Origin of the sequence: Domibacillus sp. PGB-M46, from assembly GCF_022668875.1 — a bacterium.
Taxonomy (GTDB): Bacteria; Bacillota; Bacilli; order Bacillales; family Domibacillaceae; genus Domibacillus.
The window spans coordinates 1-57,671 of record NZ_JAKGCR010000023.1 but is presented as its reverse complement, the minus strand read 5'-3'; the positions used below and the strand labels follow the sequence as shown (position 1 = coordinate 57,671).

The window sequence follows — 57,671 nt, the reverse complement described above, 5'->3', positions numbered from 1 at the left end:
GGATCTGTAACGAACTTGTTTACAAATATCATAACAAACCAGGAATTATTAGAAAAAGAGTGTGACATCTTGGTGCCAGCTGCAATCTCTAACCAGATTACAGAAAAAAATGCTCATCAAATTAAAGCTTCAATTGTAGTGGAAGCAGCAAACGGACCAACAACTCTTGAAGCCACTAACATTTTAACTGACAAAGGGATTCTTCTTGTGCCAGATATATTGGCGAGTGCAGGTGGTGTCACGGTTTCTTACTTTGAGTGGGTTCAAAATAATCAAGGGTATTATTGGTCAGAGGAAGAAGTAGCTGAAAAATTAAGAAAAGTTATAGTCAACGCTTTTGAAAGAATCTGTGAGACATCGCAAAAAAATAAGGTGAATATGCGTTTAGCAGCTTACATGGTTGGAATTAAAAAGCCGGCTGAAGCTTCTCGCTTTCGGGGCTGGGTATAAACTAAGAAGTTCACCTGTTTAAAATAGAGTACTATAACTTGATTTTGTCATCTATTATTAGATAAGCGCCAAAGTTTTACGATTTTATTATCTCTTAAATATAAAAGTAAGATGATTCTAGATAGGAGGAATTTATCATGTGGATTATCACTGTGCATTCTAATAAAAATGTCAAAATGTTTGAATTTGAAACAGAGCAGGAAGCAAAATTAACTTTTGAAGAGGTACAGGGGTGTAAATTTCTTACCGAGGTAGTTTACCTTAACAATAGACAGCTAACTAGGTCTAAAATTTATAGTTAGACACTAGAGACCTCTTCTCTTTGCCTGCTTAAAATCAATAATAAACCTTTGGAGTTTTCAATAATGTATAAAAGTGAAGAATGTCTTTTGTTGCAAGCTGCCACTTAATCAGCAGTTATTAACATAACTGAGAGCTCCGCCTGCGCTTGATCGAAACCAATATGGAGCAGCAAAGCGAAATGCTGATTGTAGCCCCAAACAAAAGATGAGAAAACGCTTCGGTGCATCTTTATTGGGGAAATGTTCCTTGCGCTTTATGTACTTCATAATCTTTTTAATGAACGACTTAATTGGAGTAATTAAATAAAGGATCCATTTGCAATTTCATTCTATTTTGCCAATTTTAAATGGTTAATTCGCACACTAGAAGCATAGAACTGGAAAAGACTCATGATTATTGCATGTTAATCATGAGTCTTTTTCTTCCTACTTAATTGATGGTTATCTAGAATAAATCCAAATGTATATAGATGAACACTTGGTATGGTCGTTTACGGTATTAGGTTGGTGTTTAAAAAGAAGTGATCTAAGCAACTCAACGTGTGTGTTCTCTAGCGAGAAGTCTAGTTTTTAGCCCTCTGGTGACCATCATTAATAGTGCATCCCCGTACGCACCTGGCTCAATATTAATCCTATCTTTAATACAAGACTAAAAGAGAATTTCTATTCGAGGAATTTAGAGATTTGGAAAATAACAAAAAAATAATTGAGAAGCGGAATGAAGTACCTAATGAGCTTTCTCACACGTTGATCTCTATTAAGGATAAAGCGGTTGCTGTTGGGCTTCACATATATATTCAATTCTATACAAAAGCCGCCTATTAAGGTGACTAAATAATACGTTTTTAAATTAGTGTTAATAGCCTCAATAAGGTTTACACATAGGATTTAATAAATGTTTTCTCTCCGATACACTTCTATTAATATATCGGCAGTAATGTCCTGCATACTTTTATCTGTCTGTTCTCCTTTCTTACGAAGCCAGTCCTTAATATCCACGGACAATGAAACTGAAAGTAGTTCTTCTTCCGATTCAATGCTGAGTGCGTCATATTCCGAAACATACCGAACACGTCCTTGTTTAGTCGAACGTTTTATAAAGTCGGCTAGCTCAACTGAAACACCATTTAATCGGGTATCTTTCATATGAATGACCCATCGATCCTTTAACCGTTCCATATACATGTTGGCCACTGGAGCCTGCTGATAAAGCAGATCCATCACTTGATAGGTGAGGGAGTAGACTGCCGGCAGATTGAGCACCGCGTATCCAGGTTTTGTACTGCGTTTACCCATTTCAATGGGATAGTCAGGTGTTAACCTATGTGTATAGATCCCTTCCATGTAACTGAAAGTATCATCGGCTCCAGGCACAATAAAGTACCAGTCCCCTAAACCTTTGCGCATAAGTCTTGCTTCTGGAATAGAGGCAGATTGGTCACTGAAACCTGCTGACAAAGCATATCCATCACTTGGTAGACAAGGGAATATACTGTTACCAGGTTTAGCATGGTATATCTCGTTTTCGTGAGGTGCTTGCTCTCTTCATATGAAAAACACGAAAAAAATTCATAAAAATATTGATTAACCCCTTGTATTTTATATTTGAATGTAATAAAATCAGCTCAACAAAATAAAACAGGACATGTTACTGGTAATGCAGGCAGGATCCGTTAAAGATGATATGATATCAGGCGATATTATATTGTTTTTAAGGGATCCTGCCTTTTTTGTTAGCTTATTATTTTGGCCGAAATGTAAGCGTATTTAAATCAGTTAAGGAGGATTTGAAATGGATTACAAAAAAATAGCAGCCGATATTTTAAAACATGTTGGCGGTGAGCAAAATGTAGCTCACTTAGGACATTGTGCAACAAGATTACGTTTTACACTTGCTGATGATAGTAAGCCAGATGTGGATGCACTTAAAAAAACACAAGGGGTTTTAGAAGTAGTTAATAAAGGTCAATTTCAGGTAATCATAGGAAATAACGTAATTGAAGTTTATGAAGAATTGCAGAAGATCGGCAATTTCGCTCAGCAAAATACTAATACACAAAAAGGAAAGCGAAAAGTTGGAGCGACAATTTTAGACTTTTTAGTTAGTGTATTCCAGCCTTTAGTACCAGCAATGGCAGGCGCCGGTATTTTAAAATCAATGTTGCTTCTGTTATCTGTTTTTAATCTGATAGATGAGACGGGACAAACCTATATTATCCTAACGTCCATTAGCGGTGCAGTATTTTACTTTTTACCAATACTCGTTGCTATTACAACAGCAACAAAAATGAAGGCTAACCATTTAGTTGCCGCTGCAGCTATGAGTATACTTTTATTCCCTGATATGACAAAACTTTTAGGCGAGGGAGCAACTCTATTTTCTATCCCTGTAACAAATGTTAATTATGCAGCGCAAGTATTCCCATCCATTTTAGGTGTAATGTTCTATGCATACATGGAGAGACTTTTTACCAAAATTTCACCAAAACCTATTCGGGTTTTCTTTATCCCAATGATGTCACTGCTTTTAACCGTTCCAATGACACTGTTAGTTTTCGGACCAATAGGATTTGAGGCTGGATCGTTATTAACGACTGCTATTTTGTTCTTATTTGATAAAGCTGGATGGATTGCGGTAGGCCTTCTTGCCACTATTATTCCATTTATGATTGCTACAGGTATGCATAAAGCCTTAACTCCGTATGCAATCAATTCAATCACTGCCACAGGGAAAGAATTTCTGCTTTTACCTGCACTATTAGCACATAATATGGCTGAAAGCGGTGCGTGCTTTGCAGTCGCTTTACGTGCTAAGAATACAGAGCTTAAATCTATAGCCCTATCTTCCGGCATTTCAGCATTGTTTGGCATCTCGGAACCTGCGCTTTACGGTATTACATTGCAGAAAAAACGAGTACTGTATAGTGTTGTAACAGCAGGTTTAATAGGTGGTTTAAGTCTTGGTTTATTTACTGTCTCGAGCACTACACCTGTAAGCCCAAGTGTTGCAAGTTTCTCCATGTTTATTGATCCAGAAGACAGTAATAATATCATTTATGCCCTTTTAGGTTTGGTGATTTCTTTTGTATCGGCCTTTGTGATTACCCTGTTTGCATGGAAAGAAGACAAGGAAAAAGCTGAAAATACAGTAGCTGAACATTCACCTGATAAAAATGTAAATGTTGATGAAGCTGTTCATATCAAACAGCCGGTTTCAGGAAAAGTAATTCCTTTATCTGAAGTAAATGATAGTGTATTTTCAACCAAAGTAATGGGTGACGGAATTGCAGTCATTCCATCAACAGGAGAACTGTATGCGCCTGCTGATGGAACAATTAAAATGGTTTTTAATACAAACCATGCACTTGGAATGGAAACTACCAATGGAGCTGAAATGCTATTCCATATTGGTATTGATACAGTTCAACTAAATGGGAAATATTTTGAATCGCTCGTAAAAGTTGGAGATGAAGTAAAAGCTGGCGATTTGCTAGTGAAATTTGACCTTAACAAAATTATTGAAGAAGGATTTGATCCAGTCACAATTGCCGTCGTGACTAACAAAGATCAATACTCAGTAAAAGTCGAGGACGTCAAGCAGGCTGATCATAATGGATCGTTAATGCTGGTAACGGCGTTAGGAAACTAATTGGAGGAGATTAGGTATGGGAAAAGGATTTCCGGAGAACTTTCTGTGGGGTGGTGCAACCGCGGCCAATCAAGCTGAAGGCGCGTATTTAAGTGATGGAAAAGGATTAAGTACAGCAGATGTCATGACAGCAGGTGTACATGGGGTTCCGAGAGAAATTACAGATAGTGTAGTGAAAGGAAACTATTATCCGAGCCACCACGCGGTTGACCATTATCATCGTTTTAAAGAAGATATCGCGCTGTTTGCTGAAATGGGATTCAAGTGTTACCGCATGTCCATTGCCTGGTCAAGAATCTTTCCAAATGGAGATGAAGAAGTGCCTAACGAAGCAGGCTTGAAGCATTATGACGAAGTCTTTGATACGTGCCATCAATATGGGATCGAGCCCTTAGTAACCCTCTCTCATTTTGAGACACCGCTTGGATTACTCAAATACGGCTCATGGGAGAACCGTAAAGTAGTGGATTTTTATTTACGGTATTGCAGCACCGTTTTTAATCGGTATAAAGGCAAAGTGAAATACTGGCTTACATTTAATGAAATTAATGTCATGTCAACCAAAGCCTGGATGGCGGGCGGGGTTAACTCTGATGATGAACAGACGAGAATGACGGCTGCTTATCACCAGTTCTTAGCCAGCGCTAAAGCTGTCCAGATGGCTCATGATATTGATTCCGATAATAAAGTGGGTATGATGTATGCCGGCCATATTGCGTATCCAAATAGCTGTGATCCAGATGATATACAGGCAACGGTTGATTTTATGCATAAAATGCTGTTTTATTGTGATGTTCAATGCCGGGGTTATTATCCAGCCTATAAATTAAAAGAATTTGAACGGGAAGGCATTGTTTTACCTATTCAAAATGGTGATTTGGATGAGTTAATGAAGGGTAAAGTTGATTTCTTATCGTATAGTTACTATTTAACTCATGTAGTTGGAAAGAATACCCCTTTAGATTTTAAAGGGCTGAATGGCGTCAAAACAGGCTATAAAAATCCTCATCTTCCAACCAGTGACTGGGGATGGTCTATTGATCCAATGGGCCTTCGGTATTCATTAAATCTTTTATATGACCGTTATCAACTGCCTCTAATGATTGTAGAAAATGGGCTGGGCGCAGTCGACGAAGTTGAAGAAGATGGAAGCGTTCATGATTCGTATCGTATTGACTATTTAAGAGATCATTTAAAAGAAATGAAAAAAGCGATTGAAATCGATGGTATTCCTGTCATGGGTTACACAATGTGGGGTCCACTCGATATTATTGCCGCAAGCACCGGTGAAATGAAAAAAAGATACGGCTTTATCTATGTAGATGTAGACGATAACGGAAATGGCACATTTGAACGCAGGAAAAAAGATTCCTTTTACTGGTATAAGAAAGTGATTCAATCGAATGGGGAAGATTTAGAGTGATAATTAATGATTTCTAAACCAATCTGGAAATAAGTTTGATAAGAGATAGTGTGTATAACAGCAAGAAGTGTAGTGTTCAGTAGTGAATAATGAACACAATAAAAAGTATAGAGGTAATGATAAAGTACATGCCTTTAGAAATATTTGTGGCTTTTCATCTCTTTAAGTTCACGATAACAGGCTGTATAAATACTTGAGAAGATAAATACAACTTTAGTTAGGCAATAGCTATGTAGCTACTAGTAAGAGGTTTAGTAAAACTAACACTAGTAGCTGCATTTTTCCTTTTCTAAATAAAAGAACCATAAATTGAAAAGGTTTACAAAAAAAGCATCTAACTATTTATGTGCATTTTAAAAAGGTTTGGAACAACAGAAGAAAGTGTGGAATACGCATATCAACAATTGGCACATAAAATAACGTACCTCGTATTGATCCGGACTGCAATATTTATTGCAGGTGTTGATTTTCTAACCCTTTTCTAACATTTTTTAATTTATTTTACTCCTAATCTTTTTATTTTTTGTGTCTTTTTTCTTTATTATTTAATTGATCGACAGGAAAAATGATTTATAATCTGTTTAAAATACTATTTTCTTTTAGGAATAAAGAAATGTCCCTTGTTTTTGCACGATCCACTCAATAAAATTAGAAACCTTCTCCCCTCTCTTTACCGGATAATGATTAACAGACAGATTGTTAGGTAACAATATTTTTATAAAAAAGCTAGGTTAAATTAATTATATATATGAATGAAAAGGTATTACAATCGAGTGATGACGTTCTTTATGTAGGTGAGCAGGCCTTTACATTTTAAAAAATGGCATCATCAGATGCCTATAAAAGTTACGCTTTAGCATCTTAGATGTCTAAAGGTATAGGTTTGTTTAGTTAGAAATAACAGTGAGGCTTGGATTAACAGTCCGGCTTTCTAGTGAAAAGGTGATTATAATGATTAAAATTAAAAAAGTACTCAATTCTAGTGTAGTGCTGGCAGAAGACGAACAAAGAAAAGAATTCATTCTGTTTGGCAAAGGGATTGGATACGGACAGAAAGCCGGCAATATTATTGAGGAACGCCAGGCTGACCAAATGTTTATACCAATTGAAAATGCTAAAGTGAAAGAATTTCTTGGTTTATTGGATTCTATTCCTCCAGTGTTTGTAGAAATCACGCAGAAAATTGTCAGCTATGCGGAAGAGAAACTGAATACGAAGCTGAATACAGGGATCTATTTCACATTAATGGATCATTTAAATTTTGCTGTTGAAAGATATAAGAAAAACATGAACATTACGAATAGGGTTTATTGGGAAATCAAAAATTATTACAGGGAAGAATTCGAGATTGGAAAACTCGCTGTGAAGCTCATGAATGAGCGGTTCGAGATCGAACTGCCGAAAGAAGAAGCAGCAAACATCGCTTTTCATTTAATTAACGCCCGAGGGGAACAAAAAGAGTCTAGAGACGGTATGAGATATGCCAAAATGATCGGAAGTATTGTCAACCTTGTTCGGTATACGCTAGGTATAAACATTGATGAAGACAATATTCATTATACTCGTTTCATTACCCATGTTAAATTCTTTGTAGAACGTTTCTATGCGGATAAGATGCTAGATAATGAAAATGATCTGCTGTTTGAGCAGATGGCAAATTTATATCCGCAGGCTATGGATGGCGCTTTTAAGATCCGGGAATATATAAAACAAGTTAATGGCAAAACGATCCCAAATGATGAACTTGCTTATCTAGCGGTGCATATACACAGGTTAATTACTTATAACCAACTTGGATAGAACCTAAAGGAGAATAGGTGAAAAACTTAACATGCACGAATCTCATATAGAAATATAGAGAAAAAGGTTCCTTTATACTTATTCTCTTTATAGGCATTGTCGAAAGTATGCATTACGTCTGCTTTGTAGATGAAAGGGAACCTGGTTATAGAACCTCTCCACAAAATGAATATACTGGTTAAGAAAGGAGCATTTTAGTTTAAACGATAGACGACCCTCTCTTAAAAAAACAAGAACCCATCCTAACGCATAGTCAGCAGGATAGGTTCTTCCTGATCTGAACCCAAAAAGTTACACGCAGCAATCAAGCAGCATTCAGGGCATGAATCTGTTATTGATCCGGATTCATGCCTTTTAATTTTGCCTTAATTCATTTGTAGCTGTAGTACACCCCGCAACTTTCTAATTCCTCAATGAAATGATCGATGTTCAGTGTAATCTGGCGATAGTCATGTATTCCTAGATGTTACTGTCTTATCATGTTTAGTAGAAGTGACACATCATTTGTGGAACCAACGGAGATAACGGTTTTTTGAGCGGCATTGGCAAATTTCTTTACCTTCTCTGCGAGATCAGCTCTCGTTACAATTATATCCGCAGTGCGAATAGCCTCCATAAGGGCATTTTCTGTTGATGACATATCGATTGTATGAATATCTGCAGAGGTTATCCGTTTTATTTCATCCAAATAGAAGACGCACGAACTTAATTTGCATTCAACAAAGAGATAACGCAAATTTTTTTTAGAAGCCTGACCGAATAGCTTCATGTAGGCAAAGCTGGATAGCAACACATTTTCAATATTGAAACCCAATTCAGAGGCATCCTTGATTGTTTGTTCTACAAAAGAAAAATAAGGATTTTGGATTTTAAATCTCGCAATGTCTTCCTCGCCGGCAACTTGTGTTCCCCGTCCTTTTTGTATAAGTAGAAGGCCCTCTTCTTTTAGTTGAGTATAGACTCCCTGAATCGTATTTCGGTTAATGGACAGTTGTTCCGCTAATTCATTGGTCGAAGGAAGGGTATCCCCCGGTTTGAGTAAATCTTTTCCGATTAACCATTTGATCTGCTCTCTGATCTGCACGTTGATAGGTAAAGGAGACCGAGAATCAATTTTAAAAAGCGAGCTGGAATATTCCATATTTGTACAACCAACTTTCTGGGTTAACTAACAAGCTAGATATGTTTAGCTTAGTGAACAAATGTTAAAAAATCAAGTTCTCCTCTAGGATATTTCATCCGTTTAATAAAGAGCAGTTGACAACAATCCTGCTAAGACATAGAATTTATGTACAGTTAACTAATTAACTAGTTAACATAAAAATATATAATTTAGGAGTGACATTTATGGATAGTTTAAAAACGAATTTAAAGATTGTTTGGAATGGAAATACAAAAGGTGCTGGAAGAGTTAAAGCTGCTCATCTTGAAACAAACATCGCGATACCGGAGTCTTTAGGCGGCAGTGGAGAAGGTACAGAACCAAAGGAATTACTTGTCACCTCTGCGGCAGCCTGCTATTCGATGACTCTTGTTGCCATGCTTGAAACAAGAAAATTACCTGTAGCTGGATTGACAATGGATTCAGAAGCAACCAATTCAAAGGAAGAAGGATTTAAAATTATCCACTATCCTCATGTTATTCTTTCTGCTAATGCAACAGAAGAGCAGGTCCAATCAGCTAATAGAACAATTTTGGCTGCAGATAAAGGATGTGCTATCGGAAATATGTTAAAAAAAGCAGATGTTCAAATAGATCTTGAGGGAAAAGTATCTGTAGCATCTGGAGAAGAAAATCAGTAAATGCTCGGAAGCCGAAAATTAGATATTGCTAAAAAGATTAAGGTGAAATTGTAAGGATTACTAACAAAGCAGGAATTGAAAACCAAAAATTCAGATTCAATTGGTGCAAGCGAGTAACGGATGTTTGCCTAGTATAGGTCGGACAACTAGTGCTTCAGTATAGTATTGCTTATCTGGTCAGAGCTGAAGAGCTGATTGACAGCAGCAAGTGTATTTAAATTTAATCGATAAACTCAGAAGTCATTGAATGAAACAGTTAGGAAATTAACAAATAGATCTGGTACTAATGCAGCAGTTAAACCTGCGAGAGGTTGTAAGAACGGGTTTTTATTATAATTTTTAAAATGAAAAGAAGCTATTAGTATTACAAATTATTGTGAAATAGGCCATCGAAATAGTAAACTAATTTGAGGTGAAAGCATGTTCGTACAATACAAAACAGTAAGTATTAATGACATTAATATCTTTTATCGAGAAGCCGGTAGTACAAGTAATCCTACAATTTTATTGCTTCATGGTTTCCCGTCTTCTTCTCATATGTATCGAAACTTGATAACTAAATTGATGGATGAATATCACATTATCGCGCCAGATTATCCAGGTTTCGGAAATAGTGATCAGCCCGAAATGGATGAATTTGAATATACTTTTGATAGCTTAGCTCAACTATTAAATGATTTTATACAAAAATTAAAATTAGATAAATTTAGTATCTATGTTCACGATTACGGCGCACCAGTAGGATTCAGAATAGCAACGAAACACCCCGAACGAATTCAAGCTATTATAACTCAAAATGGAAATGCTTATGAGGAAGGATTATTGTCTGCTTGGAATCCTATACGCACTTATTGGGAAAATCCTACTGAAGAAAATAAAAATAATTTAAAAGCCCTTCTATCAGTGGACTTTACAAAGTATCAATATATACAGGGAACTCGTAACCCCGATCGAATCAGCCCTGATGCATGGAATATGGATCAATTCGTTTTGGATCGTCCCGACAACAAAGAAATACAACTTGCACTATTTTTTGATTATCGAAACAACCTTAAACAGTATCCTAACTGGCAGGAATACTTTAGAACATATCAACCTCCTACATTAGTAGCATGGGGGAAAAACGATATTTTCTTTGGACCAGAAGGAGCCTTGGCTTACCAAAAAGATCTAAAAGATTGTGGGGTTCATTTGTTAAATACGGGACATTTTCCTTTAGAAGAAGAATTAGAAACTAGTACTAATCTGATAAAACAATTTTTAGGAGAACGTCTAAGGTAATAATTGTAAGATAGAAATCGGGACAGCGAGTTACAGATTGACATGGTAAAAGTTAATATTATTTGTATCCAAATTGCTTAAAGCTGTAAATTCGCGTGATACTAATGGAACAGAAGCACTTGGATGATGAAACCTAATTAGTAATTGATTTTTAAATTTCAATACTGGAGGTTTTAAGGTGCATGATGTTTTAATCATTGGCGCTGGCCCTGCTGGTTCAAGTGCAGCCTTATTTACAGCAAAAGCCGGGAAGTAAACGCTGGTCGTTGATAATGATAAAAGTGTAACTAAACGAGCATGGATTGAAAACTATTACGGTGTTAAAGAAATCAACGGTCCCGATTTAGTCAAAGCAGGTAAAGACCAGATTCGCAAATTTGGTGCTGAAATCGTAGAGGCTACAGTAATGAATATTACTAAATCTGAAGATGGTTTTAAAGTTGAAGCTGACCAACAGGAATATGAAGCAAATCATGTCATTGTAGCCACCGGCATGCTAGTTGATATTGCTGAAAAAACAGGATTAGTCACAAAATTGGGGACTGAGCCGAGGTTAAAAACAATTCTTGATGTAACTCCAGAATGAAAAACAAATATTGATGGTATTTGAGCAGCAGGTAGGAGCGCGCTACCAATTTCTGGAATAATGAACCATATGAGTATTACAGTTAAGGACCTAGGGGTGTCAACTGCCTACGAGTAATTGTCAGAATAGGTGTAAAAATTTATTAAGCGCTCGCTAAAATAAAATAAGCATATAAAGCGGCGGATTGTAACTGTTTAATCAGGCAAAACTAATTACCTAAAATTAGGTAGAGTTTTGCTTTTTTCTATTATTGGAGGTATTTAAAGTGAAAATTGAATATTTGTATATCAAAAATCAAACAGGATTAAACGAATAAGATTTACCCTGTTTGATCTTTTGAGTTGTTATAAAGATGCTCCAAAATTTAATTTTTTTCTTGATCAGCTAACTGCCATACTTCTACAAACATCTGCACATTTTCTGCAAGCTTCAGCACATTTTTTACAATGCTCGTGATGGTTACCGTGTTTTGCGCATTCATTTGCACATGCTTCACAAATGTCGGCACATAGCTTACAAATTTGAGCAGAAAACTGACTGTCACGAGACATAGCTGAGGCAGCATAACCACAAATATCAGCGCACTCCCGGGTAAGTCGAATACATTCTACAACCATTTTCAGGTCTTCTTCTCTCAAGCATGAATCATAACAATGATTACATTCAGTTAAGCAAGCAAGACATTCCTCGATACATTCTTTAAATTGCTCATTCATTTTAATATTCCTCCTAGAGATTTTATGTTACAATCATATGGTACCCCCGTTATGTATAGGTAAACATTTGATTAGCATAGAAAATTTTAAAGGCAGGTTGGTGATAATTATATGAGCACCTCTGAAGAGACAAAGACCACACATAGATCGACAAAAGATAAAGACCAGTTAATTACCCGATTAAAACGAATAGAGGGTCAAGTACGCGGTATCCAAAATATGATTGAAAATGACCGATATTGTGTGGATATTCTTACACAAATCTCTGCTATCAATGCAGCCATGAATAAAGTAGGGCTTCATTTATTAGAAAAGCATACACAGCATTGTGTGTCTGATGCCATAAAAGATGGAGATGCAGATGAAGCTATTAGAGAATTAATGGAGGTCTTTGAACGTTTTTCAAAGTCTTAAGTAGTATAAAGCCAGTCATGTTAATGCTGGCGTTTTACTTCAAACTTTTACATACCCAACAAGGGTATGGTTAATTTGATTAACAAGCCAATATTTTAAGTAGTTTATTTTCTATTGAGATATGGTATGCAAGTGAGAGGCTTGGCAATGCTTTCTGATGAAACATGTTGTAGCAAAAAAGGAAAGTGGACGCTATTCAAAAAATTTGCAAGTCACTTTCATTAAAAGAATGAGCAGAATAGAAAGTCAAATTAAAGGCATAAAAAAATGAGAACAGGGAAAGCTTACTATGATGATAGTTCACACCAAATCTCAGCAGTTTAAGCAGCATTAGATTCTGTGTCCCGAGTTTTTTAGAGCGTCACATCAACACTTGGATAATTAAAGAGTTGAGGCAAACAGACGATCCAAACATTGTAAAAGAGTGTTAACCACTATTTCTAAAATAACAAAATAAATTATATTTTTATTTACTACCCTACAGGGGTATGGTAAGATAAAGATGTGAAAATTAGATGAATATTTAAGGAGGAGTTTTTTATGCAACAAGTGACACTTAATGTACAAGGAATGTCTTGTGGACATTGTGTAAAATCAATTGAAGAAAATGTAAGTAAAATAAGCGGTGTTGACTCTGTTAAAGTTCATCTTGATGAAAAAAAAGTGGACGTTACATTTGATTCAAATATAACCACTTTAAAAGAAATTACAGATGTGATTGAAGACCAAGGATACGATGTAGATCAGCCCGCTTAAGAGTAAGTTGATCATTCATCAAAAATAAAACGGATCATGACGTTCTCGCCATGATTTGTTTTATTTTTCGAAAAAACATACCCCTATGGAGTATATTGGGATAGGAGTGTAAAATATGAGCCAGAAGGAAACAACCCTGCAAATAGCAGGAATGACTTGTGCCGCTTGTGCAACGAGAATTGAAAAAGGGTTGAAAAAGGTGGAGGGTGTAGAAGAAGCAAACGTGAATTTTGCTCTTGAGAAAACAAACATTAAATACGACCCAGATAAAACAGACATAACGAAATTTAAGGAGAAAGTTCAATCTTTAGGATATTCCATTGTAACCGATAAAGTAGAATTTGATATTACCGGAATGACTTGTGCTGCTTGTGCCAATAAAATTGAAAAAAGGCTAAACAAATTAGATGGCGTTGATAAAGCAGCCGTTAACTTCGCTTTAGAATCGGTTCTTGTCGAATATAACCCCGATCAAGTCTCGATTGCTGATATGAAAGAGGCAATCAAAAAGTTAGGCTATACTCTTGAACAAAAACAAGAAAAAGTAGGGGAACAAGTAGATCACCGACAGAAAGAAATCGAACGGCAAACAGGTAAATTTATTTTCTCAGCCGTTTTGTCTTTTCCTTTATTATGGGCAATGGTCAGCCATTTTGAATTTACGTCTTTCATTTGGTTACCTGATATGTTTATGAATCCTTGGGCACAATTTGCCCTCGCAACACCTGTTCAATTTATTGTAGGAAGACAGTTTTACGTAGGTGCTTTTAAAGCATTAAGAAACAAGAGTGCAAATATGGATGTACTTGTGGCATTGGGCACATCGGCCGCCTATTTCTACAGCTTGTATTTAAGTATTGTATCCATTGGGTCAAATGCCCATACAGTTGAACTTTACTATGAAACAAGTGCTGTCCTTATCACGTTAATTATTTTGGGGAAATTGTTCGAGGCGAGGGCAAAAGGCCGGTCCTCTGAAGCGATCAAGAAACTCATGGGATTACAGGCAAAAAATGCGACGGTCGTTCGTGATGGCCAGGAAATGATTATTCCAATTGAAGACGTTTTGCAAGGCGATATTGTTTTTGTGAGACCGGGTGAAAAAGTACCAGTTGATGGAGAAATCGCGGAAGGCCGGTCTGCGCTTGATGAATCCATGCTGACCGGGGAAAGCATTCCAATTGATAAAACGGTTGGAGACCATGTGATCGGGTCAACCATTAATAAAAATGGTTTCCTGAAAATCAAAGCGACTAAAGTGGGGAAAGATACCGCTTTAGCCCAGATCATTAAAGTAGTCGAGGAAGCGCAAGGTTCTAAAGCGCCGATCCAGCGTCTGGCTGATGTGATTTCCGGCATTTTCGTGCCGATTGTCGTAGGCATAGCGATTATAACCTTCCTTGTGTGGTATTTCGCTGTAAGCCCTGGAGAATTTGCGGAAGCTCTTGAAAAATTCATTGCCGTATTGGTTATTGCCTGCCCTTGTGCACTTGGCTTGGCGACACCAACTTCTATTATGGCGGGTTCAGGCCGTGCAGCTGAATTTGGGATTTTATTTAAGGGTGGAGAACATCTTGAAACAACGCACCGTTTAGATACGATCATCCTGGATAAAACAGGTACGGTTACAAAGGGAAAGCCATCTTTAACGGATGTTATCCTGGCAGAAGGTGTTGAGGAAAACGAATTTCTTGCCCTTGTTGGCACGGCGGAGAAAAACTCAGAGCATCCCCTTGCCGAAGCGATTGTTGAAGGCATTAAGGAAAAAGGCATTGAGCTGGGATCATCCGATACGTTCGAAGCTATTCCTGGTTTTGGTATCGAATCGACGATAAAAGGCAGACAATTACTCATTGGTACCCGCAGATTGATGGCGAAGTATAACATCAATGTGCAGGATGAATTAACAAAAATGGAGAACCTGGAGAAGCAAGGGAAAACAGCTATGTTAGCAGCTATTGATGGGCGCTATGCTGGTATTGTCGCCGTTGCGGATACCATTAAGGAAACCTCGAAAGAGGCCATTGCCCGTCTTCAGAACATGGGGTTAGAGGTAGTGATGATCACAGGAGACAACACCCAGACAGCCCAGGCAATTGCAAAGCAGGTTGGAATTAAGCAGGTCATCGCAGAAGTTTTGCCGGAAGGAAAAGCGGAAGAAGTGAAAAAGCTTCAGCTGGCCGGCAAAAAAGTAGCCATGGTTGGCGATGGGATCAACGACGCTCCTGCCTTGGCTGTGGCTGATATCGGGATGGCGATTGGCACAGGTACCGACGTAGCCATGGAAGCTGCAGACATTACCCTCATCCGTGGTGAATTAACGAGCATTGCAGATGCGATTTTCATGAGTAAGAAGACGATCGCGAATATTAAGCAAAATCTTTTCTGGGCACTTGCGTATAACGCCCTCGGTGTCCCAATTGCGGCGGCAGGCTTCCTAGCCCCATGGCTGGCCGGTGCAGCGATGGCGTTCAGCTCTGTATCTGTTGTTCTCAATGCCCTAAGACTGCAGCGGATTAAGTTGAAGGGTTAAATAGGGTAGAAAGGGGAAGTACCTATGAAAAAAAGCATTATGGTTTGGGCTGCTTCAGCTGTTTTGTATCTCGGAGTTGTTATCGCAGGATACAGCGTATATGCAAGTATGAATCCAAAAGCGGGTGAGCACACCGATCATACAGCAGCGACGGTTCAAGAAGAGGAAGCTGTGGATAATCAAAGCAACCATGACAGTCACGGCAGTCATGGTGCAGCCGCTCCTAGCGAGATTACACGCACAGTGTCCTATGTGAACGGAGAAATCATAATTGAGTTAAAAGACAAAAATAATCATGCTCCTGAACTAGAAGTTTCCCATGAAAAAAATATGCATTTAATAGTGGTCAGTTCGGACCTGCAAGAGTATCATCATTTACATCCTGAAAAAAAGAGCGCAGGAGTTTATCAAACGAAGGTGAATTTAGCTGATAATTCTTATAAAGTATTTGTGGACATCAAACCAAAAGGCTTGAATTATTCAGTTGAGCCGATTGAACTGCATGTTGGTAATATTCCAAATGAACATGGCGGAAACGATCTTGTGGCAGATATGGAATTTACAAAGACAATTAATGGCCAAACAGTTGACTTAACCACTCGTTCATTTGAGGTCAATAAGGAGATTACTCTTAATTTTAATGTGAAAGACGCAAAGCCTGACCGGTATTTAGGCGCTTTAGGCCATGTTGTTATCTTAGATGAAGGTGGAGAAAAATATATTCATGTTCACCCGGTAGCGGATGATAAAACTGTATTTGGCACGCAGTTTGCTAAGCCGGGTATTTATAAGCTTTGGGCTGAATTCAAATTTGGAGGACAGGTCAATGTCTATCCATTCGTTATAGAAGTTAAAAAATAATAAAGGGATTGTTTATGACAAACGTTCAACTTGAGCTATATACAAGACCTAACTGCTCAGATTGCCAGACAAAGAAAGAGTTTCTTTTCGAAAATAACGTATCTTATATTGAATAATGATTTAACGAAACAACTTTCTAAAGAAGAGGACATAATCAAATTAATTGATATAAGAATAGTTCCGACGTTTGTATTTAAAAACGTGAGAGCCAAAGAAAAAGGAGCGGACCATATTGAAGCTTTTAAAAGTGATTTGGTGGTCTTTAGTATTTATCGTTACACTGACAGGTGCCTTATATCAAAAAAGGAAAAAACAGGCGAAAGTTAGCCATTAATAGCGAGGAACAAATGGTGTTTAACTTAAATATAAATTGTTGTTAGGGTTTATGAACAAACCAAAAATCCTGATTGGATTTGAATAAAATATTAATAAAATAAGAAAGGTGTTAAATAGAGATATTATATATCCTGCTACTAAATTGGTCAGCAGGTTATATCCAACTATTTTGATACCATACCCTAGTATTGTATTATTAATCAATAGAAAATAGAAAGGAGTTCATTTAATTGTCCAAATATACAATTGTTGATAAAGAAACTTGTATTGCGTGTGGAGCCTGTGGGGCGGCGGCTCCTGATATATACGATTATGATGATGAAGGAATTGCGTTTGTTGTATTAGACGATAACCAAGGGGTGACTGAAGTTCCTGAAATCTTATATGAAGATATGATGGATGCGTTTGAAGGATGTCCTACAGATTCTATTAAGGTTGCAGGCAGCCCGTTCGACGGTGACTCTCTAAAATACGAGTAAACAGACCTTTTGGTTAAGGAACATTTATTAATTTAGATTAGAAGGAAATAGGTAAGGCGCTTGTAATCACAGGAGCAGAACCTGAAAGGCAATTTTGCGGATCTAGAAAACCTTTAGATGGGGAATCAATATGGAAAAACTAAATGAGCTAACTACGCTAAAGATGGTAGAAGAGTTTCTTGAAAATAATGAGTTTAGCTTCTTGTATATATCCAGACCGGAGTGTAGTACGTGTCACGCTATATTATATAAGCTGAGGGAACTGCTGGGTCATTACCCACTTATCCACCTAGGGCATATTGATGCCAATAAGGTAGAAGAAGTAGCAGAAAAATTTTTGGTTTTTACAGTTCCTATTATGCTTTTGATGATAGATCAAAAGGAATATATACGAGAGGATCGGTTTGTTCGTTTTGATCGATTAAAGAAAAAGCTAGATCAGATTTATGACATGTATACCCGGTAAACACTTTATATTAAAAAAACGATGAATTCAGATGGGTATTACGAAAGTTAAATTGAACAAAATATTGTAACAAAGCCACAAAGGGTAAGGGTTAAAAGTTACAACCTTAAAACAACAGCTTCTACACCTTAAGGCTATTGTTTCGCAACTAGAAAACGCAGAAGTTATTATATGAAACAATTATGGAATTAACGAATGGGATTGGTACTGATGCTGCTATTAAATCTGTGACAGGTTCTGATAACGAATTCTCATTAAGATTTGTTAATAGTAAAAGAAGCTATTAATATTACAAAATATTGTAAAATAGGTCATCAAAATAATAAACTAATTTGAGGTGAAAGCATGTTCGTACAATACAAAACAGTAAGTATTAATGGTATTAATATTTTTTATCGAGAAGCCGGCAATACAAGTAATCCTACCATTTTATTGCTTCATGGTTTCCCGTCTTCTTCTCATATGTATCGAAATTTGATCAATAAACTCATGGGTGAATATCATGTTATTGCACCAGATTATCCAGGCTTCGGAAATAGCGATCAGCCTGTAATGACTGAATTCGAATATACTTTTGATAACCTGACTCTTCTTATAAACAAATTTGTAGAAAAACTGCAGCTAGAGAAATTTAGTCTCTATATTCAAGATTACGGCGCTCCAGTAGGATTGAGATTAGCGGCCAAGCATCCTGAATGAATCCAAACGATTATTACTCAAAATGGAAATGCGTATGAAGAAGGGTTATTGTCTGCTTGGGATCCTGTACGTGCTTATTGGGAGAATCCTACCGAGGAAAATAAGAATAATTTATACGCTCTCCTGTCAGCAGATACTACAAAGTATTTATATACACACGGGACTCGCCACCCTGATCGAATTAGTCCTGATGCATGGAATATGGATCAATTTGTTTTGGAACGTACGGACAACAAAGAAATACAAATTTCATTACTTTATGATTATCGAAATAACCTCATAAAATATCCTAGCTGGCAGGAATACTTTAGAATCCATCAGCCTCCGACATTAGTAGCATGGGGGAAAAATGACCCTTTTTTTGGACCAGAAGGAGCTCTCGCTTACCAAAAAGATTTAAAAGATTGTGAAGTTCATTTATTAAATACAGGACACTTTGCTTTAGAGGAGGACTTAGACGTTATTACGAATTTAATAAAACAATTTTTAGGAGAACATTTAAGGTAGTAAATCACTGTAGTCAGTTATATAGCTTTTTTTATCGGAGATGTGGAACAAAAGAGTTGAGACGACTCGCCACTGTCCGGCTGGTTTTTTCAACTTTAAGCGTTGAAGAATTAAATTAAATATAAAGGGGATCTTATATGAAATGGGTGCTTCGTATTATTCAAGGATTTTTTTCCATTGCTTTTATTCTTGCTGGTGTTAAGAAGGTAACTGGTAATGAACAACAAGTTCAGGTGTTTACAGAAGCGTTTAGTTATTCAGTAGAATTTATGTACATTGTCGGCGTATTTGAAATTCTAGGAGCGATTGGATTGTTAATTGGGTTTTGGAAATCACAATTCACTTTACTGGCTTCTGGAGGGTCAGTGCTACTTATGGCAGGTGCCGTGTTTTCACATTTAAATGCTGGTCAAAGTATTGGAGTTACAATACCTTCAATAATTCTCTTGATTTTAGGGATAGTCATTTTTATTGGCGGGCGAACAAAAACACTAAAAAAAGAACAAAGTTATCAAGGATAATAATAAGACAACATGGAATGATGGATTAAATTGTAGATAGAGCATAGATTTTTTATTTGAGTTGGAGCCTTAAAGATTCTAGTGATTCTATAATATGAATACAAGTTACTTGTCTAAAATGGCTTTATTCTTGAATCATTAACAAAAGAGTGTGTTAAAATATTAATTTCTCTCTTAATACTCCAATGAAACTCGATTATTATTATTTTATCAAGCCCTAGGATTCATGAAATCCTGAAATGGATAACTTGAATCCTAGGTTTTAGACGGAGTATCAAAAAGACTAAGTGAGGCTGTGAATCCAAAGTTTAATGTAGGAAGTAAAGCCATTGATTTTAATCTCATAGAGGGAATGCTCCTTCAGAATCAACTGTCCGATACAAAGGCATCCCCTCTATAATTTGACTTTGATTATGTCTCACCTACTCATCAAGAGCCGTATGCCGGCTTAAGGTGTCGTCTTACTCGCTCATCTAGTTTTGATCTATATTAATGTACCCAACGCATAATAGTCGCATGAGCAATAGATAAACCCCGTATGGTAATGAAATGAAGACGTACCGTATTCAAGATAAGGGAAGCCTTTGATTTAGGTTGAGAGGTTCACGAGACCAAGAAGCATTTGTGCAACAATAGCCTTTTCATTCAGTAATGAGAAAATTCATTTTATAAAGACCTTGGAAACGCGACTTCCAAGCCTTTTTGATTTCGCTTTTTATTTTAACTTCTGCCACTATAATGTGTGGAACATGTAAAGTGTGCTTAAAAAATCTCTATTACATAATACTTGGATAGAGTTGGATATGTTGCATAATCGTAAACATAACTAAATGCATAGCACAAATAAAAAATGTTGTTCATTTCTTTTGTTATTATAACAACGTATATGACTGTGAAAGCAATAAGAGGATATGTAACCAACACCACAGCTGTTTTTATATGCATTATACTTTAGAGGTTGACATACCCGCAGGGGGTATGATAAATTAAGGCTAAGATAATCGTTCAAACGGTTGATGTGGTATTTTAAGGGGGGCGGGGATAGTTGGAAGACTTTACAGTGCTTTCTAAGGAAACATGTTGCAGCACCCAGAAAAAAGAACAGGGAAACTATCCCAATGACTTGCAAAATAAGGTCATTAAAAGAATGAACAGGATAGAGGGACAAGTCAAAGGAATAAAAAATATGATGATGAAAAAAGCTTATTGTGATGATATTTTGCACCAAATCTCAGCAGCTCAGGCAGCATTAGACTCTGTTTCTCGGGTTTTGTTAGAGAGTCACATTAACACGTGCGTGATTGAACGGCTGAAACAAGACGATCCGGCCGTTGTGAAAGAATTTTTAACCACCATTTCTAAAATAACAAAATAAGTTCTTATGTTTATTAAATACCCTACAGTGGTAGGGCAATAAAAGAAGCTAAGGAAATCACTTAAGGAGGAGTCATTTATGCAAAAAATAACACTTAAAGTACAAGGAATGTCTTGCGGACATTGCATCAGCTCAATTGAGGGAAATGTGGGCAAACTAAGTGGTATTGAATCCGTCAAGGTCTATCTTGATAAAGGAAAAGTAGATGTTTCATTTGATTCAACTGTGGTGAGCTTGAAAGAAATTAAAGATGTTATTGAAGATCAGGGATACGATGTAGAGGAACAAGTAAGCTAAGATAAAGTTATCCATAAAAAGAAACAAGATCATCTAAGGATAACGAAAATAATGTTCTTCAATTAAAAGTAATTCGTGAGAAAATTATGAATCTTATTAAATTAAGTGCAGACCTAAAAAACTATTTTCATTTACATCCAACAGACAAAAGGAATTAGATTTTTGAGTAAGAGGTCGAGCTTAAAGATAATATCTATAAGGTTTTTGCTGATAGTACGCTAAAGAACTTACGCTATCACATCAAGCCGGTACAAGAATTGTTCCAATATTTGTTTTTAAAGAGCAATCTTTGATAAGGATGATGAGAAAACCGAAAATCCTCATTGAGTTTGAACAAAATATAAATGAAATAAGGAAGATATTAAATATAGGCAGCTGGCGTTTTTAAAATTTGCTACAGTATATTACTGAGTAGGTTTAGGCTTAATCACTAACAATACCCTACCATTGTATAGTAATTAAAAATTCTTTAAATAGCTGGTTTTTTTCTAAACCAATGAAAAAAGGGCTAGGAGCAAATAATAAATGGATCAAAAAGAGAAAATAGTAAAACTGGCTGTTAACGGTGGAATATCATTCGGTGCAAAACTAAATGCCAAACAATTGACTGTGATTGCTGAGCACATGAATGAGGGTGACGAACTGGAGTTAACCACTTCCCAGCAGCTTTATATTGAGGTTCCTGAAAGTAAAGTGGAAGCAGTAAAAGAAACATTTAAGAAAGCGGGGCTGTCCTGCTATCCGGTAGGGAACTTCGTAAAGAGCCTGAGAACCTGCAATTTTTGCAAAGGGGAAAAAGAGGAAGGAATGCCTGTGGCAAAAGAGTTAAATAACCGCATAGCAGGAAAAGCCGTTCCATTTACCTTAAAGGCTGCTTATACAGGTTGCCCTGTAGGCTGCGGTGAACCCCTGTTAAGCGACCTGGGGATTATGAAAATTAAAGATCATTACAGTTTATATGTTGGTGGAAAAGCAAAAGGGAAAGATGCTGAGGTGGGTTCCTTGCTGGCAGAAAATCTGACACCAAAAGAATTATACGAGACAGTAGAAAAGATTATTGATGTCTATTCACAAATGGGTAAAAAACGGGAGCCATTCTATAAATTTTTGAAACGGATAGGCAGAGATCAATTAATAAGTTAGTTCAGATTTCTGTATGTTATCGTGGCAGTGAGATAATTAAGTTAAAGGAAGTGATCGTGATGAAAACTAAACGCATGGCCCTATTTCTTCTTACCTTGGCCCTAACCGTATTTTTAGCAGCCTGTTCCAAAGAAGATAAGGAAAATCAACATGCTGATATGAACCACAATGACAGCCATGAAGGGATGCATGATATGAATCATTCAAGTTCTGGTGAACTGCCAAAGGGATTAAAAGAAGCAGTAAATCCAAAGTTTGAGGTAGGAAGTAAAGCGATGATTCACTCTGATCACATGGAAGGAATGGAAGGTGCTGAAGCAACGATTGTCGGTGCATTCGATACCACAGTTTATACAGTTTCATATACACCGGTAACTGGCGGAGAAAAAGTAACAAACCACAAATGGGTTATCCATGAAGAGATTAAAGATGCCAGCGACCGACCATATGAACCTGGAGATGAAGTGGTTTTAGAAGCAGACCACATGAACGGCATGGTGGGGGCAAAGGCAATAATTGACTCAGCTCAACAAACTACAGTTTATATGGTTGATTACTCATCAACGACTGACGGAGAAAAAGTGACAAATCATAAATGGGTAACAGAAAGTGAACTCTCAGCTGATTAAGAGTACAAGAAAGCATTAGGGAATTAGGTGCATTATTTGAATGAATGCTGTTGCCAAGGGCAGAAAATTGTGTCTTTTATACCATACACAGGTATCCTATAATTAAAAAATCGATGAAATTTGAAGATTAAAGGAGATTGAACTATGTCAACAAATCCACAAACGCTTGCACAGCCTGATCCAAAGCGCTGGAAAGCACTTGCTTTATTGTGCACTGCGTTTTTCTTGACTATCATGGATACAACGATCATGCAGGTTGCCCTGCCAGCCATCAAAGAAGGGCTCGGCTATACGCAGGTGAGTTTGCAATGGGTGATGAACGCCTATATTATTTTCTTCGGAGGATTTCTGCTATTGGGGGGAAAGTTGAGCGATTTGTTCGGCCAACGGCGCATATTCATGTGGGGATTTTCAATCCTGACCCTGGCTTCTTTACTCGCAGGATTGGCTTGGAATGATTCGGTGCTAAACGTCGCACGTGCACTCCAGGGTGCCGGTTCCGCCTTAATTACACCGGCTGCAATGTCCAGTGTAATGAAACTGTTTGCCGCAAACCCGAAGGAAATGAATAAAGCGCTTGCTTTCTGGGGCCTTTCCGGTGCGGCGGGTGGATTAGCCGGTGTATTCCTTGGAGGCATCATTACGGAGTGGCTGGGCTGGCGGTGGACGTTTCTGATCTACGTTCCCATCGGTATTCTCGCTTTGGTCTTGTCCCTAGGGCTCCTACAGAAAGGTATACGTAGAAATGGCCGCATCGATTATACTGGCGCTATCTCCGTTACGGCTGCTATAGTCCTGTTCGTTTACGGCATTGTAACCGCAGAACACAATGGATGGAGTTCACCCTCTGCTGTATGGACATTGACTATTGGGGCCTTGTTATTCATCATATTTATTTTTATTCAGGCCAAGAAGAAGGAGCCACTCGTGCCACTTCGCATTTTTAAGATTCCTAACTTGGCCGCGGGCAATATTGCGCTTATCATGCTAAATGGAATGTGGATTCCATTCAATTATTTCATTATGTTGTACTTACAGCAGGTATTGAAATTTTCTCCCTTCGAAGCCGGAGCGGCCTTAATTCCGGCGCCGATACTAATAGCGATTACTATGATTTTTATAGCTGGAAAATTGGTTGAAAAATTCGGTTTAAAAGCCGTTCTATTTGTTGGATTTCTCGCACTTGGAGGTTCCATGCTCTTGCTTTCCTTCGACACACCAGTAGATGGAAATTATTTGGCTAACGTTCTACTGGCTTTACTATTGGCTTCTCTCGGTAGGGGACTAGCCTATATCCCAGCTCAAACGGCCGCTATATCAGGTGCCAAGCCGGAAGAGTCAGGGTTGGTATCTGGCATATACAATACTACTTCCCAGATCGGCGCGGCGATTAGCCTAGCCATCATGGTAGTAATTGCTGCAGCGACAACGGCCTCTAGTACCGCAGGAGACTCGGTCGTCGCTCTGAACCAGGGCTTTCAACAAGCATTCTTCTGGTCCGGCATGGTAGCTTTTGCAGGAGCTGTATTGGCGCTTATATTTGTTCGCTCACCGGAAGGAGAAACAAAATCAAAGGGGTCTACAACGGCGTAATCACTATTCTCGTCTGTTTTCATAGGATAGGTGAATACTGTAGTTTACAGGAAAAGCAGATAAAATAAGCAGGTGTAAATCTTAATCTTATTCGTGCGTAATAAAAATATAAGAGACTCATGATAAACTGGCTGATTATCATGAGTCTCTTTCTGGTTTATCCAATTTTTGGCCAACAGTAGATGGTTACTATTAAGTAAAAGGTTTGTTAAAGATATTGTTAATTCTTTATTAAATCAACAAGGCTAAAGGATTGCACTCTTAAAATGAGTAGGCTTCTCCATCATCTGGAACTAAAACAGCAGAGGCAATGCCCTTTTCCTCAATAAAGTTTTTTAGTTCTTCTCTAGATAATGCCCAATGGTTAACAGCTTCCATATGGACAGAAATAATTTTTGCCTCAGGGGCAGCTTTATGCACTTCGTAGATATCATCTTTCCCCATTACTAGAGAACCGCCTTCAGGAAATTGATTATCCCCACCATTCACCACAATGATTTCTGGTTTGTGTGTTTCGATAGATACTTGAACATCGTTATTCCACACTGTATCTCCAGCAATGTATAAAGTTTTTTCATCTGGATGCTTGAAAACAACGCCGCTCACTTTACCGATTAATGGTAGTTTTAGTATTTCCCCTCTACCGTGCTCTCCATTTGTTTTACTTAATTTGATGCCTTCAAAAACTGTATCTTCTTGTAAAACTTCTATATTTTGAAAACCATCTTTTCTTACCTCTGTAGCATCTTCTTCATTTTGGACAAACATTTTGATGTCTTTTGGCAGTGTCTCTTTGGCAGCATCATCCCAATGATCTAAATGCAGATGGGTTAAAATGACAGCATCTACATTATGAATAATATTATCAATTGATGTCGGTAAGCTAACTAAAGGATTATTGGAGTCGTCTTGTCTTAGTGAGGGGAAAGGTGGATAAACTCCCTTTTCTGCTAAAAATGGGTCAATTAAAAACTTTTTCCCTGCATATTCAACAATTAGTGTAGCGTTTCGAATTTGTTGTATGTTCATATTTATAACTCCTTTTATTTGATGTACGTATAGCTTATACTATGACCAATTGAAAAATACATGAATTAAATCAAGTCTTTTCACTGTTTCACTTGATTAATGAAAGGAATTGAATAAATGTTAGATAGCACAGATATGCGTATTTTAGAGGAATTATCTAAGAACAATCGCATTACGATGAAAGAGTTAGGTAAGAAAGTCCATTTAACTGGACAAGCTGCTTCAGCTAGAGTTAGAAAGCTAGAGGATAATGGCATTATTGAGGGATATACCATTAAAGTTAACCAAGTCAAATTAGGGTTTTATATACATGCTTTTCTAACGATCATGACACAAAGCACTCATCATCAGCCTTATCTGTCGTTCATTAAAACACAAGAGAAATATGTAATCAATAATTATAAAGTCAGTGGGGATGGCTGTTACCTTCTTGAATGTAAATTTCCTTCTAATGAAGTATTAAATGAATTTTTAACAGAATTGAACAATTACGTAAACTATAAATTATCGATCGTTATTAATAAATAGCACATTAATTTTTCTAAAGGGAATGTACGATAGAGCGAGACAAATAAAACACTTTTAAGTTGAAAGACAGGTAGATCATTACTTGAAAAACAACTTAAAGGTGTTTTGATTTGAATTATATGTCTAGGCCAGTACGAACCTCCACCATTTTATTTAAAAGTAATAGTGAACTTTGTTGATCTCGTTTGTGCATAGATTTAGCAAAGCTTATATGATAGTGAGCACATTCGACTGAATCGTTCTTAAATATTCATTTAAAGAGAAGTTTAAAGCGGGATAAACTGTATACACTTAAAGCTCTAGATATTGTCTTAAACCCATTAATCCTATAATATAGGTGAGAATAAAGTGAATTGTTGAGATGAAAGAAGGGTGTAAAAATGTTAAGAGCGTTTTTAGAAGACACTTCCAAAAAAAATGAAATCAAAAAATCATTATATAAATTAGTTCACAGAAAAGGTCCTATTTCAAAAAAAGAGTTATTATCAAAATTCCAAGTACCTAAAACAACTATAACCCGAATGATTTATGAGCTCGAACAGTTGGGTCTTATTCAAGTGTCGGGTTATGGGGAGGCAAATGGAGGACGCCCTCCTGTTCTTTATGATATTGTTCCTCATGCAGGCTATTTAATTGGCATTGAGATAGCCCGGACACATATGAATATTAATTTGTTTAATATGAAGATCAAGATGATTATGCAAAGAAATTATTCTTTAACCAAAGAACACACTCCCGAAAAGACCATGAAGCTTATTGAGGAAACCATTCAGGATTTTCAAGAAAAACAAAAGTTATCCAAAGACGATTTAATTGGAATTGGGATTGGAGCAGTTGGCCCACTAGACCGTAAAAAGGGTATTATTTTGAATCCTGAAGCATTTCTGGGGAATGGGTGGATGAACGTTCCTGTTAACGAAATCCTATCACGTACTTTTTCGGGCAAGATCACGTTAAATAATGGAGCAGATATGGCTGCGCTCGCAGAATACTATTTTCAGATGTTAGATGAAGGCAATATCTTATACTGTATGAATGGTTATGCAATTCGCTGCGGTTATATAAGTGAAGGCCGCTTTTTAAATAATAAGGAAGGGGATTCCAACTCTTACGGCCATATGATTATTCAGCCAGGCGGCAGAAAATGTGCGTGTGGAAATGAAGGCTGTTTAACGGCTTATGCATCATTAAATGCTATTTTTGAAAAGCTAGAAGGAGAACGCTTCTCAAACAAATCCCAATCTGAGCTTACTGAAGATATTTTAAAAGGGTTGAGGGAGCAAGACTCTGCTATACAAGATATTGTAATGGAAGCCGCTTATTATTATGGGATTGGCATTGCAAATATGATCAATATTTTACATCCAGCAGAAGTAGTACTCCATGGAAAGTTAATTTATCAGTCGGATGATTACTATCATAAAGTGATACAAACGGCTAAGCAGTATATATACTCTCGAAAAGATCATGTGGTGATTAGAAAAGGAGCACTCGGAGAAAATGCGGCTTCGATTGGGGCGGCAGTGCAAGTATTTTATGAATGGTTTGACGATCAATCCTTTTAATTTCAAGCATAAGCTTAATTTTGAAAAAGCTATGTTAAGGGGCAATGTTGATTTCCACGCTAAACTAACGCAGCTAATGCTTTGTCAATATTTTTTGTAAATGTTGGAAAGTTTAGTTGAGGTCTTAAAAGAGGAATGTTAAAGAACCTCCATATCAAAAATAGAATGTTATGGATTTTTTTATGTATTTATTATTCGTTCTAGATCCACTGAATTAGCAATTAGCTTATGCATATAGACAAGTGATGGCTGGCTCTACAATACGAACGGATACATTTGTTGAATAAGAAATAGGAAAAGGTCGAAGCTTTCTCGGTCTTTTTTTTGTGAAAATAATAAAGTTTAATGGATTTCTAAAAAGTTAATACCAAAATGGGAAAAAGCTTATCTACTTTGTTCCGTTTTGGAATAAAGTGTGGTACTCTAAGAAAGAAGAAAAAATTATCCAATATAAACCTCTTTGATGCTTTGTTTTTTCATTAATTATAGAACTAGTATTTTATTTAAACATAGGAGTTATACAAGGGATGTCAGCATTAATATTCCTGTTGTTAAACAGCTCAAAGCAGATAGAAACCAAAAAGGCTTTATTTTTACCTAATAAGCTGCATAAATCCAAAGACAAGAATTTATAGAGTTTAAAAAGGAGAGGGCGTCATGAAAAAGGAGTGGAAACTTCTGTTGGATATCTTTATTACCTTTTTCAAAATTGCTCCTGTCACATTCGGAGGGGGCTATGCCATGATTCCGGTGATAGAGAGAGAAATCGTAACGAAAAAACAGTGGCTTGAGGAAAAGGATGTAACCGATGTATTTGCCCTTGCCGGCTCTGTACCAGGTGCTGTTGCGATTAATTCAGCAACGTTTACTGGCTATAGGGTGGCGGGAGTGAGAGGAGCTTTTGCAGCAACGATTGGTGTGATGATTCCTACCTTTTTAATTGTGCTGTTACTGGGCATTTTCTATATTGCTTTTAAAGATAATCCCAAAGTAGATGCAGCCTTTGAAGGCATTAGGCCGGCGGTTGTGGCGATGATTACCTTTGCGGCGTACAAAATTAAAGGATCGGCTCTTATTGATAAAACAACGATTGTAGCTTTTATTCTTTCTGTTTTCCTGCTGCTTTTTTTACAGGTTCATCCAATGCTCCTGATTATCGGGTCTGCCTTTTTGGGGATCATTTTAGTAAATATAAGAGCAAAGTTAGGGAAGGAAACTTCGATAGATGCCAGAGAAAACCAGCTGGATTATTTTATGGGAGCGAATATATAACAAAGGGGAGGGATGGAGATGACACTATGGTTATTGTTTAAAACATTTTTTTTAACAGGACTCCTTTCATTTGGAGGCGGCTATGCGATCATCCCAGTAATTGAAGCGGAAGTAGTGAAGTATGGATGGATGTCAACGCGCCAATTCACAGATATTATTGCAGTAGCCAGTATGTCACCAGGACCCATTGCGACAAACAGTGCTATTGTAGTAGGCTATGAAACAGCTGGCATAGTGGGTGCAGTTGTTTCAGCCGTAGCAATGGTACTTCCGTCTCTAGCAATTATCTTAATCGTAGCTGCCTTTTTCTCAAAAGTAAATGACAACCGGACTGTTAAGTCTGCTTTTTACATGCTTCGCCCTATTGTTGTAGGGTTAATCGCATATGCGGCGATTAAATTTGCTCTATCAAGCCACATGATCGGCTCTCTTTCTATCCACTCAATTAGCCTGATTATTATCTTCTTTATTTCTCTTATTGCACTGGCAAAATTAAAGGCCCATCCTGCTTCCATTATCTTATTTGCCGGCCTAGCTGGTATTGCACTTTATTCATAAAAAGTATATAACAAAGCGAACGGTTATTAATATTAAGGATATTGTATCTTGTCATCTCTTCCTTCTATATTTTCAATTTCCAATTGAAAATATAGAAGGAAAAGGTTTTTGTTTTGGCAATTCTTACAAAAGAGAATAGGTATCTAAATTTTTATAAGAATTAGCTAAAGCAGACTAAAGATAGATGGTTTTAACATAATTAATTATGTGTATAATTCAAAAATAAAATTCAAACACAATACTTGTAGTAAACTGGTGAAAGAAACAATTACAGAGCTGCCTTTTTTGATCAACTCCAGTGTGTTTTAATCTATATGTTTATTTAAATTCCTTTCTCTTTGGTATGCTTCTTCAAGGATCTCCGCAGCAATATCCTGCATACTCTTGCCTGTCTGTTCTCCTTTTTTGCGCAGCCAGTCCTTAATATCCACAGACAGCGAAACCGACAGCAATTCCTCCTGTGATTCAATACTAAGCGCCCCATATTCCGGAACATAACGCACACGTCCCTGTTTAGCCGAACGTTTTATAAAGTCAGCTAACTCAACCGAAACACCATTTAACCGGGCATCTTTCAAGTGAATGATCCACCGGTCCTTTAACCGTTCCATATATAGATTGGCCACTGGCACCTGCTGATAAAGCAGATCCATCAATTGATAAGTGAGGGAATAGACGGCCGGCAGATTCAGCACTGCATATCCAGGCTTCGTACTGTGCTTGCCCATTTCAAAGGAATAGTCAGATGTTAACCTATGTATATATGCTTTCCATGTAGCTGAATGTATCGTCGGTCCCCGGCACGACAAAATACCAGTCCCCTAACCCTTTGTGCATAAGTCTTGCTTCTGGAATGGAAGGGGAAGAAAAGCGCTGATATACAGCTTCTTTGGCTTTTTTATTGTAGTATTACCGCTGGGAAAGCCGGCCTTCCCAGATTTTCTTTTCGTGCAGCTCACTGAATTCTTTAAGATCGCTTTCTTGAATAAGAAGAATTATTCTTCCTCTTACTTGTCCTTCAGAAGTGGGAAGACTCCCTTCCTTAATATAAGCCGCAATGAAATTCCGGTTTGTCTGCAGGTCTTCTGCCGCCTGTTTTAAAGTTACCTTTCCAGCGTTTTAGGTATGGTTTCAAATCTCTTCTTTAGAAAAAACAAGTCCTTGATGGCCTTCCGGGGGAACTTCTACAGGCTTTACTTTTCCATCCTGTACATAAGTATAAACAAAAGTTATAAGATTCGAGAGGATTTGCTTTAAAAAGCAAACACAGTATTTTTATCTATCTGTTTAATTTGTATAATATAAATAATTAATTTCGCAACGGGAGTATTATCCCCTCTTTAAATTGCAGCTCTTGCAACAGGAATAATAGTACAATTTTTTATTCGACGGAATAGGATACCTCACTTTTTAAGATTCCCTATTAAGATAGGGTTTGACTGTCACCAAATGATAGCGCTATCATGAAAGGGGTTACTAATCAGAAATAGAAAGGGTTAAACACTCTGATGGACTGAGAATTGCACACAAGGATAATATTATCCATCGAACAACTATACAAAAAAAGAAGTGGAAAAAGATTTCAGATTAATGATAATTCTAGTTTAACGCGAAAGGATGAAGGAAAGTGACGGAACAAAATCAGAGAGTCATTCGCTGGGGTATTTTAGGGCTTGGTGGTATTTCGAACAGCTTTACGAGCGAGCTTGTAAATACGCCTGGCGCGAAGGTATGTGCCGTAGCAGCACGATCAAAGGAAAAAGCAGAGCAATTTGCGGCCAAATTCAGCGTTTCGCGCGCCTACGGCAGCTACAAGGAATTGACGCATGATCCAGAGATCGACATAGTTTATATTGGCACCATCCATCCGGCTCATAAGGATAACGTGATGGACTGCCTGCGCAGAGGCAAATCTGTGCTGTGCGAAAAACCATTCACAATGAATGCGGACGAAGCGCGGGAAATCGCCGACTATGCGAGAGAGCGCGGTTTGTTCGTGATGGAAGCTATGTGGACCCGGTTTCTACCGGCGATCGTCCAGGTCAGGAAATGGCTGGCGGATGGTCGGGTTGGGGAGGTTAAACTACTCAAGGCCGAGTTCGGCTTCGATGCCGGCTGGAACCCAGAAGGTCGTCTGCTGAACAAGGAACTCGGCGGCGGTACGCTGCTCGATGCAGGCATTTATCCAGTCTCATTAGCTTCAATGGTGTTTGGGATGCAGCCATCGAGGATTGTAAGTTCCGCTCATATTGGGGAAACCGGAGTAGACGAGCAATATTCTGTAATTTTCGAATACGAAGGGGGGGCAATGGCCGCTCTGCAAGGTTCTGTCCGACTTCAGATGAACAACGATGCCTGGTTGTACGGTACAAAGGGTAAAATCCACATTCCTGAGTTTTTAGCCGCAAAGAAGGCCACACTCTATCCGAACGACGGAGAGCCTGAAACCTTCAAAGATGACCGGACATTAGGGGGGCAAAATTTCCAAGCACTTGAAGCGATGAGGTGTCTTCTTATGGGGAAAACAGGGAGTTCGGTCATGCCTATCGATGAAACGGTCGATATTATGGGTACGATGGATGCAATTCGGGCTCAGTGGGACTTAAGGTATAACGTTAAGTGAAGGTGTCCACGCTTGTTACTTAACGCTATGATGACGGTAGATTATGTGTTTGAGTATTTAAACTTTATTAGAGTTGAAGCTAAAGTCGAACCAGAAAATCCTTTGCTAATGAAATTACTCCGAAATGTTGAGTTACCACATATTTGTTTCTCTGTGATGAAAAGCCAGTCCCATATAGGTATCTATGGAAGCAAATGTTAAAATTGTTGTCGGATAGATAGATGTATATAGGCGCAGGCGCTTATGGTTTTGCAGGTAAGTTAATCTATAATAAGGATGGGCTGTTATGGAAAAAAATCTTAAAGTCGAAAAGGTTCAAGGAGCTGCGTTGCTTGAAGGCCCTTTTTGGGATGAAGGACAAATCTGCCTGTTTTGTGTCGATATTTTAAACAATAAGTTGATCGCTTATGATGTTGAAAAACAAAGTATAGAAGAAGTAATATTAGAAACAAATATTACAAGTGTCATTCTTGATCAAAACCATTCGATCTTTTTATCTTTAAGAGATAAATGGGGACTATTCGATAAAGCTGGCAAATTTGTTAAACCGCTTGTATACCTTGAAAATATGAAGCCCTCTATGCGTTTTAATGATGGAAAAGTCGATCCGTATGGACGATTTTGGCTGGGGACAATGAGCGAAGATGATAATCGAGGAGAGGCGTCCCTATATTTAATTGATCACAATGGAAAAGTGACTGAAAGCAAAAAAGGGATAACGATTTCAAATGGGCTTGCCTGGAATAAGGAAGGGACAATGATATACACCATTGATACTCCCTCCAAAAAGATCATGTCATATCCGTTTTCTGAAAAAACAGAGGTGCTAAAAGGCGGGGAAGTAGTTTTTGACTTCACGGATACAATAGGTTCACCAGATGGTATGACTATTGATGAAAATGATCATCTGTGGGTGGCCCTTTGGGGAGGCGGCCGTGTCGTATGTATTGATCCACAGGAGAAAAAAGTTGTCGATCAAATTTCTTTGCCGGTCACTAACGTTACAAGCTGCACATTTGGCGACCATGATTTTAAAACGTTATATATAACAACAGCAAGTGAGGGCCTTTCAGAGGAACAACATAAGCGCGAGCCGCTTGCAGGTTCGCTTTTCTCATACAGGTTAAACGTAGCAGGCGCAGTTTCAAGAAAATACAAATACAATGTTGATAGATGACAACAGAAAGTGCATGTTTGACAGGAAATATGTTGTGTACTCTTAAACTAACTAGTTTTATGAATTGTGTCTCGAGTAATGGGAACTTTTTGATGAATGCCCACTACTCGAGACTTTTTATATGTCGCAAAGACTTAATGGCTACTGTTTAATCTCTTCTCTTAATGTAGTTACTTTTGTAAAAGTCATAAACAGCAGGGTGTATATTAATGAACTCCCTCACTACATGCCTCCAACAAAAGGTCCGCAATATGAACGGGACGGACACTTTCCGATAACCCTTTCCGTTCTATTACCAGCTTCATTTGTAGCAGGTAACCTGGATTAGAGGTAATGATCGTTATGGCATTGGTCATTTTCGCTTTTTGTGGATATTAAGTTAGCATTTTTTCTTCGCTTTAAAAAAGCTTAGTTTATCTAATAGACAAACTAACGAGAAGCTGATACACTTTTATTGTAAACGGAATAACGATTTTAACTCCGTTTACTACAACACCACTGTTAAACAGAAAGGAGGAAAAGACAAATTGCAGCTGATCATGCGAAAAGAAATTTCTCTTCAGCTTTCTTGATTGATTTGATTCTTACATAAGTAATTTGGAAGCGTTTTTAATAATTTTTTTTCGATGATCCAAATTTGTCTTGGCCCATATGAATGAAAACCGAAATTTATTTTATATTTTTTCGATTACGCTTGTTGCAGCAATTGGCGGCCTGCTTTTCGGTTATGACACAGCGGTTATATCGGGAGCGGACAAGTCTATTGAAGAGTATCTGGTGAAGCCGCTTGGCCTCGGGTCTCTTGCACATGGCGCCACTATTTCAAGCGCCTTAATCGGCTGTATTATCGGCGGCCTGATCTCCGGCTACTTTGCGTCAAAATTCGGACGGAAATATTCTCTTATTATCGCAGCCGTCCTGTTTCTTGTTTCTGCACTTGGTTCTGCTTACCCGGAATTTTTGTTTTTTACAAAAGGAGAACCGTCTTTCGCTTTACTCATGATGTTTAACGTATACCGGATTATTGGTGGAATTGGTGTCGGCCTGGCGTCAGCGGTTGTCCCGATGTATATCGGTGAAATTGTGCCCGCTGAAATCCGGGGACGGCTTGTTTCCTTTAATCAGTTTATGATTATTTTTGGAATGCTGGTTGTGTACTTTATTAACTGGGGCATTGCGAATGGACAAACAGCCGAATGGATTAATGACATCGGCTGGCGCTACATGTTTGCTTCAGAAGCAGTTCCAGCCCTTTTATTTGGTGTTTTATTGTTTCTCGTTCCGGAAACACCGCGCTATCTGGCTCTTCAAAACCAGGATGAGAAAGCGCTGTCTATCCTAACGAAAATTAATGGTGCCAGAGAAGCGAGCGCCATTATGTCTGAGATTAAACAGACGGTTACTGCACGCGCTACTTCAGAAAAATTATTTGCCTACGGGAAACTGCTAATTGTGATCGGCATAATGCTGTCCGTCTTCCAGCAGTTTGTCGGCATTAACGTTGCGCTGTATTACGCGCCCCGTATTTTTGAAAGCATGGGTGCGGCCAAGGATGCGTCTATGCTGCAGACGATTGTAATGGGTCTTGTAAACGTTATCTTTACCCTGATTGCCATTTTGACCGTCGACAAATGGGGACGGAAGCCGCTGTTAATTGTTGGTTCAATCGGTATGGCAGTTGGCATGTTCGGTGTGTCAGGGCTGGCGTTCGCAAATGTAATCGGTATCAGTACACTCGTTTTTATCATCATTTATACGGCATCTTTCATGATGTCGTGGGGACCGATCTGCTGGGTGCTGATTTCCGAAATTTTCCCGAACAAAATCCGCGGACAGGCCGTTGCTCTGGCCGTAGCCGCCCAATGGGCCGCCAACTATTTTATCTCTGCTACTTATCCGATGATGATGGAGTACAGCGGCGGCTTAACATATGGCTTCTATGGGCTGATGAGCGTTCTTTCCGCTCTCTTTGTCTGGAAGTTCGTCCCTGAAACAAAAGGAAAAACGCTTGAACAAATGGAAAGCGTCTGGCTGAAAAAGACACATAAAACGGCTTAAAAACATGAAAAATCCGCTTCTTTACGGGGGGACTGACCCCATAGAGCGAGACAAATAAAAACACCTTTAAGTTGAAAAACGGGTAGGTAATTACCTAAAAAGCCAACTTGGAGGTGTTTTTATTTATAGGTACGAGAGTGAGTTATCCAGCAGAAATAAAAATGAAAGCTGTACAGATGAGACTAGCTGGAGTGGCTCTTAAAGAGGTGATGAAAGAATTAAATATTCGAAACTATACACATTTTAAAACATGGATGAAATGATACAAAGTAGGTGAACTTCACCGATTTGAACAGCCGATGGGTAAGCAGTATTCCTTCGAAAAAGGGCCTGAATATAAAAATGAAACAGAGAAACTACAGACAGAAAATCGCTATCTGAAACAGCAGATTGAAGTCCTAAAAAAGCGCGAAGAATTGGAGAGGAAGTGGTCCCGGAAGCAGCTGTAGAATTAGTAGAAGAACTCAAAACCAGCATGCCCATCAGGGAAATATGCCGGCATCTTAACCTGGCAAGGTCTACTTATTACCGCTGGAAGAGAAAGAGCCGGGACAAAAAACAAAGCAGGCTGTTGAACAAAAAATTGGCACGCCCTAATTGCTTTTTGGGCAGAAAACAATGTACTTTTCCAGCATTCAGGATTTATTCAATGGCGAAATCATTGCCTATTCTACTAGAGACTGCCAGGGTACCAATTTTGTACTAGATACCCTATCGCAGCTTCTGCCTCTGCAGGAAGGATGCATTCTGCACAGTGACCAGGGATCCGTTTATACGTCTCAAGCGTATCAACAGAAAGTTAAAGAAAAAGGCTGCCATGAGTATGTCCCGTAAAGGGATGCCCGCTGATAATGCCCCGATCGAATCGTTTCATGCCTCGCTAAAGTCTGAAACGTTCTACCTCGACAACTTGGAAAGCACTACGACGGCCGTCGTAGTACAGACTGTCGAAGAGTAAATTTACTATTATAACCATATCTGTATCCAAGCGAAACTAAACAACCAGCCGACGGTCAAGTACCGGCAGCTAGCTGCTTAAAGGTGTTTTGATCCCTGTCTCAAAAATAGGATCAGCCCCGATCCCCCACAGGTTTTAGATTTCCTTCTTGGACATACGCATGGACCGTAGAAACAGAGCGGCCAATCATGTCTGCGACTTCCTTGGTTGAATAGTATTTCTCTTGGTTTGTTTGCATGGTTTTTATCCATCCTTTTAAAAATATCTATGTATGTATCCTTACACGATTTCGTATGTTGTGGGTTTAGCAGGATTGACTTTGGTTCATACTGTTACTGTCCGCTTAAAAAACCCTAACTCCTATGACGAAATCATCCTTGCAGTCAGGTCCCCGCCTGGCTGTTTTTTTATGTTTTGCGAACTTCCACAGAGGCTTATGAAAATACCATGCGGTAACCTGTATCACTAATCCATTCCAATATTACTTCCTTATGCCCCTTCCCAAAACACTTCTACTTTCTGATAGGAACAAGTTCTCGGACTGTCCGCGGTCGTCCGAAAAGGTCACTTTGACTACTGATTTGTTGCTTCATAGTTTTCATAGGCAAGAATACTTTATCGTTTTAGAAGTTATAAAACAACATTATATATTTTTTTAAAAATAATTATAATATAAATTTTTAATTAATCATAAACGGCAAAACAAAAAGTTCCGGTAATTACGATGCACTAATTAGTCTTTCAATGTGTCTTGAATGTGTGGTTTCTCAAAATTCATTACATAAAATTCTCAGCATTCATTGAATTGTCAAAATATTTGTGTTATAATTACGATAATCGGAAAACAAAACCGATAATCGGAATAAAAGTTGGTTAGTCACTATTATTCATGCATTTTCTATACGGAATGCAAAACCATAACAACGGGAGTTGAAACAGCAAATGAAAAAAGCATTAGAAGATCTTATTGTTTTGGATTTAGGACAGATTTACAATGGTCCTTACTGTTCACTTATGTTGGCTTTCCAAGGTGCAAAAGTAATCAAAGTTGAGCCTTTAAACGGAGAAAATCTTCGTGTAAGAAGAAAAGGAGACTGTCATGAATTACTCATGCTAAATTCAAACAAGCTTGGCATTTCGTTGGACCTTAAATCTCCAGAAGGAAAAGCTGTTTTTTTAGAGTTGGTTAAAAAGGCAGATGTATTGGTTGAAAACTTTTCTTTAGGGGCGATGGACCGGCTTGGCCTAGGATACGACGTTTTAAATAAGATTAACCCGCAGCTTATCTATGCAACAGGAAAAGGATACGGGTTAGATGGCCCTTATGCAGACAGACCAGCTATGGATTTGACTATTCAGGCAATGGGCGGTGTTATGGCAACGACTGGATTTGCAGATAAACCCCCAGTAAAAGCAGGGCCAGCTTTATGCGATTTCCTTGGTGGAATTCATTTGTTTGGAGGGATTACGACAGCTCTTTATCAAAGAGAAAAAACAGGAAAAGGCCAATTAGTAGAGGTTTCTATGCATGATGCGATTTATCCTACCCTTGCCTCAGCATTAGGGGCTTATTATAGTCAAGGCGGCAAAGTTTCACAAAGAACAGGTAATCAGCATAGCGGTATGGCAACAGCACCTTACAATGTTTATCCAACTGAAGATGGGTATATCGCGATTTTGTGCGTAGCGGATAGACAATGGCAGTCTTTATTGAGAGTAATGAAAAAAGAAGAGCTTCTTGAAGATGAACGTTTTCAGACAAACATTGACCGTTCTGCTAACACATACCTTGTTGATGAGATTGTTACCAGCTGGACTTCTGGTAAAAAGAAAATGGACATTGCCGATATGCTAATCAAAGCCAATGTACCGCATGCCCCTGTTCAATCAATTGATGAAGTAGCTGAGGATCCGCACTTAAAGCAGCGTGGAATGATTCGAGAAATCGTGCATCCAAAAGAAGGGAAAATTAAAGTTCCAGGCTCACCAATTCGATTATCTGACTCCGTCTTAGAAGACGTAATCCCTGCTCCAATGATTGGACAGCACACTGATCAAGTTCTTCAAGAATTACTGGGCTTTAACGAAGAAAAACTAAACCATCTGCGTGATAACAACATCATCCGTTCTATTGAGACGATGAAACAGTAACCATTATTACATCAGTTAAGGGAGATCAATCATTTATGAGTGAAACGATAATAACGAAAATCGAAAACAATGTGCAAGTCATTACGCTAAATCGTCCCGACAAGAAAAATGCATTTAATAAGGAAATGATTGAAGCATGGGTGAAAGCGCTTGAATCTGCTCAGCAAAATGAAGATGTCCATGTTATTGTCGTGACAGGAGCCGGTAATGCCTTTTGTTCAGGCGGTGACGTCGGTGGAATGAAGCAGGATCAAAAGCCGCTGGATAATAAAAATAAGCTATGGGAAAACATCCATCGAATCCCTTTGACGCTAAAAACAATTGATAAACCGGTGATTGCAGCAATTAACGGGCCAGCAGTAGGGGCCGGACTTGATATGGCCTTAATGTGTGATATTCGCACAATGGTCAGCCATTCTAAAGTAAGCGAAGGATACGTTAAGGTAGGACTTGTGCCAGGAGATGGTGGCGCTTTCTTCTTACCGCAAATAGTTGGCGAAGCAAAGGCACTGGAATTATTATGGACGGGAAATTTCATTAGTTCAGAAGAAGCTCTTTCTTTAGGACTTGTCAATCATACGTATGCTCAAGAAGAATTTTTGGAAAAAACACTACAGCTTGCTGAGCAGATCGCGGCAGGTCCTCAAGTAGCCATTCGGATGACAAAGCGCGCCGTTCGTTATTCAAGAACAATGGAGCTAGAGCCGGCTCTTGATCTAATTTCTTCTCATTACGCCATTATAAAAGAGACAGATGATCATAAAGAAGGGGTAACAGCTTTTAAGGAAAAAAGAAAAGCTACATTCACAGGAAGATAAATTTCACAAGGAGGGGTTAATAAATGAGTTGCATTCAATATGAAAAAAAAGGTGAAATTGCTTATCTAACATTAAACCGTCCCGAGAAACGAAATGCTATCAACTCCGATATGTCTGATTTACTTCTGGAGTATTTAGAAGAGTATAAAACGGACCCACAAGCGAGAGTTCTTATCATTACAGGCAATGGCGAAAAAGCATTTTGCAGTGGACGAGATTTAAAAGAGTCAAAGGAGAATCCAGAGGCATTTAGGAAGAAGCCTCTGAGAGGACGTTTGTTCAATGCCATCATAGAAACGTATAAGCCAGTTATTACAGCATTAAATGGTGCAGCTGTAGGAGCAGGATGTGAAATTGCACTCGCAAGTGATATTCGCCTTGCACGGTCAGGGATTCTTTTAGGAATGCCAGAAGCAAAAAGGGGAATGGGTGCTACTTTTGGTGCAACCATTTTGCCAAAATTAATTTCGCCTAGCTACGCAGCAAGAATGCTATATACCGGTAAATTAATTTCTAGCGAAGAAGCATTAAGGGTTGGGCTGGTAGATGATGTGCTGGCTGACCAAGACCAGCTGATGGCAAAAGCAGAAGAAATTGCTCTCGAAATTTGTGAATGTGCGCCATTATCCGTTCAACGTATAAAAGAAACCATTTGGAAAACGATGGATGTGCCACTTTTCCAAGCCCTTCAACTAGATATTGGCCCAAATGTATATGAAAGTGAAGACCGTCTTGAAGGAGCGCAGGCGTTCTTAGAAAAAAGAAAGCCTGTTTGGAAAGGAAGATAACACTATACGAATCTTTCATATAGATAGGTAGTTGCAGAGCGTAATCAAAAAGACGAAGAAGGTGAGAGATGTGTTTCAAAACATCAAGGTCGAGATCAGAGATTATGTAGCAACCATTACAATCGATAGAGAAGAAGTAAGGAATGCGTTAAATAAGGATACATTAAATGAGCTGAATATAGCCTTTAATGATTTGGAAGCGAATCCAGACTTACGTATTATTGTAATTACTGGGGCGGGTGAACGTGCATTCGTAGCAGGAGCAGATATAAAAGAATTAAATCACAGAACAATGTTAGAAAATTTGATGCCAGGAATGCAAGCACTCTATAGAAAAATTGAACAATCAAGTAAAGTGACAATTGCTATCATTAATGGAAACGCTTTAGGCGGAGGTTGTGAACTAGCTATTGCCTGTGATTTAAGAATCGCTGCAAATCACGCCAAGATTGGTCTTCCGGAATTAAACTTAGCTATTATTCCCGGAGCAGGAGGAACTCAGCGTTTAACGAGGATGATCGGAAAAGGACGAGCGCTTGAGATGATCTTGACCGGAAAGCTGATTGATGGATCGGAAGCCATGCGCATAGGACTCGTTACACAAGCGGTTGACAGTGACAAATTAGAAGAAGCTGCCGAGGAACTAATTAATTCCATATTATCGAAGGGAACGCTGGCTGTTAAATTAGCAAAAATGGTCATTAATAAAGGTCAGGATGTTGACCTGGATACAGCACTACTGCTGGAAAAAATGGCACAAACTATTGCGTTTGGTTCTGAGGAAAAGCAGGAAGGGATGCATGCTTTTCTAGAGAAACGGAAGCCGAGTTATCATAAAGGGTAATGTCCATTTTTATATCAAAAAAGTATTAATAAATAATTACAAGGGAGTAGGTCGAATGCATAAGGCTGTGATTATAGATTCTGTAAGAACACCGATTGGAAAGTTGGGAGGCACTTTGAAAGACGAGCTTGTTGATCATCTAGCCTCGTCTGTTATAAAAGAAATTCTGCATCGCTCAAATGTGGAACCTGATCTTATAGATGAAGTTATATTGGGTCAGGCAAAGCAAAGTGCAGATTCATCAAACTTGGCCCGTCTTTCTTTACTGCGGGCGGGCCTGCCAGTTCAAGTGCCGGGGTACACGATTCACCGGCAATGTGGTTCAGGGCTGCAAGCCATTAATAACGCAGATATGCAGATTAAGCTTGGACTGAGTGAAGCAGTTATTGCCGGAGGAGCAGAAAGTATGAGCACAGCTCCTTACTATATCCGCAATGCCCGATACGGCTACCGTGCCGGCAATGGATTGCTGCTCGATCCGAATACAGAAAGCCAGCCATGTTCCCAGCCCGTAGAAACATACGGAGATTTAACAATGGGAGGAACAGCAGAAACTCTTGCCGAGCAATATAATATTAGTCGTACTGCGCAGGATGAGTTTGCTCTAAGAAGTCAGGAACTCGCAGATAAAGCAATTCAAAATGGTGTTTTTAAGCAAGAAATCCTGCCATATGCGGTTAAACAAAAAAAGCAAACTTATTTATTTGATCAGGATGAACATCCAAGAAAAACAAGTTTAGAAAAACTTGCCTCGTTGAAGCCGGTTTTTAAAGATAATGGTTCCGTAACAGCAGGGAATGCCAGTGGTAGAAACGATGCAGCATCGGTTTTACTCATGATGAATGAAGTTACCGCTAAAGAAAAAGGGCTGACTCCGAAAGCAAGAATAGTAGCTCAAGCCAGTGTGGGGGTTGGTCCTGAAATCATGGGAATTGGTCCTGTATACTCTACACAAAAAGCGTTAAAAATGAGCGGCCTTTCATTGAATGATATAGGATTAATCGAATTAAATGAAGCGTTTGCGGCTCAAGCTCTCGCCGTCATTCAAGAGTTGGATTTAAATGTAGAAAAAGTAAATGTAAATGGCGGAGCCATTGCACTTGGCCACCCCATTGGAGCAACAGGTGCTATCTTGACTACAAAACTATTACACGAAATGGAACGCCGGGGCGAAAAGTATGGATTAGTCACTTTGTGTATCGGTGGAGGACAAGGGATCACAACTATTTTCGAAAATTTACAGGTGTAAAGGAGAAATATTATGACTAAAATTGCAGTCATTGGCTCTGGTACTATGGGGAGAGGCATTGCATATGTAGCAGCACTTAGTGGATTTTCTGTTTCATTAAACGATATAAAGGAAGAGTCATTGGCTCAGGCGGAACAATACATTCGTCAAGAATTAGCCAAAAGTGCGGAAAAAGGCTATATTGATCATGCAGATGTCGAAAAAAGCCTTAAGAATTTAACATTTTCTCAGGATATGCAGGAATGCGTAGGTGATGCGGACCTCGTGATTGAAGCTGTTCTTGAGATTATGGATGTGAAAATTAAGCTGTTTCAGCAGGTTGACCAGTTATGTCCGCCCCACACCATTTTTGCGACAAATACTTCTACAATGAGTCCGACAGAAATGGGCGCTAGCACATCAAGGCCAGATAAATTCATTGCGATGCATTTCTTTAATCCAGTTCACAAAATGAAGCTGATCGAGATTGTACGAAGCTTGGATACTTCTGATGAAACAATGAGATATGTTGGAGAGATTGGCAGAAAGATGAATAAAGAAACCGTTGAAGTCAATGAGTTTCCCGGATTCATTACAAGTAGAATGAATTGTTTAATAGGAAATGAGGCCATGAACATGTTGATGGAGGGAGTAGCCTCCGTGGAAGATATTGATAAAGCGTTGAAACTAGGCTTGAACCATCCAATGGGACCTTTAGCGCTTGCTGATTTAGTTGGATTAGATACAAGACTTCGCAATATGGAATATCTGCATCAAACATTAGGAGAAAAATATCGTCCATGCCCGCTGTTGGCTAAATATGTGAAATCAGGAAGACTAGGTGTTAAAACAGGTTCAGGTTTTTTTGATTATCTATAACTATACTGCCAGATCGCCGCTTTTAGCGTAGAAGGTGAAATAGTGTTTTAACACTATTTCTCTTTACCAGAACCTGAAAGCGTTACCAACTATAGGTTTGCGTTTTAGCAATTAGGAGGATGAAAATGTTAACGATCCTAGGTTTAACAATGATAAGTGTCTTTACTTACTTTATTATGTCAGGCAGGTTGTCTTCTTTTACAGCTTTAACGATTATTCCGCTGATTTTTGCTATTATTGCAGGATTTGGCTCAACTGTAGATACTATGATGATTGATGGAATAAAACTGGTTGCGCCGTCTGCTGCATTTATTTTGTTTGCTCTTTTATTCTTTGGCATCATGATAGATGCTGGAATGTTTGACCCACTGATTAATCAAATTTTAAAAACGGTTAAGGGAGACCCGATGAAAGTAGCTGTAGGAACTGCTATTTTGACCCTTGCCGTAGCACTTGATGGTGATGGAACGACAACTTTTATTATTGTTATTTCTTCTTTATTGCCTCTGTATAATAGATTGAATATGAACCCGTTGGTTTTAGCGACGATCGCAATGCTATCCTTTAGTGTCGTCTGCGGACTTACTCCGTGGGGAGGCCCAGGAATTCGAGCATTATCTGTCTTAGGACTTGAACAAACTGATTTCTTCGTTCCGCTTATTCCAACGTTAATAGGAGGAGCGATATGGGTCATTTTTGTTTCCTTTATTTTAGGAAAGAAAGAGAGAAAACGGCTGGGCGTTATCGACTTACAGGAAGATGAAGGCGCAACTCGAAAAACGGGCTATGCAGCTACTCTTGCAATTGAGGAAGGCAGTTCCATAAAGCGTCCAAAATTGTTATGGGTAAATGTAGGATTAACTCTTGCTGTTATGGGTGTTTTAATCTCTGGGCTTGTACAGTCAGCTGTTCTTTTTTTAGTAGCAGTTGTTGTTGCAATGCTCATTAATTACCCTACAATTGAGCAGCAAAAAGAACGGATTAAAGACCATGGTGCTAATGCTTTAATGGTTTTGTTGGTTGTTTTTGCTGGAGGCGCTTTTACAGGCATTTTATCTGGCACTGGTATGGTAGACTCTATTGCCGGCCATCTGGTGTCTATAATTCCTGAGTCCTGGGGAAGTTTCTTTCCTCTGATTATAGGTCTTGTCAGCATTCCTTTTACTTTTGTTATGTCTAATGATGCGTTTTATTTTGGAGTTGTTCCAATCTTTGCAAATACAGCAGTAGCTTATGGGATTGAGCCGATAGAAATTGTCAGGGTAGCTGTGCTAACACAATCCGCTCATTTCTTACTTCCTTTGGTACCTGCCACTATTCTATTAATAAGTATGCTAAAGCTGAACATTGCAGAATATGTACGCTTTGCATTTAAGTGGTCACTGCTCACCTGCTTTGTTCTAATAGTGCTTGCTTGGTCTACTGGAGCCATTTTGAGTTGAAAATAACGTTTTTTGAACATCATACTTTAAGAAAAGAAGCTATGAATTAGATTCATAGCTTCTTTTTTAGTCTATTAAAGATTTCTTTCCATAATATCCCCAATTTCTTTAGCAGCGTCCATTGTAAGTCTTGAGAAGGTTGGCACTGTTTGTTCATTCTTACGATAAACCGGACAATGTATAGATACACCAGCAAGAATTAATCCATCATTCGAAAGAACAGGTGCTGAAACGTTTAAGGCTCCCTCATTTACTTCTCCTTCTGTGTAGGCAAAGCCATTTTCTTTTATTTCCATTAAATCAGCTTTTAATTGGTCAATATCAGTAAATCCTTCCGAAATTGCTCTCTGGAAAACTTGTTCCTGCTGTGAAGGTTCCATAAAAGCTAGTAGGATTTTTCTTGAAGCACCGCGATACACGGGCTTACTTAAACCCACTGGCCAGGAGAATTTAATATCATGGGGACTCTCAATAGATGCAATACAAACACCCTCTAAAGTGAGAGGGTCAACCACATTCAGGCTGACAGTTTCTTTGGTCGCCAAAGAGATCTTTTCAAGAAAGGGCAAGGCAACTTGCTGTAGTTTTGGATTTGGATTAGCGTACAATCCTAGTTTATATGCATTTAATCCTAATCTATATTTTCCGTTGGAACTATTTTTAGTTAAATAACCGCTTTCTACAAGAGTATTAACCAGCCTGAAAGTGACGGTTGATGAAATATTCATTTTATCTGTAAGTTCTTTTACACTGTACTCTCGATTGTTTCCATGAAAAAGGTCAAGTACCATCAAACCTCTTCTCAAGGTTTGAGACGTTGATTTATCTGCCATAAAAATATTTTCCTCCAGCCATTTTAATAGTAATTCGGTATGTCAAACCTCGTTGCTCTACTCTTTATATTGAATTATAGACTTCCATGTAAAGGATTTCAATTTGCATATACCGCAATCGTTATATGTATTTTAAAAACTATTTTATTTAGAAATTTTCAATTATAGTTATTGAAATATTTTGATAACAATGATAATATCTAATTATCGGATTTATAATCCGATTATCGGAAAAATGATTTGTTTGCAGGTGCTTTTTCTACAAGTGTAGGCAAATAGTTAATTTAGATAGGAGGGTTATATTTATTTACAAATGAAAACGCTAACATATCTTTAAGTAATTTTAGGGTTAGTTATTTAGCTTTAATTACTTCCAAATAAGGGGGAATGTTTACATGAAAAAAATCTACTTGCATGTATTTATGCTTATAATGGCTTCTCTATTGTTAGTAGGATGTAAAGAAGAGGAGAAAGCGGTCGGTGAAGGCGGTATTGAAGAAGAGCTGGTTGTCGCTGGTAATCAAGACATGACAGATTTAATGAATGAAAAAATATTTAAAGCATTCAAAGAAAAGCATCCCGGTATGAAAATTACGTATATTCCTGGTAATGGTGCCGAAACAGTAGCTAAAGTAAAAGCCCAAAAAAACGCCCCCCAAATAGATATAGCAATTCTTGAAGTTAATTCACAGATTGATGGACACAACAATAAAGTATGGGCGCCCATCCCTCAAAAAGATATTCCAAATATGAATAACATTGTCCATAAAGCAGATATACCTGAAAACAGTGGTGTTCCTATTTTTTATTCTCCTCACGTGGTCTCATATAACAGAGAGTTAGTTGAAAAAGAAGGTCTCCCAGTTTTAAAGTCATGGAATGACTTAGCCTCACCAGAATTAAAAGGAAGAGTTGCTCTCCAAGATCCATCAGGCAGCTTTGGGCGCACAGCTCTTATCATGCTTGCTTACGCAAATGGAGGATCGGAAAGCAATATCCAGCCAGGATTTAAAAAGTTAGAACAGATTGCCTCAAACCAGCCTACCTTTTATAAGAATCAAAGTTTTATTAATCAAGCTTTACAAGAAGAATCTGCAGCCTATACAGTTTGGGCGTTGAATCGTCATCACACTTACCGGGAAGAAGGGAATCTTCCACTTGAGTTTATCGTTCCTGAAGAGGGGGTTTACGTCTCGAATTCAGGAATTGCAACTGTAGTGGAAGGAGCTAAAAGCCCAAATGCAGCGAAAGAATTTATTAATTTTATGTTAAGCGAAGAAGTTCAAAAATCATTGGCAGAAGATCTTTACCTTAATCCAGTCATTGATGTAGAAGTTTCTAAAGAGACAGCTGAGATGCTGGAATTTGATAAGAGCAATGTAAAAGATTTTGATAATAAAGTGATCTCTGAAGAATTTCCAAAATGGCTTGAACAATTCAATCAGGAAATTACACCTCTAATTGGGAAGGAGATGTAAAGATGCAATATGATGTGGAATTGAAGAATATAAAAAAGCAATTTAATAAGCAGGATGTGGTCAAGGGATTCAATTTACAAGTAAAGAAAGGGGAGTTTATTTCATTTCTTGGTCCTTCCGGGTGCGGGAAAACCACAACATTAAACATGCTTGCCGGATTTTTGGATCCAAGTGAAGGGGAGCTGTTTATTAAGGGGAAAAGAATGAATAATATCCCCCCTTATAAAAGAGAACTCGGTATGGTATTTCAAACCTACTCTTTATTTCCTCATATGACGGTATTTGAAAATGTAGCGTATGGATTAAAGCTAAGAAAAAAGCCAAAAGCCGAAATCGAGTCAAGGGTAAGGAAAGTGTTAGAGCTAGTACAGCTGCCACACTTACACGACCGGTTTCCAAATCAACTCTCGGGGGGACAAAGACAGCGTATTGCAATTGCGCGCGCATTAGTTACTGAACCCTCTATCTTGCTGTTAGATGAACCATTAAGCAATCTTGATGCTAAACTTCGGGTCGAGCTAAGGGATGAATTAAAACGGCTCCACAAACAACTTGGTGTGACTACCATTTTTGTCACTCATGATCAAGAAGAAGCGTTGTCCTTGTCAGACAGAATCGTTGTTATGAGCCATGGAAATATTGAACAGATTGGTACACCTAATGAAATTTATAACCAGCCAAAATCTGAATTTGTCCACACATTCATTGGTCAAACTAATCAATTTGAAGGAAATATCAAATCAATTAATGGAAGCCAAATTCAAATTCTTTCAAAAGATGGAGTTGTTTTTAATACGGTTGTTTCTGACTCGAGATTTCAGGTTGGAGAAAGCGTAAATCTATTTATTCGTCCTGAAAGCATTTTTTTAGGAAAAGAACACAATAACTCTCTGGATACGGCATGTATCCAAGGGAAAATAAAATTAGTAACGTTTCTTGGCTCTATTACAGAATACCATGTGGCGATTGGAGACCACGACTTAGTGGTCAGAACCCAGCAGCCACAAAAAGAATGGATTGAAGGTGCAGATGTATTATGTTGCTGGAACATTGAAAACCAGCTTTTAATAAGAAGGGAGATGTAAACATTGGAACAAACTTCCCAACTTAAACTGAAGGCCCCAAGCAAGCTGGAACATATTATTTTTTCTAAATGGGTTGTCTACTTATTATTGACACCAGCATTAATCGTTTTAATTGGGGTATTTTTTATACCGATGTTGCTCATGCTTGTTCAAAGCCTGACTGATGAGCAAAGTAATTTTACTTTAGCGAACTATGCATTATTTTTCAGTGAACCTTTTTATTGGGGAGTTTTATGGCAGACTATTAAACTGAGTACATTTACTGTTTTAGGTGCGTTAATTTTAAGTTATCCTGTAGCTATGTTTATGGCTCAATCAAAAGGAAAAATAAGAGCAATTGTAACCTTTCTCGTTTTATTGCCCCATCTTGTAAGTGTGGTCATTAGAAACTTCGGCTGGACTATTATTTTAAATGACAGAGGAATGATAAACACGATTCTTCTGGAAGCAGGAATCATTGATCAGCCCTTACGATTAATGTACAACGAACTAGGCACAGTCATTGGTCTAGTTGACTCATTCGTCGCTTATATGATCCTGGCCATTGCAACGAGTCTCTATACAATAAATCCTTCCCTTTATAAAGCGGGAGCGATAATGGGTGCAAACAAGGTGAGAAATTTTATTAGTATTACTCTTCCATTAAGCCTGCCGGGAGTTTACTCTGGAATCGTGCTTGTTTTTAGTTTATCTATGAGCGCTTTTGTAACACCGACCCTTCTCGGCGGAACAAGTGTCAAGGTCATGCCTGCGCTGACTTATCAGCAGATTATGTTTACACTAAATTGGCCGCTTGGAGCAGCAATATCTTTTATTCTGTTAGGAACGACAATTTTCCTAGTTTCTACATTTACAAAGGTCACCGAGACGAAGCGATACAAGGTGGTGTTTAAATCATGATGAAACTTCGTTTTTCGTGGCTCGGCGTAATTACATTTTTCATTTTAATGTTTACAATCGCTCCTTTTCTTGTCATTGTCCCAAGTTCGTTCACTTCCGAAAATTTCGTATCATTTCCACCAGAGGGGCTTTCACTAAAGTGGTACACAGGACTTTTAGACATGCCAGGCTTAACAAGCGCTGTCATTTTCAGCTTGCAGTTAGCAATAGTTACAGCTATATTATCAACTGTTATCGGAACATTGGCCGGACTTTGTATTGCCAAGTACAACTTTAAAGGGAAACAGACAATTAATACGCTGCTGCTCTCTCCTTTGGCTTTGCCAGCTTTAATTATTGGGATTGCATTACTGGTTTATTTTACTTATCTAGGCTTAGCTGGATCATTTACAGGACTGCTTTTGGCACACATACTGATCACGATTCCTTATGTAATCCGTTTTGTCTTAACAGGAATGGCAACATTTGATGATAACTTAGAAAAAGCTGCTGCTATTATGGGGGCTAAACCAATTAGAATATTTTGGGATGTTACATTTCCGCTGATCCGTCCTGCCGTAATTTCAGGTACTGTTTTTTCTTTTTTAATTTCATTTGACAACGTTACAATTTCACTATTCCTAGTATCAGCGGAAAATATGACATTGCCTTTGTTGATTTTTAACTATATCCAGCAAAATTTAAGCCCGCTAATTTCTGCAGTGTCAACGGTAGTTATCCTTATAAGTTTAATACCTATCCTGATTATAGAGAAAATTTATGGACTTGACCGCTTGTTTGGCTTAAATTCAAATTCTCATTAATTTTTATTTTTATGAACCGTTATAATCAAAAGAGCAGACTATTTATTAGCTGCTCTTTTTAATCACTTATGTGAGATCAAGCAAGGAGGAAATATTCTATGGTAAATGAACACCCAAGTAATCCTTTCCGCAACCTTCTTAAAATAAAAGAGATTTATAGTTCTAGCGGAACTGCAGAAGTTAAAATTGATTTGTTTCCCGATCTTTTCAACTTTTCAGGAAATGTTCATGGAGGGGTATTAGCTTCTCTTATAGATATTTCTATCGGAAGTGCTGTTCGATCAACATTACAAGAGAACCAGCGATCTTCGACTGTTGAATTAAAAATTAATTACATAAAGCCAGCAAATGGATTATTTTTATTAGCTAAGTCATCCGTGTCACATAGAGGAACAACCTTGGTTGTAGGAACATCTGAGATCTTTAATGATCAAAATCAAGTGGTTGCAATAGGGACAGCGACTTTTTTCATTAAAGAATCTGCCTATTAAAAGTATTAAATCAATGCTTGAACAAGAGAAAAAACGTCAAGTTAGCGAGAAAAAGTGTACCTAATCAAAAGTATACTTTTGATTAGGTACACTTTTGTTGTTTTTAAAATGTCTGCAAAATGTGTGTGATAGGCAAGTTAACGAACAGCGTGATTCTAATGGGAAAATCATTTTGTATTTGAATGTATTCATATACTAAATAGATTGAATTTTTTCCTGCTTTCAAAGGCATATATTCTTTTTATTTTTTAGCCAGGATGTTGAGGTCTATATTTGATTTGTCAGGATCAATGCTTTTCTAAAAAGATGTTTTTTCTGAAGATCCTTTTCTCATTTTCGTTGTTTGCAGCAAAAACAGTCGTAGTGACATCATATTTGCTGCTTCTTATAAAGAACAATTCCTCTATATATGGATCTTCTACAGTAGGATAAACTACATGTTTTTGTGTGTAATTCATTATGTGTAAAATTCAAATAATTTACTAACAAACTAACTAATAAAGCTTTAAATAACGATAATGAAAGATATCGAATTTGAGACAATCGGAAAAGTAGAGCTTGAAAAAGGATGGAAAGAGCTGTTTTCTCACCAAAAAGAGGATGATGGAGAAAGAACGGCTTCAAATAACGTGCTGCCAAGCGTTTCTAAATACGAGGTGCAGAATGTTACCTTTTTTAGGGAAACCTAAGTTAGTATAGAGCACAAAGAAGCCATGTGGAAGGGACCACATAGCTTTTAAAACAGGTTCTTCGCTTATTTAATAACTAAATAATTACAACCATGGGAAGTGAAAATAAAGAACTAACTTAGGGAAATCAGTCATCATTCTAGTTGAATGCCTGAAAATTATTGATACTATCCCTGCTTTGGTCCTGTTCACGTTTATATACTTCTTCAAGGATTTCTGCTGCAATATCCTGCATGCTCTTGCCTGTCTGTTCACCTTTTTTGCGCAGCCAGTCCTTAATATCGACTGAAAGGGAAACCGACAACAACTCCTCCTCCGATTCAATGCTGAGTGCCTCGTATTCAGGAACATAACGCACGCGCCCTTGTTTAGCCGAACGTTTAATAAAGTCAGCTAATTCAACGTGAACACCATTTAACCGGGCATCTTTCATATGAGTGACCCATCGATCATTTAAGCGCTCCATATACAGATTAGCCACCGGAACCTGCTGGTAAAGCAGATCCATCACTTGATAGGTAAGGGAATAGGCTGCTGGCAGATTGAGCACCGCGTATCCTGGCTTTGTGCTGCGCTTTCCCATTTCAATGGAATAGTCGGGTGTCAACCTATGTGTGTAGATTCCTTCCATGTAGCTGAATGTCTCGTCGGTTCCCGGCACGATAAAGTGCCAGTCCCCTAAACCTTTGCGCATAAGTCTTGCTTCTGGAATGGAAGGGGAAGAAAAGCGCTGATATACCGCTTCTTTTGCTTTTTTATTGTAGTATTGCCGCTGGGAAAGCCGGTCTTCCCAAATTCTCTTTTCGTGCAGCTCACTGAATTCTTTTAAGTCGCTTTTTATAATAAGGGGAATGGTGCGCCCTTTCACTTGTCCCTCAGAAGCAGGGAGAATTCCTTCTTTAATATAGGCAGTAATGAAATTTCGGTTTGTCTGCAGGTACTCCGCCGCTTGGTTTAAGGTTAAGCCTTCCGGCGTTTTCGGCATGATTTCAATCAGCCGTTCAATTTCGTTTTTAGAAAAAAGAAGTCCTTGATGGCCACCCCACGGATCCTCCACAGCTTTTAGCTTCCCTTCCTGGACATACGCATGGACCGTAGAAACAGAGCGGCCAATCATCTCTGCGACTTCCTTTGTTGAGTAGTATTTCTCCTGGTTAATTTGCATGGTTTTTATCCATCCTTTGAAAAATATCTATGTACGTATCCTTACGCGATTCGGTATGTTATGGGTATAGCAGGTTTTATTTTGGTTCATACTGTTACTGTTTCGCTCAAACATCCTAACTCCTACGACGAAACCATTTTTGCAGTCAGGTCGCCCCCTGGCTGTTTTTTAGTTATGTGTGACTTCACAAAGGTTTACACAAACAACATGCGGTCATCCACATTACTGATCATTTCCAGTATTACTTCTTTCATTGTGAAATGATGTTCCTCTCCAAAACAGTACGCCAATCATCCCTACAGAGAAAAATCCACAAACTGTCGGCAGCCCTCTGAAAAGAAAGCTTTGACAAATGGATGCTACTTCACCTTTTTCTCATTCCTGAAATTGGAACATTCAAGGAAAAATCCTTTTTATCATTCAATTCGCTTTTTTTATTATCTTTTTTTGTTTCGTAACGCATGTGTATGTTGATGTTTTTATTTGCTTATTCTAAAAATTAAATATGTATTTTTTGTTCTGTATTTTAATGATTAATATAATTTTATCATTTTATATATATAAACACAATTTTACTATTTAATTTAAAAATTTATCATATAAAAAATTAGATATATATAATAAGTAATGCAAAGTAGTCCCTTTGTTAGCAAATGAATAGCCTGTCACCAGAAAAAAAGAATATTTATGATGAAGTGGTGTGGAATGCGCTGGCAATGTTCCATAAAGATTACCGGTATGAGGAAACGAAAGTTACAACGGTAGTAAAAGGCATAGAGTTTGAGATAATTGGAAAAATAGAACTTGAAAAGGGGTGGAAAAATCCATTTTCTCACCAAAAAGAGGGCGAAGGCGAAAAAACGGCTTCAAATAACGTGCTGCCAAGCATTTTTAAAGATTGAAAATGTAGCATCCTAAAGCAAAGAAGGGAAGACAAGCCCTCCCAAGCCGTTTACAGAAGGCAGTCTAATCAATCTCATGAAAACGGCTGGAAAAATGGTCGATGATGAAGCGGATAGTGAGATTTTAAAAGAGGTAGAGGGATCGGCACTGAAGCAACTCGATCTGGAATTATCGAAACGGTTAAAAAGAACGGCTATCTGGAAGGTAAGAAAAACATTGTATTCAGCACGAAAAAGTCGAAATTCTGTGTGAAGCGATTCAAGGGACTTTGTTATCGAGTCCTTCTATGACCGCAAAATGGGAATCCTGTTTAAGAAAGATCGGGGAAGGATCTGGTTTATCCAGTACTTTTATCCAGAGCATTAAAAAATTCGTGCAGAATTTGTTTGAAACGATACCCGGAAAAATGGATAGCTCGACGATTCAAAAGGCTGTGGAACAGCAGCAAACACAATTCAGTTATTGTATGTCCAGTTTGTAAAAAAGGGCGCATGGTAGACCTGAAAACATTGATTCGCTACTCTGAATACTCAAATGGCTGTACGTTTTCTATCGAAAAAACCATTGCTTCCAAGAAATTAACGGATAAAAACATTAAAGACTTGCTAGAAAAAGGGATAACTCCTGTCATAAAAGGCTTTAAATCATCTAAAACAAAGAAATCTTTGAAGCTAAATTGAAGATTGAGGATAAGAAAATCGGGTTTGCTTTTAGCAATAAATAAAAAGAAGTGCAGCTATGAGCCGCACTTCTTTTTGTGTTGATGTTTACAAATATTCCAGTTAGTGTATAGTTTGGAAAAAACTATAAAGGGGTCTTAGCTATGATTGACACAATATTATTATATATTACTGGACTTGTCTTTTTGTTCTTTATTGCGCTTTGGAACTGACTACATGTAGTTAGTTGACTACAAAAAGTCAGGGCTACAATTCCTCAGCTTTTTATATGATATCTGCAAATGGTTTGTTGTTTAATATGCCAAACTCAACTTTGTCAGGAAAAAGATCAATGCCTTGCAGCTTCATTATCATGGATTTTTCAGCCCATCCACGCAAACCTTCTGGTAAACGATATGCTACAGAATATCCGCTCAACGCTTTGATATTCGCTATGATCTCTCTTTTATCACCTAATTGACCACCTAAAAATCCTACAGAAAGAACTTCATGAATAGCACCTTGTTCTTCAATGTTGGATAGCACGGGCAATTCAAGCATTTTATGTTTTCCAGTATCTTTATAAATTTTGGCACCAGCTTTATTTATGGTGAAATCTGACAATATCATTCCTTCTTTCAATTCTTTCAATTTGTGCATCTCAGTTAATTTTATCATTTCATGGCAATTAAAGCACCCTCACAAACATTAGAATACATTTTTAAGATTTTCAAACGGAAGATAAAGATGAAAAGGTAGTCGGGGCTGACCGTCAAGGAAGAAGTAAAATGAAAAAAAAGCGTGGGTCTTTCAAACAAATCATGGCTAGCAGTAAATCAGATGGCGGATTCAAGTTAGATTTAGGTCAGCCAAATAAAGTCGCGCTGTTTGAAAGCCAGATTGATCGCGTTTCTTATTATGATATGATAGATCCCAACCATATCCGACTTCTATCTATGTCGGGCTTAAAAGACCAAATATTAACGGCTGTTATTAAAGAAACGATCTTAGAGTGCAATGAGCGTAATGATACTTTTGAAAAAGCGGGAGCAGATTCTAGGTGATGAAATGTTGAAAATAGAGGTACCTAAAAATAAGGATTGGAACGATGATTTAAAAGAAGTGGGGTCTTTGGAAAAACAGAAACAAAATCAGATTACTGCCCTTTTTTCTAATAATCAAGAATTGGAATATAAAAAATGATTGGCGTCTCCGGTAATTATCCCTGCAAGCAAACACGATAACACAAAGATCAAGATAAAGAGCAGGCTTTTATTTTTCAACCCGGTAGGATTCGAATAACTATACAGACTACTAATTAAAATGAAAGCTGTAAGAAGGAAAAGGATAGGTATGCTTACGATGAGTAAATCAGAGTAGCCAGATGGTCTGTATATTGATCCTTCATTGTAATAATCGATTGTAAAGATAATTCCGAATACTGAGAATTGATAAATAGAAAAATTAAAATAATTCATGCTAATGTAACTCCTATTCTCCGCGTGTCTTATGTTTAAAATATAGTTTTTTCCGAAAGATAACAAGGTTTTTTAAATAAATAATTCGCTTATACAGGGTATTTCCGTACAAGTAGAACTTTTATCGACCCTGGGTTTTAATAGATCCGAAAGAAAAACAAAGGTGGTATAAAAGAGGGCGTACAAAAGAAAAACACTAGAAGAAAAGAAAAGGAAATTGAGGAACTAATGGCTTTAATGGATTCACAAATACAAAACTATTTTGAATGTAAAGAGTAGCAGCAATCCTATTTGAGCGCTTTGTTTAAGTTTTTGTTTCTTTAACATAAAAGGTAGTCTTCAGATTTTCTGAAAGTTACCTTTTTGCTCCCTTATCAATTTCAAAAAAATCTTTTTTGAGATGGGTTTGCAAACATCCGACTTTAGTCTAAATTCCTATGTTTTTTGTGCCTCAAGATATTGCTCAAAATCAGTGTCTCATTGATTATCATTTGTGAATATAAAATTATTCTCACACTATTTGTTAAATTCAAATACACATAACATCAACATCGTTCACAAAATATAAGAATACAGCGCATAACTCTTCTGTAGAAAGCTTAATTAAATATAGAGCGCTTAATTAAAGCAAGAACCAGGCAATTACAATCACGGAAATAAAAGAATTGACATAAATAAGTCAGCTCTAATTTTGTTTGAACTCTTGATGATTGATTTTATTTCCGATTTGACCTTGCTCGCGTTTATACACTTCTTCAAGGATTTCCGCTGCAATATCCTGCATACTCTTACCTGTCCTCTTTTCTTTCGCAGCCAGTCCTTAATATCCACGGACAGGAAAACCGACAGCAGATTCCTCCTCCGATTCAATGCTGAGTGCCTCATATTCCGGTACATACCGCACACGCCCTTGTTTAGCCGAATCTTTAATAAAGTCCGCTAATTCAACCGAAACACCATTTAACCGGGCATCTTTCATATGAATGACCCATCGACCCTTTAACCGCTCCATGTACATATTGGCCACTGGCACCTGCTGATAAAGCAAATCCATCGTTTGATAAGTGAGGGAATAGACTGCCGGCAGATTGAGCACTGCATATCCAGGTTTCGTGCTGCGCTTGCCCATTTGTTCCGCCTTACAAACACCTACAGCGTCATTTGTGTAGAGGATCTGAATATCCACAATCTGGTGAAAAACCGGAAACTGTCTAAATCAATACATGATACAGGGTGTGGAATGTTCCGTCAGTTTCTGGTGTATAAATGCGAGCGCGATTCCGGCCAGCTGGTTAAAGTGAAGCCGCATTTCACCACCCAGGACTGTTCGAACTGTGGAAAAAGAGTGAAAAAATCTCTTTCCGTTCGAACGCATGTCTGTCCGGATTGCGGCCTTGTGCTGGACCGTGACTATAATGCCGCCTCGAACATTGAAAAAGCCGGGCTGATCCAGATAGGGTTCATTCCGGTAATATAATCCTTTACAACTGTAAACTGTAAGTCAAAGTCCCGCCCGAACAGTATAAAACAACGCCTGTGGAGATGGTGTAAGACCCTGTTCGGAAGATAGGGCGGATATCGGTGAAGCAGGAAAATCAATGAAGTCAGAGCATATTTTTTATTTCTCTGGCAGAGATGCTCCATCAAAGTGCGCAGCAATTAGTTGGAGGCGTTCACAGACGTACTGTTTACTGAGCTAAACCTGTTCGTGTACTTCCGAATGAAAAGAATGGTCGTCATAAAATTTCTTCACATCAACTCTAGGCAGTTGGAAAAACTATAAGAAATTAATAAGGAGGAAGGTTTCATGCAAAAAAAACAGCGCAACGAAAAACTTTTTAATGCAATCACAGGTATTGTAATCATTTTAGTTATGGTCGTATATTATTGGCTTCTTATTAGAATCGGTGGCTTTCCCATTAACTAACTTCTAAGCCCGTCTTATCGGTCAATTGCTGATTTGTGTGCTAGCCCATACATTTCAATATGTTCAGGGTATAAAGGAATTTTCTTTCGTTCATACTGTTACTGTCCGCTTAAAATATCCTAACTCCTACGACACCATTTCGCAGTCAGGTTCCCGCCTGGCTGTTTTTTTTAGTTAAGCGAATTTCCGTACAGGTTTACGCAAACAATATGCGATAATCCACATCACTGATTATTTCCGGTAAAACTTCCTGGATCGATAAGTGATGCTGCTTCCCCAATCGGTTCATCAACATTTCTTATAGAAAAATCCGCAAACTGCCACAGCTATGCGAAAAGAGCACTTTCCCGACTGGATGCTGTTTTATCCTTTTTCTCATTCCGGATGATGGAATATTCAAGAAAGAAATCATTTCCTCATTCAATTCGCTTCTTTTCTTTATTCCTTCTTTTTTTAACTAAAGTATATGTTGTTATTATTCTTTCCTTATTTCAAAAATTAAATATATATTATTTTTTCTGTATATTAATAATCAATATTTATTTATCATTTTAAATAATCAAATGTTATTTAATTATTTTAATTTAAATATTTATCATATATATTTTTAATTATTTATAACAGTTAAAACAAAGGGACTATTTTTTTCACTAAGTTAGCAAAAACAAAAAAATGATTTTATTAAAAATGATATAATTAAATAAAAAGTAGATTATTAAATAT

General features: G+C 38.0%; 58 protein-coding genes and 1 pseudogene (1 of these 59 running past the window's edge). 49 read left to right on the top strand and 10 right to left on the bottom strand.

What is annotated here, in order from left to right:
* A protein-coding gene (locus L2D08_RS19300; protein WP_242236302.1) for a Glu/Leu/Phe/Val family dehydrogenase crosses the window boundary here: on the top strand, positions 1 to 450 show its end. Its footprint begins 849 nt before the window's first position; only the last 450 of its 1,299 coding nucleotides appear in the window; the start codon falls outside the window, past its left edge; it ends in the stop codon at positions 448 to 450.
* Positions 451 to 587: 137 nt separating this feature from the next.
* The gene (locus L2D08_RS19295; protein WP_242236300.1) at positions 588 to 752 is read left to right on the top strand and encodes a hypothetical protein; all 165 of its coding nucleotides are present in this window, start codon (positions 588 to 590) and stop codon (positions 750 to 752) included.
* An 888-nt stretch (positions 753 to 1,640) separates the two neighbouring features.
* Here L2D08_RS19295 and L2D08_RS19290 read toward each other — a convergent pair.
* Positions 1,641 to 2,159 carry a hypothetical protein gene (locus L2D08_RS19290; RefSeq protein WP_242236298.1) on the bottom strand — a complete coding sequence of 173 codons (519 nt, stop codon included), beginning with the start codon at positions 2,157 to 2,159 and terminating at the stop codon, positions 1,641 to 1,643.
* A gap of 385 nt (positions 2,160 to 2,544) precedes the next feature.
* On the opposite strand from L2D08_RS19290, the gene L2D08_RS19285 reads away from it, so the two are divergent.
* The 3 genes from L2D08_RS19285 (at position 2,545) to L2D08_RS19275 (ending at position 7,624) form a co-directional block, all read left to right on the top strand.
* The gene (locus tag L2D08_RS19285) at positions 2,545 to 4,401 is read left to right on the top strand and encodes a beta-glucoside-specific PTS transporter subunit IIABC (protein WP_242236296.1); all 1,857 of its coding nucleotides are present in this window, start codon (positions 2,545 to 2,547) and stop codon (positions 4,399 to 4,401) included.
* A gap of 16 nt (positions 4,402 to 4,417) precedes the next feature.
* Positions 4,418 to 5,824, top strand: coding sequence for a glycoside hydrolase family 1 protein (locus L2D08_RS19280; RefSeq protein WP_242236294.1), 1,407 nt, complete (start codon positions 4,418 to 4,420; stop codon positions 5,822 to 5,824).
* 951 nt (positions 5,825 to 6,775) lie between these two features.
* Positions 6,776 to 7,624 carry a PRD domain-containing protein gene (locus L2D08_RS19275; protein ID WP_242236292.1) on the top strand — a complete coding sequence of 283 codons (849 nt, stop codon included), beginning with the start codon at positions 6,776 to 6,778 and terminating at the stop codon, positions 7,622 to 7,624.
* 466 nt (positions 7,625 to 8,090) lie between these two features.
* Here the strand turns inward: L2D08_RS19275 and L2D08_RS19270 are convergent, their stop codons facing one another.
* A complete protein-coding gene (locus tag L2D08_RS19270; protein ID WP_242236290.1) occupies positions 8,091 to 8,765 on the bottom strand; it encodes a GntR family transcriptional regulator in 675 nt (224 codons plus the stop codon).
* A gap of 206 nt (positions 8,766 to 8,971) precedes the next feature.
* Here L2D08_RS19270 and L2D08_RS19265 point away from each other — a divergent pair, with 206 nt between their 5' ends.
* The 3 genes from L2D08_RS19265 to L2D08_RS24565 all read left to right on the top strand — a co-directional run bounded on the left by L2D08_RS19265 (position 8,972) and on the right by L2D08_RS24565 (position 11,294).
* Positions 8,972 to 9,427 carry an OsmC family protein gene (locus L2D08_RS19265; protein WP_242236288.1) on the top strand — a complete coding sequence of 152 codons (456 nt, stop codon included), beginning with the start codon at positions 8,972 to 8,974 and terminating at the stop codon, positions 9,425 to 9,427.
* Between the two features lie 420 nt (positions 9,428 to 9,847).
* Positions 9,848 to 10,708 carry an alpha/beta fold hydrolase gene (locus tag L2D08_RS19260; RefSeq protein WP_242236286.1) on the top strand — a complete coding sequence of 287 codons (861 nt, stop codon included), beginning with the start codon at positions 9,848 to 9,850 and terminating at the stop codon, positions 10,706 to 10,708.
* Positions 10,709 to 11,114: 406 nt separating this feature from the next.
* Positions 11,115 to 11,294 (top strand): hypothetical protein, encoded by a 180-nt coding sequence (locus L2D08_RS24565; RefSeq protein WP_375337619.1) that lies wholly within the window; start codon positions 11,115 to 11,117, stop codon positions 11,292 to 11,294.
* A 380-nt stretch (positions 11,295 to 11,674) separates the two neighbouring features.
* On the opposite strand, the gene L2D08_RS24700 is transcribed toward L2D08_RS24565, so the two are convergent.
* Positions 11,675 to 12,010, bottom strand: a complete 336-nt coding sequence (locus L2D08_RS24700) for a four-helix bundle copper-binding protein (protein ID WP_242236284.1) — start codon at positions 12,008 to 12,010, stop codon at positions 11,675 to 11,677.
* A gap of 111 nt (positions 12,011 to 12,121) precedes the next feature.
* Between L2D08_RS24700 and L2D08_RS19245 the strand changes: the two genes are divergently transcribed.
* The 14 genes from L2D08_RS19245 (at position 12,122) to L2D08_RS19185 (ending at position 24,619) form a co-directional block, all read left to right on the top strand.
* On the top strand, positions 12,122 to 12,424 hold the full coding sequence (locus tag L2D08_RS19245) for a metal-sensing transcriptional repressor (protein WP_242236282.1): 303 nt from the start codon (positions 12,122 to 12,124) through the stop codon (positions 12,422 to 12,424).
* A 540-nt stretch (positions 12,425 to 12,964) separates the two neighbouring features.
* Positions 12,965 to 13,180, top strand: coding sequence for a copper chaperone CopZ (gene copZ, locus L2D08_RS19240; protein WP_242236281.1), 216 nt, complete (start codon positions 12,965 to 12,967; stop codon positions 13,178 to 13,180).
* Between the two features lie 115 nt (positions 13,181 to 13,295).
* On the top strand, positions 13,296 to 15,713 hold the full coding sequence (locus L2D08_RS19235) for a heavy metal translocating P-type ATPase (protein WP_242236279.1): 2,418 nt from the start codon (positions 13,296 to 13,298) through the stop codon (positions 15,711 to 15,713).
* 24 nt (positions 15,714 to 15,737) lie between these two features.
* On the top strand, positions 15,738 to 16,574 hold the full coding sequence (locus L2D08_RS19230; RefSeq protein ID WP_242236277.1) for a hypothetical protein: 837 nt from the start codon (positions 15,738 to 15,740) through the stop codon (positions 16,572 to 16,574).
* A 566-nt stretch (positions 16,575 to 17,140) separates the two neighbouring features.
* Complete coding sequence (locus tag L2D08_RS19225) at positions 17,141 to 17,389, top strand: ferredoxin (RefSeq protein ID WP_242236276.1); 249 nt, start codon at positions 17,141 to 17,143, stop codon at positions 17,387 to 17,389.
* 130 nt (positions 17,390 to 17,519) lie between these two features.
* Positions 17,520 to 17,855 (top strand): thioredoxin family protein, encoded by a 336-nt coding sequence (locus L2D08_RS19220; RefSeq protein WP_242236274.1) that lies wholly within the window; start codon positions 17,520 to 17,522, stop codon positions 17,853 to 17,855.
* 345 nt (positions 17,856 to 18,200) lie between these two features.
* On the top strand, positions 18,201 to 18,554 hold the full coding sequence (locus L2D08_RS24355) for an alpha/beta fold hydrolase (RefSeq protein WP_309241421.1): 354 nt from the start codon (positions 18,201 to 18,203) through the stop codon (positions 18,552 to 18,554).
* Between the two features lie 48 nt (positions 18,555 to 18,602).
* Positions 18,603 to 19,061: an alpha/beta fold hydrolase gene (locus L2D08_RS24350; protein ID WP_309241420.1), complete on the top strand. Its 459-nt coding sequence runs from the start codon at positions 18,603 to 18,605 to the stop codon at positions 19,059 to 19,061.
* A 137-nt stretch (positions 19,062 to 19,198) separates the two neighbouring features.
* Positions 19,199 to 19,582, top strand: a complete 384-nt coding sequence (locus tag L2D08_RS19210; protein ID WP_242236272.1) for a DoxX family protein — start codon at positions 19,199 to 19,201, stop codon at positions 19,580 to 19,582.
* A 1,045-nt stretch (positions 19,583 to 20,627) separates the two neighbouring features.
* Entirely contained in the window at positions 20,628 to 20,957 is a 330-nt protein-coding gene (locus L2D08_RS19205; RefSeq protein ID WP_242236270.1) for a metal-sensitive transcriptional regulator, read from the top strand.
* A 78-nt stretch (positions 20,958 to 21,035) separates the two neighbouring features.
* Positions 21,036 to 21,254 (top strand): copper chaperone CopZ, encoded by a 219-nt coding sequence (gene copZ / locus L2D08_RS19200; RefSeq protein WP_242236269.1) that lies wholly within the window; start codon positions 21,036 to 21,038, stop codon positions 21,252 to 21,254.
* 525 nt (positions 21,255 to 21,779) lie between these two features.
* Positions 21,780 to 22,397, top strand: a complete 618-nt coding sequence (locus tag L2D08_RS19195; RefSeq protein ID WP_242236267.1) for an NAD(P)/FAD-dependent oxidoreductase — start codon at positions 21,780 to 21,782, stop codon at positions 22,395 to 22,397.
* Positions 22,398 to 22,456: 59 nt separating this feature from the next.
* The gene (locus L2D08_RS19190; protein WP_242236265.1) at positions 22,457 to 23,026 is read left to right on the top strand and encodes a YdhK family protein; all 570 of its coding nucleotides are present in this window, start codon (positions 22,457 to 22,459) and stop codon (positions 23,024 to 23,026) included.
* A gap of 144 nt (positions 23,027 to 23,170) precedes the next feature.
* Positions 23,171 to 24,619: an MFS transporter gene (locus L2D08_RS19185; RefSeq protein WP_242236263.1), complete on the top strand. Its 1,449-nt coding sequence runs from the start codon at positions 23,171 to 23,173 to the stop codon at positions 24,617 to 24,619.
* Positions 24,620 to 24,880: 261 nt separating this feature from the next.
* Here the strand turns inward: L2D08_RS19185 and L2D08_RS19180 are convergent, their stop codons facing one another.
* On the bottom strand, positions 24,881 to 25,648 hold the full coding sequence (locus L2D08_RS19180; RefSeq protein WP_242236262.1) for an MBL fold metallo-hydrolase: 768 nt from the start codon (positions 25,646 to 25,648) through the stop codon (positions 24,881 to 24,883).
* A 117-nt stretch (positions 25,649 to 25,765) separates the two neighbouring features.
* Between L2D08_RS19180 and L2D08_RS19175 the strand changes: the two genes are divergently transcribed.
* From L2D08_RS19175 to L2D08_RS19160, 4 genes are all read left to right on the top strand, one after another.
* Positions 25,766 to 26,176, top strand: a complete 411-nt coding sequence (locus L2D08_RS19175; protein ID WP_242236260.1) for an Lrp/AsnC family transcriptional regulator — start codon at positions 25,766 to 25,768, stop codon at positions 26,174 to 26,176.
* A 380-nt stretch (positions 26,177 to 26,556) separates the two neighbouring features.
* The gene (locus L2D08_RS19170) at positions 26,557 to 27,741 is read left to right on the top strand and encodes an ROK family transcriptional regulator (RefSeq protein WP_242236258.1); all 1,185 of its coding nucleotides are present in this window, start codon (positions 26,557 to 26,559) and stop codon (positions 27,739 to 27,741) included.
* A gap of 657 nt (positions 27,742 to 28,398) precedes the next feature.
* Positions 28,399 to 29,013 carry a chromate transporter gene (locus tag L2D08_RS19165; protein WP_242236256.1) on the top strand — a complete coding sequence of 205 codons (615 nt, stop codon included), beginning with the start codon at positions 28,399 to 28,401 and terminating at the stop codon, positions 29,011 to 29,013.
* An 18-nt stretch (positions 29,014 to 29,031) separates the two neighbouring features.
* On the top strand, positions 29,032 to 29,571 hold the full coding sequence (locus tag L2D08_RS19160) for a chromate transporter (RefSeq protein WP_242236254.1): 540 nt from the start codon (positions 29,032 to 29,034) through the stop codon (positions 29,569 to 29,571).
* Positions 29,572 to 29,876: 305 nt separating this feature from the next.
* Here L2D08_RS19160 and L2D08_RS19155 read toward each other — a convergent pair whose 3' ends face one another.
* Positions 29,877 to 30,380: a hypothetical protein gene (locus L2D08_RS19155; RefSeq protein WP_242236252.1), complete on the bottom strand. Its 504-nt coding sequence runs from the start codon at positions 30,378 to 30,380 to the stop codon at positions 29,877 to 29,879.
* Between the two features lie 818 nt (positions 30,381 to 31,198).
* On the opposite strand from L2D08_RS19155, the gene L2D08_RS19150 reads away from it, so the two are divergent.
* The 4 genes and pseudogenes from L2D08_RS19150 (at position 31,199) to L2D08_RS19130 (ending at position 36,468) form a co-directional block, all read left to right on the top strand.
* Positions 31,199 to 32,194, top strand: coding sequence for a Gfo/Idh/MocA family protein (locus tag L2D08_RS19150; RefSeq protein ID WP_242236250.1), 996 nt, complete (start codon positions 31,199 to 31,201; stop codon positions 32,192 to 32,194).
* Between the two features lie 286 nt (positions 32,195 to 32,480).
* The gene (locus L2D08_RS19145) at positions 32,481 to 33,371 is read left to right on the top strand and encodes an SMP-30/gluconolactonase/LRE family protein (protein ID WP_242236248.1); all 891 of its coding nucleotides are present in this window, start codon (positions 32,481 to 32,483) and stop codon (positions 33,369 to 33,371) included.
* 651 nt (positions 33,372 to 34,022) lie between these two features.
* Positions 34,023 to 35,429 (top strand): D-xylose transporter XylE, encoded by a 1,407-nt coding sequence (gene xylE / locus L2D08_RS19135; RefSeq protein WP_242236247.1) that lies wholly within the window; start codon positions 34,023 to 34,025, stop codon positions 35,427 to 35,429.
* Between the two features lie 161 nt (positions 35,430 to 35,590).
* A pseudogene (locus L2D08_RS19130) lies at positions 35,591 to 36,468 on the top strand (DDE-type integrase/transposase/recombinase).
* Positions 36,469 to 36,499: 31 nt separating this feature from the next.
* On the opposite strand, the gene L2D08_RS19125 reads toward L2D08_RS19130, so the two are convergent.
* Positions 36,500 to 36,625, bottom strand: coding sequence for a helix-turn-helix transcriptional regulator (locus tag L2D08_RS19125; RefSeq protein WP_242236245.1), 126 nt, complete (start codon positions 36,623 to 36,625; stop codon positions 36,500 to 36,502).
* 704 nt (positions 36,626 to 37,329) lie between these two features.
* On the opposite strand from L2D08_RS19125, the gene L2D08_RS19120 reads away from it, so the two are divergent.
* The 7 genes from L2D08_RS19120 (at position 37,330) to L2D08_RS19090 (ending at position 44,537) form a co-directional block, all read left to right on the top strand.
* Positions 37,330 to 38,538, top strand: coding sequence for a CaiB/BaiF CoA transferase family protein (locus L2D08_RS19120; RefSeq protein WP_242236244.1), 1,209 nt, complete (start codon positions 37,330 to 37,332; stop codon positions 38,536 to 38,538).
* A gap of 35 nt (positions 38,539 to 38,573) precedes the next feature.
* On the top strand, positions 38,574 to 39,356 hold the full coding sequence (locus L2D08_RS19115) for an enoyl-CoA hydratase/isomerase family protein (protein WP_242236242.1): 783 nt from the start codon (positions 38,574 to 38,576) through the stop codon (positions 39,354 to 39,356).
* Positions 39,357 to 39,379: 23 nt separating this feature from the next.
* Positions 39,380 to 40,144, top strand: a complete 765-nt coding sequence (locus tag L2D08_RS19110) for an enoyl-CoA hydratase/isomerase family protein (RefSeq protein ID WP_242236240.1) — start codon at positions 39,380 to 39,382, stop codon at positions 40,142 to 40,144.
* 70 nt (positions 40,145 to 40,214) lie between these two features.
* Positions 40,215 to 40,988: an enoyl-CoA hydratase/isomerase family protein gene (locus L2D08_RS19105; RefSeq protein ID WP_242236238.1), complete on the top strand. Its 774-nt coding sequence runs from the start codon at positions 40,215 to 40,217 to the stop codon at positions 40,986 to 40,988.
* Positions 40,989 to 41,043: 55 nt separating this feature from the next.
* Positions 41,044 to 42,237: a thiolase family protein gene (locus L2D08_RS19100; protein ID WP_242236237.1), complete on the top strand. Its 1,194-nt coding sequence runs from the start codon at positions 41,044 to 41,046 to the stop codon at positions 42,235 to 42,237.
* Between the two features lie 12 nt (positions 42,238 to 42,249).
* Positions 42,250 to 43,095 (top strand): 3-hydroxyacyl-CoA dehydrogenase family protein, encoded by an 846-nt coding sequence (locus L2D08_RS19095; protein WP_242236235.1) that lies wholly within the window; start codon positions 42,250 to 42,252, stop codon positions 43,093 to 43,095.
* A gap of 110 nt (positions 43,096 to 43,205) precedes the next feature.
* Positions 43,206 to 44,537 (top strand): CitMHS family transporter, encoded by a 1,332-nt coding sequence (locus L2D08_RS19090; RefSeq protein ID WP_309241423.1) that lies wholly within the window; start codon positions 43,206 to 43,208, stop codon positions 44,535 to 44,537.
* 74 nt (positions 44,538 to 44,611) lie between these two features.
* Here the strand turns inward: L2D08_RS19090 and L2D08_RS19085 are convergent, their stop codons facing one another.
* A complete protein-coding gene (locus L2D08_RS19085) occupies positions 44,612 to 45,370 on the bottom strand; it encodes an IclR family transcriptional regulator (protein ID WP_242236231.1) in 759 nt (252 codons plus the stop codon).
* 395 nt (positions 45,371 to 45,765) lie between these two features.
* Here L2D08_RS19085 and L2D08_RS19080 point away from each other — a divergent pair, with 395 nt between their 5' ends.
* From L2D08_RS19080 to L2D08_RS19055, 6 genes are all read left to right on the top strand, one after another.
* Positions 45,766 to 46,848: an extracellular solute-binding protein gene (locus L2D08_RS19080; protein WP_242236229.1), complete on the top strand. Its 1,083-nt coding sequence runs from the start codon at positions 45,766 to 45,768 to the stop codon at positions 46,846 to 46,848.
* 2 nt (positions 46,849 to 46,850) lie between these two features.
* Positions 46,851 to 47,933 (top strand): ABC transporter ATP-binding protein, encoded by a 1,083-nt coding sequence (locus L2D08_RS19075; protein WP_242236227.1) that lies wholly within the window; start codon positions 46,851 to 46,853, stop codon positions 47,931 to 47,933.
* A gap of 57 nt (positions 47,934 to 47,990) precedes the next feature.
* Positions 47,991 to 48,833 (top strand): ABC transporter permease, encoded by an 843-nt coding sequence (locus L2D08_RS19070; protein ID WP_242236318.1) that lies wholly within the window; start codon positions 47,991 to 47,993, stop codon positions 48,831 to 48,833.
* Positions 48,830 to 49,636 (top strand): ABC transporter permease, encoded by an 807-nt coding sequence (locus L2D08_RS19065; protein WP_375337618.1) that lies wholly within the window; start codon positions 48,830 to 48,832, stop codon positions 49,634 to 49,636. Before L2D08_RS19070 ends, L2D08_RS19065 begins: the two co-directional genes overlap by 4 nt.
* A gap of 98 nt (positions 49,637 to 49,734) precedes the next feature.
* Positions 49,735 to 50,127, top strand: a complete 393-nt coding sequence (locus L2D08_RS19060) for a PaaI family thioesterase (protein ID WP_242236225.1) — start codon at positions 49,735 to 49,737, stop codon at positions 50,125 to 50,127.
* Between the two features lie 518 nt (positions 50,128 to 50,645).
* The gene (locus tag L2D08_RS19055) at positions 50,646 to 50,816 is read left to right on the top strand and encodes a hypothetical protein (protein ID WP_242236223.1); all 171 of its coding nucleotides are present in this window, start codon (positions 50,646 to 50,648) and stop codon (positions 50,814 to 50,816) included.
* Between the two features lie 139 nt (positions 50,817 to 50,955).
* On the opposite strand, the gene L2D08_RS19050 is transcribed toward L2D08_RS19055, so the two are convergent.
* Positions 50,956 to 51,981: a helix-turn-helix domain-containing protein gene (locus L2D08_RS19050; protein ID WP_242236221.1), complete on the bottom strand. Its 1,026-nt coding sequence runs from the start codon at positions 51,979 to 51,981 to the stop codon at positions 50,956 to 50,958.
* Positions 51,982 to 52,697: 716 nt separating this feature from the next.
* On the opposite strand from L2D08_RS19050, the gene L2D08_RS19045 reads away from it, so the two are divergent.
* From L2D08_RS19045 to L2D08_RS19035, 3 genes are all read left to right on the top strand, one after another.
* The gene (locus L2D08_RS19045) at positions 52,698 to 52,883 is read left to right on the top strand and encodes a DNA topoisomerase III family protein (protein ID WP_242236219.1); all 186 of its coding nucleotides are present in this window, start codon (positions 52,698 to 52,700) and stop codon (positions 52,881 to 52,883) included.
* 76 nt (positions 52,884 to 52,959) lie between these two features.
* Complete coding sequence (locus L2D08_RS19040) at positions 52,960 to 53,136, top strand: hypothetical protein (RefSeq protein ID WP_242236217.1); 177 nt, start codon at positions 52,960 to 52,962, stop codon at positions 53,134 to 53,136.
* 134 nt (positions 53,137 to 53,270) lie between these two features.
* Positions 53,271 to 53,564 carry a topoisomerase C-terminal repeat-containing protein gene (locus tag L2D08_RS19035; protein WP_242236215.1) on the top strand — a complete coding sequence of 98 codons (294 nt, stop codon included), beginning with the start codon at positions 53,271 to 53,273 and terminating at the stop codon, positions 53,562 to 53,564.
* Between the two features lie 264 nt (positions 53,565 to 53,828).
* Here the strand turns inward: L2D08_RS19035 and L2D08_RS19030 are convergent, their stop codons facing one another.
* Positions 53,829 to 54,194 (bottom strand): hypothetical protein, encoded by a 366-nt coding sequence (locus L2D08_RS19030; RefSeq protein WP_242236213.1) that lies wholly within the window; start codon positions 54,192 to 54,194, stop codon positions 53,829 to 53,831.
* Positions 54,195 to 54,331: 137 nt separating this feature from the next.
* On the opposite strand from L2D08_RS19030, the gene L2D08_RS19025 reads away from it, so the two are divergent.
* Both L2D08_RS19025 and L2D08_RS24100 read left to right on the top strand, forming a co-directional pair.
* A complete protein-coding gene (locus tag L2D08_RS19025) occupies positions 54,332 to 54,607 on the top strand; it encodes a hypothetical protein (protein WP_242236211.1) in 276 nt (91 codons plus the stop codon).
* Between the two features lie 7 nt (positions 54,608 to 54,614).
* On the top strand, positions 54,615 to 54,746 hold the full coding sequence (locus L2D08_RS24100) for a hypothetical protein (protein ID WP_255822043.1): 132 nt from the start codon (positions 54,615 to 54,617) through the stop codon (positions 54,744 to 54,746).
* A gap of 1,095 nt (positions 54,747 to 55,841) precedes the next feature.
* On the opposite strand, the gene L2D08_RS19020 is transcribed toward L2D08_RS24100, so the two are convergent.
* The gene (locus tag L2D08_RS19020; RefSeq protein WP_242236209.1) at positions 55,842 to 56,150 is read right to left on the bottom strand and encodes a hypothetical protein; all 309 of its coding nucleotides are present in this window, start codon (positions 56,148 to 56,150) and stop codon (positions 55,842 to 55,844) included.
* Here L2D08_RS19020 and L2D08_RS19015 point away from each other — a divergent pair.
* Complete coding sequence (locus L2D08_RS19015; RefSeq protein WP_375337617.1) at positions 56,079 to 56,498, top strand: RNA-guided endonuclease InsQ/TnpB family protein; 420 nt, start codon at positions 56,079 to 56,081, stop codon at positions 56,496 to 56,498. The two genes, L2D08_RS19020 and L2D08_RS19015, sit on opposite strands and share 72 nt — an antisense overlap.
* Positions 56,499 to 57,671 lie beyond the last annotated feature (1,173 nt).

What these genes read in the sequence shown, in the direction of transcription:
- L2D08_RS19095 (WP_242236235.1), top strand. Translation starts at nt 42,250, where the DNA reads ATGACTAAAATTGCAGTCATTGGCTCTGGTACTATGGGGAGAGGCATT.
- L2D08_RS19110 (WP_242236240.1), top strand. Translation starts at nt 39,380, where the DNA reads ATGAGTTGCATTCAATATGAAAAAAAAGGTGAAATTGCTTATCTAACA.
- L2D08_RS24565 (WP_375337619.1), top strand. Translation starts at nt 11,115, where the DNA reads ATGAATATTACTAAATCTGAAGATGGTTTTAAAGTTGAAGCTGACCAA.
- L2D08_RS19285 (WP_242236296.1), top strand. Translation starts at nt 2,545, where the DNA reads ATGGATTACAAAAAAATAGCAGCCGATATTTTAAAACATGTTGGCGGT.
- L2D08_RS19080 (WP_242236229.1), top strand. Translation starts at nt 45,766, where the DNA reads ATGAAAAAAATCTACTTGCATGTATTTATGCTTATAATGGCTTCTCTA.
- copZ (WP_242236269.1), top strand. Translation starts at nt 21,036, where the DNA reads ATGCAAAAAATAACACTTAAAGTACAAGGAATGTCTTGCGGACATTGC.
- L2D08_RS19115 (WP_242236242.1), top strand. Translation starts at nt 38,574, where the DNA reads ATGAGTGAAACGATAATAACGAAAATCGAAAACAATGTGCAAGTCATT.
- L2D08_RS19180 (WP_242236262.1), bottom strand. Translation starts at nt 25,648, where the DNA reads ATGAACATACAACAAATTCGAAACGCTACACTAATTGTTGAATATGCA.
- xylE (WP_242236247.1), top strand. Translation starts at nt 34,023, where the DNA reads ATGAATGAAAACCGAAATTTATTTTATATTTTTTCGATTACGCTTGTT.
- L2D08_RS19275 (WP_242236292.1), top strand. Translation starts at nt 6,776, where the DNA reads ATGATTAAAATTAAAAAAGTACTCAATTCTAGTGTAGTGCTGGCAGAA.
- copZ (WP_242236281.1), top strand. Translation starts at nt 12,965, where the DNA reads ATGCAACAAGTGACACTTAATGTACAAGGAATGTCTTGTGGACATTGT.
- L2D08_RS19075 (WP_242236227.1), top strand. Translation starts at nt 46,851, where the DNA reads ATGCAATATGATGTGGAATTGAAGAATATAAAAAAGCAATTTAATAAG.
- L2D08_RS19040 (WP_242236217.1), top strand. Translation starts at nt 52,960, where the DNA reads ATGAAAACGGCTGGAAAAATGGTCGATGATGAAGCGGATAGTGAGATT.
- L2D08_RS19195 (WP_242236267.1), top strand. Translation starts at nt 21,780, where the DNA reads ATGGATCAAAAAGAGAAAATAGTAAAACTGGCTGTTAACGGTGGAATA.
- L2D08_RS24355 (WP_309241421.1), top strand. Translation starts at nt 18,201, where the DNA reads ATGTTCGTACAATACAAAACAGTAAGTATTAATGGTATTAATATTTTT.
- L2D08_RS19220 (WP_242236274.1), top strand. Translation starts at nt 17,520, where the DNA reads ATGGAAAAACTAAATGAGCTAACTACGCTAAAGATGGTAGAAGAGTTT.
- L2D08_RS19270 (WP_242236290.1), bottom strand. Translation starts at nt 8,765, where the DNA reads ATGGAATATTCCAGCTCGCTTTTTAAAATTGATTCTCGGTCTCCTTTA.
- L2D08_RS19065 (WP_375337618.1), top strand. Translation starts at nt 48,830, where the DNA reads ATGATGAAACTTCGTTTTTCGTGGCTCGGCGTAATTACATTTTTCATT.
- L2D08_RS19145 (WP_242236248.1), top strand. Translation starts at nt 32,481, where the DNA reads ATGGAAAAAAATCTTAAAGTCGAAAAGGTTCAAGGAGCTGCGTTGCTT.
- L2D08_RS19100 (WP_242236237.1), top strand. Translation starts at nt 41,044, where the DNA reads ATGCATAAGGCTGTGATTATAGATTCTGTAAGAACACCGATTGGAAAG.
- L2D08_RS19230 (WP_242236277.1), top strand. Translation starts at nt 15,738, where the DNA reads ATGAAAAAAAGCATTATGGTTTGGGCTGCTTCAGCTGTTTTGTATCTC.
- L2D08_RS19170 (WP_242236258.1), top strand. Translation starts at nt 26,557, where the DNA reads ATGTTAAGAGCGTTTTTAGAAGACACTTCCAAAAAAAATGAAATCAAA.
- L2D08_RS19125 (WP_242236245.1), bottom strand. Translation starts at nt 36,625, where the DNA reads ATGCAAACAAACCAAGAGAAATACTATTCAACCAAGGAAGTCGCAGAC.
- L2D08_RS19280 (WP_242236294.1), top strand. Translation starts at nt 4,418, where the DNA reads ATGGGAAAAGGATTTCCGGAGAACTTTCTGTGGGGTGGTGCAACCGCG.
- L2D08_RS19020 (WP_242236209.1), bottom strand. Translation starts at nt 56,150, where the DNA reads ATGGGCAAGCGCAGCACGAAACCTGGATATGCAGTGCTCAATCTGCCG.
- L2D08_RS19050 (WP_242236221.1), bottom strand. Translation starts at nt 51,981, where the DNA reads ATGCAAATTAACCAGGAGAAATACTACTCAACAAAGGAAGTCGCAGAG.
- L2D08_RS19245 (WP_242236282.1), top strand. Translation starts at nt 12,122, where the DNA reads ATGAGCACCTCTGAAGAGACAAAGACCACACATAGATCGACAAAAGAT.
- L2D08_RS19260 (WP_242236286.1), top strand. Translation starts at nt 9,848, where the DNA reads ATGTTCGTACAATACAAAACAGTAAGTATTAATGACATTAATATCTTT.
- L2D08_RS19045 (WP_242236219.1), top strand. Translation starts at nt 52,698, where the DNA reads ATGTTCCATAAAGATTACCGGTATGAGGAAACGAAAGTTACAACGGTA.
- L2D08_RS19235 (WP_242236279.1), top strand. Translation starts at nt 13,296, where the DNA reads ATGAGCCAGAAGGAAACAACCCTGCAAATAGCAGGAATGACTTGTGCC.
- L2D08_RS19060 (WP_242236225.1), top strand. Translation starts at nt 49,735, where the DNA reads ATGGTAAATGAACACCCAAGTAATCCTTTCCGCAACCTTCTTAAAATA.
- L2D08_RS19295 (WP_242236300.1), top strand. Translation starts at nt 588, where the DNA reads ATGTGGATTATCACTGTGCATTCTAATAAAAATGTCAAAATGTTTGAA.
- L2D08_RS19210 (WP_242236272.1), top strand. Translation starts at nt 19,199, where the DNA reads ATGAAATGGGTGCTTCGTATTATTCAAGGATTTTTTTCCATTGCTTTT.
- L2D08_RS19160 (WP_242236254.1), top strand. Translation starts at nt 29,032, where the DNA reads ATGACACTATGGTTATTGTTTAAAACATTTTTTTTAACAGGACTCCTT.
- L2D08_RS19055 (WP_242236223.1), top strand. Translation starts at nt 50,646, where the DNA reads ATGAAAGATATCGAATTTGAGACAATCGGAAAAGTAGAGCTTGAAAAA.
- L2D08_RS19265 (WP_242236288.1), top strand. Translation starts at nt 8,972, where the DNA reads ATGGATAGTTTAAAAACGAATTTAAAGATTGTTTGGAATGGAAATACA.
- L2D08_RS19025 (WP_242236211.1), top strand. Translation starts at nt 54,332, where the DNA reads ATGAAAAAAAAGCGTGGGTCTTTCAAACAAATCATGGCTAGCAGTAAA.
- L2D08_RS19185 (WP_242236263.1), top strand. Translation starts at nt 23,171, where the DNA reads ATGTCAACAAATCCACAAACGCTTGCACAGCCTGATCCAAAGCGCTGG.
- L2D08_RS19290 (WP_242236298.1), bottom strand. Translation starts at nt 2,159, where the DNA reads ATGCGCAAAGGTTTAGGGGACTGGTACTTTATTGTGCCTGGAGCCGAT.
- L2D08_RS19165 (WP_242236256.1), top strand. Translation starts at nt 28,399, where the DNA reads ATGAAAAAGGAGTGGAAACTTCTGTTGGATATCTTTATTACCTTTTTC.
- L2D08_RS24700 (WP_242236284.1), bottom strand. Translation starts at nt 12,010, where the DNA reads ATGAATGAGCAATTTAAAGAATGTATCGAGGAATGTCTTGCTTGCTTA.
- L2D08_RS19190 (WP_242236265.1), top strand. Translation starts at nt 22,457, where the DNA reads ATGAAAACTAAACGCATGGCCCTATTTCTTCTTACCTTGGCCCTAACC.
- L2D08_RS19120 (WP_242236244.1), top strand. Translation starts at nt 37,330, where the DNA reads ATGAAAAAAGCATTAGAAGATCTTATTGTTTTGGATTTAGGACAGATT.
- L2D08_RS19175 (WP_242236260.1), top strand. Translation starts at nt 25,766, where the DNA reads ATGTTAGATAGCACAGATATGCGTATTTTAGAGGAATTATCTAAGAAC.
- L2D08_RS19085 (WP_242236231.1), bottom strand. Translation starts at nt 45,370, where the DNA reads ATGGCAGATAAATCAACGTCTCAAACCTTGAGAAGAGGTTTGATGGTA.